The organism is Ignavibacteria bacterium, assembly GCA_016707005.1.
Classification (GTDB): Bacteria; Bacteroidota; Ignavibacteria; order Kapaibacteriales; family Kapaibacteriaceae; genus UBA10438.
The window spans coordinates 1-57,671 of sequence record JADJIQ010000005.1; the positions used below are offsets into that span (position 1 = coordinate 1).

57 protein-coding genes are annotated in these 57,671 nt (G+C 53.5%); 22 read left to right on the plus strand and 35 right to left on the minus strand.

Annotation, left to right across the window (positions count from 1 at the left end; genetic code table 11):
• Positions 1-744 precede the first annotated feature (744 nt).
• The 5 genes from IPI29_08585 to IPI29_08605 all read right to left on the minus strand — a co-directional run bounded on the left by IPI29_08585 (position 745) and on the right by IPI29_08605 (position 3,175).
• Positions 745-942 carry a hypothetical protein gene (locus tag IPI29_08585; protein ID MBK7412594.1) on the minus strand — a complete coding sequence of 66 codons (198 nt, stop codon included), beginning with the start codon at positions 940-942 and terminating at the stop codon, positions 745-747.
• A gap of 282 nt (positions 943-1,224) precedes the next feature.
• Positions 1,225-1,452: a hypothetical protein gene (locus IPI29_08590; GenBank protein ID MBK7412595.1), complete on the minus strand. Its 228-nt coding sequence runs from the start codon at positions 1,450-1,452 to the stop codon at positions 1,225-1,227.
• Positions 1,453-1,524: 72 nt separating this feature from the next.
• The gene (locus IPI29_08595) at positions 1,525-2,187 is read right to left on the minus strand and encodes a hypothetical protein (protein MBK7412596.1); all 663 of its coding nucleotides are present in this window, start codon (positions 2,185-2,187) and stop codon (positions 1,525-1,527) included.
• A 382-nt stretch (positions 2,188-2,569) separates the two neighbouring features.
• Positions 2,570-2,731, minus strand: a complete 162-nt coding sequence (locus IPI29_08600) for a hypothetical protein (protein ID MBK7412597.1) — start codon at positions 2,729-2,731, stop codon at positions 2,570-2,572.
• Between the two features lie 15 nt (positions 2,732-2,746).
• A complete protein-coding gene (locus IPI29_08605) occupies positions 2,747-3,175 on the minus strand; it encodes a hypothetical protein (protein ID MBK7412598.1) in 429 nt (142 codons plus the stop codon).
• Between the two features lie 23 nt (positions 3,176-3,198).
• Between IPI29_08605 and IPI29_08610 the strand changes: the two genes are divergently transcribed.
• The gene (locus IPI29_08610; protein MBK7412599.1) at positions 3,199-3,426 is read left to right on the plus strand and encodes a hypothetical protein; all 228 of its coding nucleotides are present in this window, start codon (positions 3,199-3,201) and stop codon (positions 3,424-3,426) included.
• A gap of 835 nt (positions 3,427-4,261) precedes the next feature.
• Here IPI29_08610 and IPI29_08615 read toward each other — a convergent pair.
• A complete protein-coding gene (locus IPI29_08615) occupies positions 4,262-4,573 on the minus strand; it encodes a hypothetical protein (GenBank protein MBK7412600.1) in 312 nt (103 codons plus the stop codon).
• 583 nt (positions 4,574-5,156) lie between these two features.
• Here IPI29_08615 and IPI29_08620 point away from each other — a divergent pair.
• On the plus strand, positions 5,157-5,378 hold the full coding sequence (locus tag IPI29_08620; GenBank protein MBK7412601.1) for a hypothetical protein: 222 nt from the start codon (positions 5,157-5,159) through the stop codon (positions 5,376-5,378).
• Positions 5,379-5,480: 102 nt separating this feature from the next.
• On the opposite strand, the gene IPI29_08625 is transcribed toward IPI29_08620, so the two are convergent.
• The gene (locus IPI29_08625; protein MBK7412602.1) at positions 5,481-5,720 is read right to left on the minus strand and encodes a hypothetical protein; all 240 of its coding nucleotides are present in this window, start codon (positions 5,718-5,720) and stop codon (positions 5,481-5,483) included.
• A 229-nt stretch (positions 5,721-5,949) separates the two neighbouring features.
• On the opposite strand from IPI29_08625, the gene IPI29_08630 reads away from it, so the two are divergent.
• Positions 5,950-6,225: a hypothetical protein gene (locus IPI29_08630; protein MBK7412603.1), complete on the plus strand. Its 276-nt coding sequence runs from the start codon at positions 5,950-5,952 to the stop codon at positions 6,223-6,225.
• Between the two features lie 63 nt (positions 6,226-6,288).
• On the opposite strand, the gene IPI29_08635 is transcribed toward IPI29_08630, so the two are convergent.
• The 19 genes from IPI29_08635 to IPI29_08725 form a co-directional block, all read right to left on the minus strand.
• Positions 6,289-7,203, minus strand: coding sequence for a hypothetical protein (locus IPI29_08635; protein MBK7412604.1), 915 nt, complete (start codon positions 7,201-7,203; stop codon positions 6,289-6,291).
• 215 nt (positions 7,204-7,418) lie between these two features.
• Positions 7,419-14,375, minus strand: a complete 6,957-nt coding sequence (locus IPI29_08640) for a hypothetical protein (GenBank protein MBK7412605.1) — start codon at positions 14,373-14,375, stop codon at positions 7,419-7,421.
• 23 nt (positions 14,376-14,398) lie between these two features.
• Positions 14,399-14,953: a T9SS type A sorting domain-containing protein gene (locus IPI29_08645; protein MBK7412606.1), complete on the minus strand. Its 555-nt coding sequence runs from the start codon at positions 14,951-14,953 to the stop codon at positions 14,399-14,401.
• 295 nt (positions 14,954-15,248) lie between these two features.
• A complete protein-coding gene (gene queC, locus IPI29_08650) occupies positions 15,249-15,935 on the minus strand; it encodes a 7-cyano-7-deazaguanine synthase QueC (GenBank protein ID MBK7412607.1) in 687 nt (228 codons plus the stop codon).
• On the minus strand, positions 15,932-16,234 hold the full coding sequence (locus tag IPI29_08655; protein ID MBK7412608.1) for a hypothetical protein: 303 nt from the start codon (positions 16,232-16,234) through the stop codon (positions 15,932-15,934). The genes queC and IPI29_08655 overlap by 4 nt, the downstream gene beginning before the upstream one ends.
• A gap of 15 nt (positions 16,235-16,249) precedes the next feature.
• Complete coding sequence (locus IPI29_08660) at positions 16,250-16,666, minus strand: hypothetical protein (GenBank protein ID MBK7412609.1); 417 nt, start codon at positions 16,664-16,666, stop codon at positions 16,250-16,252.
• Positions 16,560-17,102 (minus strand): DUF255 domain-containing protein, encoded by a 543-nt coding sequence (locus IPI29_08665; GenBank protein ID MBK7412610.1) that lies wholly within the window; start codon positions 17,100-17,102, stop codon positions 16,560-16,562. The genes IPI29_08660 and IPI29_08665 overlap by 107 nt, the downstream gene beginning before the upstream one ends.
• Positions 17,103-17,104: 2 nt before the next feature.
• A complete protein-coding gene (frr, locus tag IPI29_08670; GenBank protein MBK7412611.1) occupies positions 17,105-17,665 on the minus strand; it encodes a ribosome recycling factor in 561 nt (186 codons plus the stop codon).
• A gap of 3 nt (positions 17,666-17,668) precedes the next feature.
• Positions 17,669-18,382: a UMP kinase gene (locus IPI29_08675; protein ID MBK7412612.1), complete on the minus strand. Its 714-nt coding sequence runs from the start codon at positions 18,380-18,382 to the stop codon at positions 17,669-17,671.
• A 30-nt stretch (positions 18,383-18,412) separates the two neighbouring features.
• Positions 18,413-19,267: an elongation factor Ts gene (locus tag IPI29_08680; protein ID MBK7412613.1), complete on the minus strand. Its 855-nt coding sequence runs from the start codon at positions 19,265-19,267 to the stop codon at positions 18,413-18,415.
• Between the two features lie 36 nt (positions 19,268-19,303).
• Positions 19,304-20,119 (minus strand): 30S ribosomal protein S2, encoded by an 816-nt coding sequence (rpsB, locus tag IPI29_08685; GenBank protein MBK7412614.1) that lies wholly within the window; start codon positions 20,117-20,119, stop codon positions 19,304-19,306.
• 132 nt (positions 20,120-20,251) lie between these two features.
• Complete coding sequence (gene rpsI / locus IPI29_08690; protein MBK7412615.1) at positions 20,252-20,638, minus strand: 30S ribosomal protein S9; 387 nt, start codon at positions 20,636-20,638, stop codon at positions 20,252-20,254.
• A gap of 13 nt (positions 20,639-20,651) precedes the next feature.
• Positions 20,652-21,119: a 50S ribosomal protein L13 gene (gene rplM / locus IPI29_08695; GenBank protein MBK7412616.1), complete on the minus strand. Its 468-nt coding sequence runs from the start codon at positions 21,117-21,119 to the stop codon at positions 20,652-20,654.
• Positions 21,120-21,221: 102 nt separating this feature from the next.
• Positions 21,222-22,433: an AmmeMemoRadiSam system protein B gene (gene amrB / locus IPI29_08700; protein MBK7412617.1), complete on the minus strand. Its 1,212-nt coding sequence runs from the start codon at positions 22,431-22,433 to the stop codon at positions 21,222-21,224.
• A gap of 2 nt (positions 22,434-22,435) precedes the next feature.
• Entirely contained in the window at positions 22,436-22,639 is a 204-nt protein-coding gene (locus IPI29_08705) for a hypothetical protein (protein MBK7412618.1), read from the minus strand.
• The gene (locus IPI29_08710) at positions 22,636-23,172 is read right to left on the minus strand and encodes a gamma carbonic anhydrase family protein (protein MBK7412619.1); all 537 of its coding nucleotides are present in this window, start codon (positions 23,170-23,172) and stop codon (positions 22,636-22,638) included. Before IPI29_08710 ends, IPI29_08705 begins: the two co-directional genes overlap by 4 nt.
• 4 nt (positions 23,173-23,176) lie before the next feature.
• Positions 23,177-24,631 (minus strand): HD domain-containing protein, encoded by a 1,455-nt coding sequence (locus IPI29_08715; protein ID MBK7412620.1) that lies wholly within the window; start codon positions 24,629-24,631, stop codon positions 23,177-23,179.
• 20 nt (positions 24,632-24,651) lie between these two features.
• Positions 24,652-25,656, minus strand: a complete 1,005-nt coding sequence (locus tag IPI29_08720) for a transketolase family protein (protein ID MBK7412621.1) — start codon at positions 25,654-25,656, stop codon at positions 24,652-24,654.
• An 18-nt stretch (positions 25,657-25,674) separates the two neighbouring features.
• Positions 25,675-26,562, minus strand: coding sequence for a transketolase (locus IPI29_08725; protein ID MBK7412622.1), 888 nt, complete (start codon positions 26,560-26,562; stop codon positions 25,675-25,677).
• A gap of 88 nt (positions 26,563-26,650) precedes the next feature.
• Between IPI29_08725 and IPI29_08730 the strand changes: the two genes are divergently transcribed.
• The 6 genes from IPI29_08730 (at position 26,651) to IPI29_08755 (ending at position 40,387) form a co-directional block, all read left to right on the plus strand.
• Positions 26,651-29,107, plus strand: coding sequence for a T9SS type A sorting domain-containing protein (locus IPI29_08730; GenBank protein ID MBK7412623.1), 2,457 nt, complete (start codon positions 26,651-26,653; stop codon positions 29,105-29,107).
• Positions 29,108-29,311: 204 nt separating this feature from the next.
• Entirely contained in the window at positions 29,312-31,798 is a 2,487-nt protein-coding gene (locus IPI29_08735) for a T9SS type A sorting domain-containing protein (GenBank protein ID MBK7412624.1), read from the plus strand.
• Positions 31,799-31,857: 59 nt separating this feature from the next.
• Positions 31,858-33,978, plus strand: a complete 2,121-nt coding sequence (locus tag IPI29_08740; protein MBK7412625.1) for a T9SS type A sorting domain-containing protein — start codon at positions 31,858-31,860, stop codon at positions 33,976-33,978.
• A 138-nt stretch (positions 33,979-34,116) separates the two neighbouring features.
• Complete coding sequence (locus tag IPI29_08745; protein ID MBK7412626.1) at positions 34,117-38,499, plus strand: choice-of-anchor D domain-containing protein; 4,383 nt, start codon at positions 34,117-34,119, stop codon at positions 38,497-38,499.
• A 136-nt stretch (positions 38,500-38,635) separates the two neighbouring features.
• Complete coding sequence (locus IPI29_08750; protein ID MBK7412627.1) at positions 38,636-39,181, plus strand: T9SS type A sorting domain-containing protein; 546 nt, start codon at positions 38,636-38,638, stop codon at positions 39,179-39,181.
• A 75-nt stretch (positions 39,182-39,256) separates the two neighbouring features.
• Positions 39,257-40,387: a cystathionine gamma-synthase gene (locus IPI29_08755; GenBank protein MBK7412628.1), complete on the plus strand. Its 1,131-nt coding sequence runs from the start codon at positions 39,257-39,259 to the stop codon at positions 40,385-40,387.
• Positions 40,388-40,531: 144 nt separating this feature from the next.
• Here IPI29_08755 and IPI29_08760 read toward each other — a convergent pair whose 3' ends face one another.
• Positions 40,532-41,308 (minus strand): hypothetical protein, encoded by a 777-nt coding sequence (locus tag IPI29_08760; GenBank protein ID MBK7412629.1) that lies wholly within the window; start codon positions 41,306-41,308, stop codon positions 40,532-40,534.
• A 99-nt stretch (positions 41,309-41,407) separates the two neighbouring features.
• Between IPI29_08760 and IPI29_08765 the strand changes: the two genes are divergently transcribed.
• Complete coding sequence (locus IPI29_08765) at positions 41,408-41,698, plus strand: four helix bundle protein (protein ID MBK7412630.1); 291 nt, start codon at positions 41,408-41,410, stop codon at positions 41,696-41,698.
• Positions 41,595-41,831: a hypothetical protein gene (locus IPI29_08770; protein MBK7412631.1), complete on the plus strand. Its 237-nt coding sequence runs from the start codon at positions 41,595-41,597 to the stop codon at positions 41,829-41,831. The genes IPI29_08765 and IPI29_08770 overlap by 104 nt, the downstream gene beginning before the upstream one ends.
• Before the next feature lie 109 nt (positions 41,832-41,940).
• On the opposite strand, the gene paaN is transcribed toward IPI29_08770, so the two are convergent.
• The 4 genes from paaN to IPI29_08790 form a co-directional block, all read right to left on the minus strand.
• Entirely contained in the window at positions 41,941-43,611 is a 1,671-nt protein-coding gene (paaN, locus tag IPI29_08775) for a phenylacetic acid degradation protein PaaN (GenBank protein MBK7412632.1), read from the minus strand.
• 65 nt (positions 43,612-43,676) lie between these two features.
• Positions 43,677-44,096 (minus strand): vanadium-dependent haloperoxidase, encoded by a 420-nt coding sequence (locus IPI29_08780; protein MBK7412633.1) that lies wholly within the window; start codon positions 44,094-44,096, stop codon positions 43,677-43,679.
• Positions 44,093-45,190: a hypothetical protein gene (locus IPI29_08785; protein MBK7412634.1), complete on the minus strand. Its 1,098-nt coding sequence runs from the start codon at positions 45,188-45,190 to the stop codon at positions 44,093-44,095. Before IPI29_08785 ends, IPI29_08780 begins: the two co-directional genes overlap by 4 nt.
• Positions 45,187-46,065: a hypothetical protein gene (locus IPI29_08790; GenBank protein MBK7412635.1), complete on the minus strand. Its 879-nt coding sequence runs from the start codon at positions 46,063-46,065 to the stop codon at positions 45,187-45,189. The genes IPI29_08785 and IPI29_08790 overlap by 4 nt, the downstream gene beginning before the upstream one ends.
• A 68-nt stretch (positions 46,066-46,133) precedes the next feature.
• On the opposite strand from IPI29_08790, the gene IPI29_08795 reads away from it, so the two are divergent.
• Genes IPI29_08795 through IPI29_08805 form a run of 3 tightly spaced genes read left to right on the plus strand, consistent with a single transcriptional unit; the run spans position 46,134 to position 47,878 of the window.
• The gene (locus IPI29_08795; GenBank protein ID MBK7412636.1) at positions 46,134-46,625 is read left to right on the plus strand and encodes a helix-turn-helix domain containing protein; all 492 of its coding nucleotides are present in this window, start codon (positions 46,134-46,136) and stop codon (positions 46,623-46,625) included.
• Entirely contained in the window at positions 46,606-46,899 is a 294-nt protein-coding gene (locus IPI29_08800; protein MBK7412637.1) for a hypothetical protein, read from the plus strand. The genes IPI29_08795 and IPI29_08800 overlap by 20 nt, the downstream gene beginning before the upstream one ends.
• A 1-nt stretch (position 46,900) precedes the next feature.
• A complete protein-coding gene (locus tag IPI29_08805; protein ID MBK7412638.1) occupies positions 46,901-47,878 on the plus strand; it encodes a sulfite exporter TauE/SafE family protein in 978 nt (325 codons plus the stop codon).
• Here IPI29_08805 and IPI29_08810 read toward each other — a convergent pair.
• From IPI29_08810 to IPI29_08825, 4 genes are all read right to left on the minus strand, one after another.
• A complete protein-coding gene (locus IPI29_08810) occupies positions 47,835-49,244 on the minus strand; it encodes a hypothetical protein (protein MBK7412639.1) in 1,410 nt (469 codons plus the stop codon). The two genes, IPI29_08805 and IPI29_08810, sit on opposite strands and share 44 nt — an antisense overlap.
• A gap of 75 nt (positions 49,245-49,319) precedes the next feature.
• A complete protein-coding gene (gene ald / locus IPI29_08815; GenBank protein MBK7412640.1) occupies positions 49,320-50,432 on the minus strand; it encodes an alanine dehydrogenase in 1,113 nt (370 codons plus the stop codon).
• 115 nt (positions 50,433-50,547) lie between these two features.
• Positions 50,548-51,489, minus strand: a complete 942-nt coding sequence (locus IPI29_08820) for a cytochrome b N-terminal domain-containing protein (GenBank protein MBK7412641.1) — start codon at positions 51,487-51,489, stop codon at positions 50,548-50,550.
• Positions 51,486-51,932 (minus strand): Rieske (2Fe-2S) protein, encoded by a 447-nt coding sequence (locus IPI29_08825; protein ID MBK7412642.1) that lies wholly within the window; start codon positions 51,930-51,932, stop codon positions 51,486-51,488. The genes IPI29_08820 and IPI29_08825 overlap by 4 nt, the downstream gene beginning before the upstream one ends.
• A gap of 21 nt (positions 51,933-51,953) precedes the next feature.
• Here IPI29_08825 and IPI29_08830 point away from each other — a divergent pair, with 21 nt between their 5' ends.
• From IPI29_08830 to IPI29_08865, 8 genes are read left to right on the plus strand one after another with little or no spacing between them, the layout of a single operon-like run.
• On the plus strand, positions 51,954-53,171 hold the full coding sequence (locus IPI29_08830) for a DegT/DnrJ/EryC1/StrS family aminotransferase (GenBank protein ID MBK7412643.1): 1,218 nt from the start codon (positions 51,954-51,956) through the stop codon (positions 53,169-53,171).
• 21 nt (positions 53,172-53,192) lie between these two features.
• Entirely contained in the window at positions 53,193-53,963 is a 771-nt protein-coding gene (locus tag IPI29_08835; protein ID MBK7412644.1) for a hypothetical protein, read from the plus strand.
• On the plus strand, positions 53,960-55,294 hold the full coding sequence (locus tag IPI29_08840) for a deoxyribodipyrimidine photo-lyase (protein ID MBK7412645.1): 1,335 nt from the start codon (positions 53,960-53,962) through the stop codon (positions 55,292-55,294). The genes IPI29_08835 and IPI29_08840 overlap by 4 nt, the downstream gene beginning before the upstream one ends.
• On the plus strand, positions 55,272-56,123 hold the full coding sequence (locus IPI29_08845) for a hypothetical protein (protein MBK7412646.1): 852 nt from the start codon (positions 55,272-55,274) through the stop codon (positions 56,121-56,123). Before IPI29_08840 ends, IPI29_08845 begins: the two co-directional genes overlap by 23 nt.
• Positions 56,120-56,326 (plus strand): hypothetical protein, encoded by a 207-nt coding sequence (locus tag IPI29_08850; protein ID MBK7412647.1) that lies wholly within the window; start codon positions 56,120-56,122, stop codon positions 56,324-56,326. The genes IPI29_08845 and IPI29_08850 overlap by 4 nt, the downstream gene beginning before the upstream one ends.
• Complete coding sequence (locus tag IPI29_08855; GenBank protein ID MBK7412648.1) at positions 56,323-56,619, plus strand: EamA family transporter; 297 nt, start codon at positions 56,323-56,325, stop codon at positions 56,617-56,619. Before IPI29_08850 ends, IPI29_08855 begins: the two co-directional genes overlap by 4 nt.
• A complete protein-coding gene (locus IPI29_08860) occupies positions 56,600-56,983 on the plus strand; it encodes a DMT family transporter (protein ID MBK7412649.1) in 384 nt (127 codons plus the stop codon). The genes IPI29_08855 and IPI29_08860 overlap by 20 nt, the downstream gene beginning before the upstream one ends.
• Positions 56,937-57,536 (plus strand): SIS domain-containing protein, encoded by a 600-nt coding sequence (locus IPI29_08865; GenBank protein ID MBK7412650.1) that lies wholly within the window; start codon positions 56,937-56,939, stop codon positions 57,534-57,536. The genes IPI29_08860 and IPI29_08865 overlap by 47 nt, the downstream gene beginning before the upstream one ends.
• Positions 57,537-57,671: the final 135 nt, after the last annotated feature.

The window sequence follows — 57,671 nt, forward strand, 5'->3', positions numbered from 1 at the left end:
CATACCAAAACGATTAGCGCTGTTACAATTCGGCGTTGGTTCGTTTAACCACTGCTCGTCCCAGTACGCCAAGAACTCTTTCGAGTTTCTGGCGGATTGTTTTTAGTCCGTGAAAATCTTCATCACCGAGTTCTGCAAGAGATTCACAGAACCAGCTCCGCCATCGCGTGCGACACCGCAGCTGCACAAAGCCAGGTGTTGTTGCCCGGATTACGATCCCGCCGGCGCCGGATGTTGTGGTAGCTTTTTGCCCGCACTATTCGCCCGAAGCGGTGCGTCTACCGACTCCGTAAAGCCGGCCCCCGCGTCGGCATCAATTTATGAAAACGCTCCAGTGGTCTGTGTGGAGCTCCCGTAATAATAGTTGATCCGAGGTGCCGGAGGGAACCTCAAAGTCGATCCGCACGTCAGCATTTTGCATCACGCCTGAGTCCTTTATCCGGAAGAAGCCTTCAACGTAGTATGCCTTGTTCGGAGCCACGTAGAACCGCATATCCGTTGCATCCGCGTAAGCCTGCGCAGCCTCTGATCAATCGACTGTTTTCCCACCCAATATGATGATGGCAGTGGGTCCCATGGTGGAGCTTAAGCGGTGGTCACTGTATTGCCAGACACAGAAGCACTACCGAGGTGAAACCCGCAGTGAGTGGTGGGTCCGTCGGGAAGGCTGATCAGCCTGTTGCACGGTTGAACTTGATGGCAGCGTACGAATGACTGACCATTCGTTGGTTGCATGCACGGTTCTTATGCGTTGTGCTGTTGCGCCTTTGGCTGGGCAGGCTGCACACAGTGAGAAGAAGTGACAACAGTATTCGAGAAGAGATCATGATTGCTCGTTGGTTCTGAAATAAAATCGCAGTGCTGCGTAGTTACCGTCTTCTTGCCGGCACTACGGTTGTCGGCACTTCGGCGTTGTACTTGTGCCGGTATATACGGGATCATAGGAACTGGCTAGCTTTTCCGAGGTTTTACTGAGTTGCTTAGTCGATCGTACAATGCCCACTGATTACAAGACGTTTCTTACTTTCTTCCGCGTCCCAGGCTCGGTTCGCCCCCACGGCTTCGACTTCTCTTTAACTGATTTGTTGGCCGTTGGCAGTTTCTCATTTAGTCCGTAAGTGTACGAGCACCGACCACTAACCTGAGAACCAGATTGAGCTGAGCGTTACCAACAACGACTCCAAGGAGAATCCCTGTAATCGCAAGTAAGAGTGTTTGTGCGTTTCATTTGGATGATTCCTTGCTGATTGCACGGTTGTAGTGATTGCTGACAGGATAACCCGGCGAGCTTCGTCCCCAGAGTAGACAATGGGGGCGGCGATTGGCACCGGCGGTGCCGCCTGCAGATGCAGTGGCAGTAGACAGAAGTGACAATAGGCGGACAATAACGGCATTCGCACCAGCTGTTCCGGCTTCCTGCGGAAGCGTACACACATTGACGATCCATCTCAACCGGCAGGAAGAGACACATAGACTGTTACATATCTGTTTCGTTCGTTGCTGATTTCAACCATCTCCCAGTGTTCACAAAGGCGCCACTTGTGCTCGAAGTGCCTTAGTTACTGGAACTGACACATTGGCTTGTTCACCCATTGCGGTCTTGGTTGCCTCTTGACACCGGGGCGTTTGAACCGGTGGGCGTGCCATCTGAGTCGCCGTCTTAGGAGTGAATGTCACTGCAGTTAGAATTGAGATCATAGGATTACCAACAACACCATCGCCATTTATTCGGTGATCCCGTTGGCTGTACCTGCGATGAGTCGGGTATTGTAGGGTGTCTACACCAGTGCGAACAAGGATGCCTGTCAGATTTGCGCTCCAGCGGTAAAGGTAGATGGGGTCTGCATCAACCGGCTGTGCGCAAGGTTTCGGCAAGAAGCGCCACTGCCGTTGTTGAACCCACGCTACCGCCGTTAGCGATCGGAGGATGCCGGTGACTTCCGTTCTTGGCGAGATCAACTGCAGAACTAACCAAAATAGCTTCCTAATAAACTCGTTCAACTTAGACCAATCCGCGCCAGCAGTACAAAGCAACATTGATACGTCGCGGTTATTCACGGTCATCGTTGCAGTAACGTTCGATTCCTGTGGTAGCCCATCGCTGAGAATGGAAAGCTTCCAGCTGTTGGCACCCAGTGGCACACCAGCTGTGAGTGTCGAGACGTCGCCGTTGACTGCTGCTGCCATAGGGTTGTGAAGCCGAAAAACGCCGTTGACGTACAGATTGAATTGAATTGGAACGGCGGGGGAGTCCTGCCCCTGTTCCACCATTCGCTACGGAGACAGACCCCAATTGAGCGAGTCGTTGGGTTACCCGCAACACCGCTGCCATTTGCAACACTGATCGGAGATACACCAACGATTGTGCGTTGTGCATATGTACCAGCGCCTGTTTGGGAACAGCGAAGCCAGTGCCTGCCAGTCCAGAGATCGCTGTAGGTTCCGCATCTACCGGTTGTGCGCCAAGGGTTTGGGAGTTGCGCCACCTGCTGTTGGCGAACCATTACTGCGCACGTTAGCGATCGGGAGGATACCATTGACTTCCGTTGTAGCGAGATCAACTGCCGAACTAACCGATGAGCTCGTAACAAGCTCGTTCGACTGAATGAGTCGCGCCGGCAGTACCAGAAGCAAGATCGATGCCGTTATTCACGGTCATCGTTGCAGTAGCGTTCGTTCCTGTTGCGATCGCTGGGAAGGAAAGCCGAGCTGTTGGCACCCATGATGGCACACCGGCTGGCGGGTGTCAAACGTCGCATTTAGATGCTGCTGTTAAGGTTGTGAAATACCGACCGCGTTGGCGTACATGATTGGTCAGATTGGCGTTTACGGCAGAGAAGTCCTGCCCTCTTCCACCATTCGCTGGAACAATTCCTGAGGTAAGAGATCGTTGGGTCACCGGCAACACCGCTGCCATTGCAACACTGATAGGTGATACACCTAGGACAGTGCGGTTTGTGAACGTGCCTGCAGCTGTGCGTGCAACCATACCGTTACCGGCAAGGCCGGACAATACATTCGCAGTGATGGTTCCTGTCGAGATTGGCGCGAGTGATGAACCTAAACCAACTTCAAGTGTCTGACCTGCGTTCACACCGGTTGTGATAGCAGAGAACGAACTGCTAGCCGGGGCAGCCCAGCTAGGAATTCCGCAGGAATACCGTAGTATCGTCATGCTGCACAACCCCCACTGGAGTGTTGAGAACACGCCGGGGGGGCGCTTTTACCATGATGGGGCCGGCCGTTGCTGCTGAAGTCTTGACCTGTTCCGCCATTCGCTACTGGAACGATGCCGGTAAAGAGATCGTAGGATTGCCCGCAACACCGTTCCCATCAGCAACGCTGATCGGCAAAACGCCTACGATGGTGCGTTGTGCGCATATGTACCGGCGCCTGTTTGAACAGCAGAAAGCCGGTGCCTGCTAGCCCAGAGATCGATGGGTTCTGCCATCTACCGGTTGTGCGCCAAGATTTGTCGGGCGCTACCCGCTGTTGACAGAACCAGTACCGCCGTTAGCGATTGGTAGAACTCCTGCGAGCGACGTTGCACTAACAGGAGACCAAGAAAGGTTGCCAGCTGCGTCGTTAGAAAGCACACCAGTTCCGTTTGCTGCGGGCCATACGTACGGAACGTTCTTAATACCGGAGATCAGATCGCCGGTTGCGCTAACCCCGAAACTCAGGAAGCGTTACCAACGGTGAAACGAGAATTAGGAGTAGCGTCGCCGATACCGACATCAACATTCTCAAAGCCGCGGCGGCGTCCAATAGAGGGCACATACAAGGGGAGAAGTGGTTGAAGCCATAGAAGCTCAAACTCACCGTTCGCAGTGTTGGCAATATTCCTGAGCGAAGCGCCACGGGTTTCGAGGCGAATGTTAGATTGAACACCAGTGCCCGGCTTGAATCAAAGTCACGACCAGGCCGAGACCAGCTGGATCTGTTTCGAACAATGCCATTGGATCCGTTGCGATGTTGAAGACGAAGTCGTGAAAAGCCGAACTACGTCGGTGGAATGCTCAAGCACGAGTTCCGTTCCAGCCGCTGAGATTGTTGGGGTGCCTACTGCTGTGAAGCCCCGGGTTCACAGCTAATGCCAACTGATACACGTTCTGCTTCGAGCAGTTCCAATGCCGACCTAATCCATCAGACGCAATGAGTCGTTACGCTGAACATTGTTGTAAAAATCCGGTTTGCGTTTTACATCTGTGATACCAAGGATGTTATTAGCTCCTGCTTGATACCTGTGTTCCACCCGGTATCAAGCAATCGTGCTGAGATTCGTAAGTGAGTGGACGGCCCCATTCCAACGGGGATCTGATTCAGTGGCGTAGTACTGAGCCCGTACCCCCGTTAGCGATTGGAAGGACACCATTACTTCTGCGGTTGCGGGGTCAACAGCATTGGTTGTGGAACCGCTGCCGATGAGATCTATTTGCTTCAATGATCGCGCCGGCTGTTCCGAGAACAATCGATGCTGCATTGTTTTACTGTCATCCCAGCGGTGCTGTTGGCTCCAGTAGAGATCTGGTTGAACGGAACCGTTGTAGCTATTGGAAGCGAGCTCGACCACACCGGAACACCTGCAGGACCCGAGATTAGGATCTGGTTGTTACCTGGTGTGAGCGATGAATACGTATTGGCTGCACTTGCGTAGAGAATCGAATTGACTGGTGCAGTGCTTGGCCCCATGCCGCCATTTTACAACTGGAACCGGTGCCCGTGGTGAGATCGTTGGATTGCGCCTGCTACTCCGCGCTATCAGCAACTGCGATCGGTGAGGAACCGATGAACATCGCGTTGCATAAATACTGCCTAACGCCAGGAGCAGGTTGCCAGTTGGATAACTGGTGAGGATCGCTGTGAGGTCCGCATCCTGGAAGCTGACCGCCAGATTCGACAAGTTTTGGTAACTGCGGTGCTTGCTCGGTACCGCCATTGCGCGATTGGAAGGATGCCGTTTACTTCAGTGGTTGCAAGATCTACTGCCGGAACTAATTGATGTGCTCGTAATGAACTGGTTCGACTGAATGATTGCGCCCGGCAGTACCTAATGAACAGACGCACCATTGTTCACAGTCATTGCCGCTGTGCTATTCGTGCCTGTAGAGATCTGATTAAACGGATTGTTGTTGCTGTTGGAAGGAAGCTAGACCATGTTGGCACGCCCGCACCGCGAAGAGATACAGGATCTGGTTGTTTCCAGGGTGATTGGCGTTACCGGACCCGTACCCGTTACCATAGACGATCAATTGGCGGGGATGTTTGCAATTCAGGTACCACCGTTAGCAACGGGCAAGACACCGGTTGTATCTGTTGTTCCCGCAAGGTTGATCAGTTCACTAACAACCAAGCGCACCATTCGTCTGAAGAGGTAAGCCTGGTGAAGGTTCGGGAATGGAGGGTAGCTCCATTGATTGTAACTACGTCTACTCCATTACTTCCAAGTATTGTATTTCCATCAACTTGCAGGTTACCCGTCAGAATAAGATCCGTAAGGGTTGGGAATACATTCTCAGTGGGGCTGCCGACACCATGTTGATACCAAGGATGTTGTTCACACCAGTGATACCGGATGTGTTTCCGCCAAGTACCCACATGTCGCTTGCGATAGGCTTCCAGTCAGGAAGACCGCCGGTGACGCCTAGATACTCACCAGCCACGCCGATTGGGAGTGTTGAGTACGTGTTCGCAGCACTGCCGTAGATGATGTCTCCCAAGCCAACGGCATTGAGGCCTGTACCACCATTCGTAACCGGAAGAATACCGGTGATGTCTGCAGCTGCTGTGAGGTTGATCAGTTCAGAGACAACTTCCCCTGAGAGATTCGTCTGAAGGGGCAGACCAGGCGCAAGATTCGGGAATTCACTGTACCATTGATCGTGACCACGTCTGTTGGTAAATCACCGAGCGTGGTGTTGCCACCAACGCCGAGAGTTGCCCGTCAGCGTGAGATCAACAAAGGGTCAGGTTCGACGTCCAGTCAGAACACCTGATCCTGTGTTAACCATGAGCTGGTTCACAGTTCCGGCCGTTGCCGGAAATGAGGTTTCAACCCAGTGGCTACTAACGTGGCATCACAGGCGTCTGAAGCGTGATCCGATTCAGGTTTGCAGCAGTGCCTCCGTCGTAGAGGAAGAGCTGCCGACCCTGAAGCGAACCGGTTTGAGCACTGGCTATGCCGGCGCTCAAGGCCGTAAGGATGCCCCAGAGCCAAGATCTTGATAGTGCGTTGCGTGTTCATGAGTGTCCTTCATTCTCATGTTCTTTGTTGGGTTGGGGCAGCGATTACTGAACGCGCGTTAGCTTGATATAGGAGTTCGCGTGAACTGTGAGCGTTTCTATCGGAAGCCCTGGGAAGATCATCCGTGTCATCGCCCCCAAACGAGGAGTAACATTACCAGCAATATTCGTTGTGATGAAGCCCTTCACAAGCACCGTGATGCGTTGCGTAGGAGTGATATCGACACCGATGTTGCTGATTAGGGATCCTGAACCATCAACGTTTGACGGAGCCAGAGCCTGTCCGGCCGTTACGATACCGTACGAGATATCAGTAGGAGCACCAACAGGTCCGTCCACAGCAAGATCCAATGAACTCTCAGGAGAGTTTGAACCGCTGTACTGCACATAGATTTCAAATTCGAATGTTTGACCAGCAGCCACGGCGATTGTAAGATCTGGATCTACAGCCGGAACAACTCCGCCATTACGAACTTCTGTTGCGGCCTTACGTGCGAAGTACACGGCACCAACAGATGGGACGCGGCGAATCTGACCACCACCATCGATGACCAAACGATCATCAGACTGAAGTCCAGCCGGAATGTTCGCCATTGTCACAGTTGCCGAATTCAGCGCTGTTGAGTTCGCATTGTTTCCGATCGTGATCGCACCCGTATTGCCGGTTGTGCCGATGCTTGTTGTGAAGGCATTTGCACCGTCGTTGATCGTCGTGTTTCCATCAGCATCCGTCGTACCAAGAACAGTGTTCGTTCCTGCAGCATTACCAATATTCACAGCACCAGAACCGGTGTTGATGTTTGTTGTTGCCGAAGCAAGTCCGAGTGTTGTTCCTGCTGTCAGATCAATATTTGATGCCGACTGAGCCGTGATTGCACCTGCAGCTGCACTACCAATCGTTGTTGTTCCGGCGCCGGTTGTGCTGAGTCCAACGTTGCCGGTGTTGGCTAGGGTGAGCATCGTGTTGCCCGCCGTATTGAAGGTGAGGTTTCCACCACCACCTACACGTACGAACCGACCCGATGCGATCGGGGTGTTGCCGTCTGTGTGCTGTTACCTAGGCGGAACTGACCGCCTTCATATTGAATGCCTTGATCAGCCATTCCGGAGTGACGTTTGGCGTACTTGATTCGCACCATTCAAGAAGAGAAGGCTGATCGGCGTTGCATCAGCATCTACTCACCCATCACGATGTTACCAGCCGTACCCGCGTTGGGTGTTACGGATCCGCCAAGGACAGTCGTATTACCAATCACCGTGCTTGATGGCGAAACGCCCGTGTTGATGTTGGTTGTTCCCGAGATCGTGTTGGCCCCAACAATCGCAGTGATGTTGTTGTTCTGACCAGTGATCGCGTTTGTTGCAACAGCTGTGATGTTGTTGTTTCCTGTTGACGTTACCGTGTTCGTTCCACCAGATACAAGGTTCGTGGTACCAGTAATGGTGTTGGTTGATCCAATCAAACCAATGCTTGTGTTTCCACCCGTTGCGTTGATATTGACTTGTGGAGCACGAACAGTAACTGTACCGGCTGCAGCACTACCGATCGTTGTTGTACCACCACCTGTTGTGCTGATGCCTACGTTGCCTGTGTTGGCAAGATCAAGCATCGTGTTGCCGGCCGTGTTGAAGGTGAGATTTCCACCACCACCTACGCGAACGAAGCGACCCGAAGTGATCGGCGTAAGACCGTTGGTGCTATTACCAAGACGGAACTGGCCACCTTCGTACTGGAGACCTTGATCTGCCATTCCGGAGAGTGCCGTTTGACGGACTTCGTTTGCTCCATTGAGCGAGAGAAGGTTGATCGGTGTTGCATCTACATCTACACCACCCATAACGATGTTGCCGGTTGTTCCTGCGTTAAGAGTAACAGTTGTTGCTCCAGCGGCCGTGTTACCGATCGTTGTGTTAGCAGTACCGGTAACGTTTACGTCAGTCGTACCAACAACGGTTGTGATGCCGTTGATGTTGTTGTTCGTACCCGTGATGGTGTTCGTAGCACCGAGGATAGAAACTGCATTGGTTGCGCTTCCGATCGTTACAAGGCCTGTATTGCCCCCTGTACCGATCTGTGTTGTGAAGGCGCTCGCACCGTCATTAATGGTCGTATTGCCGTCTGCGTTAGTCGAACCGAGGATGGTATTGGTACCGGCGGCATTGCCAATGTTCACATTGCCTGTTCCTGTGTTCGCATTGATCGTTACAGCGTCGAGCGAGAGGGTTGCGCCTGCTGTGATGCTAGCGTTTCCTGCCGATTGTGCCGAGAAGACACCGGCTGTTGCACTACCAATGGTTGTTGAGCCGTTACCGTTGGCATTGATCTCAACATTGCCGGCCGTTGTGAAGCGAAGCATGCGCTCGCTTGTAAATGTGCTGAAGGTGAGTTGACCACCAACACCATCGAAGCTTACGTAACGGTCACTCACTAGTGGGTTTGTTCCGTCAGGTGTTCCGCCAAGGCGGAAGGCACCGGATTCAAATTCGATTCCTTCGTTCGCGATAGAAGTAAACGCCGCGCGACGCACTTCGTTGCCTGCTGTGATCCAGAGAACGTCTTGGATCGGGCTGAGCGAAAGGATGTTGTTGAGGATGAGGTTGTTCGTTGTGGCATTAACATCGATAGTGATGTTGTTGTTTGCACGAATTGCAACGGGGCTTGTGTTTGCAAGCGAACCGATTGTTGTAGCCGCGTTGCCCGTTGTGTTCACGTCTGTTGTACCTGTGATGGTGTTTGTGCCACCAAGGATCGAAACGGTGTTGCTTGTGTTTCCGATCGTCACAGCTCCAGTATTACCGGCTGTACCGATCTGCGTTGTGAATGCACTTGCGCCATCATTCACCGTTGTGTTACCGTCGGCGTTTGTTGTGCCAAGGATCGTATTGGTGTTCGTAGCTGTTCCAACATTTACAGCCGTTGCAAAGGCACCGGTACCAATGTTGATCGTGTTCGAGAGAATGGACGTTGTGTTGCCGTTACCACCGATCGTGGTTGCCGCAGCACCAGTTGCATTCACATTCGTTGTTCCAAGAGCCGTGATCGCTCCGGCTCCGTCTGCCGTCAGATTAAGACCGCTGTTTGCACCGCCCACGATCTGCAGTGGTGTGTTTGCACCACCGTTAGCAGTGAACGAGAGGTTGAACGTGTTGAGATTGACAAAGCGATTGTCGAGGAATGGTACGTCTGTGTTCGCAAGACCGCCCATACGGAAGCGCTTTGGACCACCTTCGTTCACGTAGCTAACACCTTGTTCTGCGATGGACGAGCCTGTCCAGATGGCGCGGTTACCCGTACCGTTGGAAAGGAGAATGTCGTCTACGTTTCCTTGACCGATTGCAACGGCGAATGTACCAGGACCTTCGATCGTTGGGATCAGATATCCGCGTACTGCAGCAAGTGTTGGATCAACATTGATCTGAGCAAGACCTGCTGGGGCACCGTTGTGGATGTTGAGTTGACCGTCATTGAGAAGGTTGCCGATGCGGACATCTGCAACGTTTGGTGCTGGCTTGGAAACTCGGAAGAGTTCGTTGAGCGTGTTGTCGTTAACGGTGAGAATATTTGCTCCACCTTGTGATGGACCTTCAATAAACTCAATGAGCGTTACACCGTCACCACCAGCTGGGTTTGTTCCGTCATCGAGAACATTCACATCACCATTGATGAGTACGTTACCATCTGCGTCGATGGCATTGAGTGCGCGTGTGACTTGGAGGCCAGTGACCGAGTTGTCGATAGACACACCAACGATCGGACCGACTGGATTGTTCTTGCGGATCAAGAGACCAACGCCCGTAGCGTCAACTTCGATCGCATTCACCGGGTTGCCCGTTGTGCCGATCTGCATACCAACGTCTTGGGCATTGGCAATGATGCCAACACCTGGAGCACCAAGTGCCGTTGCGTCAACATTGAGTCGGGCAAGTGCAATGGAAGGGGCTGCACCCATCCCGATCGTTTGGTCCACATTGCTGATCGTCATGGCGTTCACGTTGTTCGTGCGAACGTCGAGATCGACTGGATTGAGTGTACCAAGGATGTTGTTGCCATCCATGATCTCATTACCAGTCCGGAGCCATGCGAAGGCACCGATCACATCGGATTCATCCCACTTGACGAGGTCGCCGTTGAGATCACCAATGATGATGCCGTTCGTGTTCACGTCAACATAATCTTGCGTTGGGTCTGGTGTTGGGTTGAACTCCAGGCCGCCAAGGTGACGGATACGGACGTTCGGCATAGCCACAGCGTTCGTTTGTGCAGTACCGTTGATTGTCAGGAGGTGTGAGGCAGTTGCTACTTCACCGATACCAACCGTGCTTGTTGCACCATTGAGGTCGAAGAACGTTACGCCGTCAACACCCTCAGAACCATTTGTGAATCCGAGCTTGAATGCATCGAGGTTCACGAAACGATTCTCGTCGTACGAGTTTGTGCGAAGTGGTGTAGCGTCAGATGCGGCAACACCCAAACGGAACTTGCCGTCTTGGAAGTGTACACCTTCATCGTCGAGGTCTGCAAATGGAATGCGACGAACCTTGTTATCTGCGCGGATCCACAGAAGATCGTCGATTGGCATTTCTGTCTTGATATTGATCAGCTTGAGATCACCATTCGGGCCTACTCCGCCCCCTACTGCGATCTCTACGTTCTGTTGTTGACCTGCACCGGTTGGATTACCGATGTAGGTGTTTGCTTCAGTACCAAAGTTGATCTGTGCTTGACCGTATTGTTCGAATTCATCGAGAACGACAACCGAACCCATTTGATTGCGGATCACGCCGCGTGGGTCGAGCTCGCCACCGATGATCGTCTTGCTTACAGGGCTGCCGATCGTTGTGAGATCTGTACCCGTTGTATTGATGTTCGTTGTAGCGGTGATGTTCACCGATGGGAAGGCGCCGTTCAGGTTGATGAGCGTCCTTGTTCCGTTCACACCGGTGAAGTTCAGTTGCTGATTAGCAAGGTTCACGTACCGCGTTGAAAGAAGCGGGTTGATCGTGGTGTTCTCGCTACCCAAACGGAAGGCTCCGTTCTGGAATTGGATGCCTTCGAGTGCGAGGTTGGTGCCAAGCGTTTGGCGAACCTGACGGAATGGGTTGAGCGACAGGAAGGCATATGGTACATCAAGATCAACGTTCTCCATCGTGATGTTGCCATTGATGCCGGCAGCAAGAACGATGCTGGACGTGTTGCCCGACATCATACCGATGTTCGTGTTCGCATCAACGTTCGCATTGATGTTCGTAGTGCCGAACATCCAGTGCGTCCCAGTTGAAGAACCGATGGTGTTGGTTGAGTTTGCACCCTTACCGAACGAGTTGGTTGTGTTTGGATTCACTCCAACGTCTGAGTTCCCCTTCAACTCTGTTGAGCCGTTCACAACAAGATTACCGTTCGTTGTCACGTTACCAGCCGATGTGGCCAGAACGTTCGTGTTCGGAACCCAAGAATTCAGACCGGCATCCCAACGGACCGTTTGGTCATTGGCTGTGCCAGCTGCGAGACGTGCATCAACGCTAGAAACGATAAGGTTCGGATTCGAGTATGTGACGTTGATACCAGGACCAGCAACGATCGAACCCGAAGCAGGTGCGGTTGTTGGACTCGTACCAATAAAGATCTGCCCTGCCGACATTGGAGGAGCTTCAACGATCTTCCCGCCGTTCGACCACATGAGTCGGTTGTTGACGAGTGATGTACCGGAGTTTGTACCGCCGTATTGAATTGCCAGAACTCCGCTTGTGATAGCACCGGCGCTGATGTTCGTCAATTGCGACGCGTTCGCTGCAGGAAGTCTGTTCGATGCATCAAGAACAACAAGGTTGTTCGGTGTGTTGATGTCTGCATCGCCGGCAATGAAGTCCGTGCGAACAGCGTCTACGATACGTGAACCGGCACCTGCCGTTGCATTGATCAGCGGAGCAGGATACGTGCCCGTAAGGTCACCACCGGCTGCGCCAGATGGTTGTGCTGAGAAGATCTGCTGGCTTGCAGCTGCAGTGATGCGACCGTATTGGTCGATCGTTACGCGGGGAACGAAGCCGTTCGCGCCGTCACCGTACGTACCGGCCGTTACACCTGTTGTGTTGAGGCGGTTGTCGGCAAGCTTGCCAACTGTTGCGCCGTTGTTGATCGCTGTGAGGAGTTGATCACCGGCCGCTGGAGCAACCGTTGGATTCGGATAGCTTCCCGCAAGTGCACCACCGGCAGGGCCTGATGGCGGAAGTGTTGTTGGGATCAAGCCCGGCTGGAGGTCTACAAGACCGATCGTACCGTCAACGATCTTATTCGTTGTAACGGTGTTATCACCAAGCTTTGAACCCGTGACCGATCCGTCAGCAAGTTTTGCTGTGGTGATCACACCATTTTGGATCTGTGGGTTTGGATAGCTGCCTGTGAGTTCACCACCAGCAGGACCCGATGGCGGGAACACTGTTGGGATGATGCCCGGAGCAAGGTCAATAGCTTGAACTGTTCCGTCGAGGATCTTATCCGTTGTTACAGAGTTCGCACCGAGCTTTGAATTCGTAACGGCACCGTCCGCAACCTTCGGGGTTGTGATCACGCCGTCACGTACGAGCGGGTTCGGATACGTTCCTGTGAGCTCGCCACCAGCTGTTCCCGATGGCGGGAAGACCGTTGGGATGAGGCCCGGAGCAAGGTCAAATGCTTGAACTGTTCCGTCGAGGATCTTATCTGTTGTGACGGAGTTCGCACCAAGCTTTGAATTCGTAACAGCTCCATCTGCAAGCTTGGTTGTTGTAACCACGCCGTTTTGGATCTGTGGGTTTGGATATGTACCTGTGAGCTCACCACCGGCAGGACCAGATGGCGGGAGCGTTGTTGGGATAGTGCCGGGCGCGAGATCGTTGATCGTCAGCGAGCCGTCCACTACCTTGTCACCAGTTACAGAGTTCGCACCGAGCTTCGAATTCGTCACGGCACCATCAGCAAGCTTAGGTGTTGTGACGTTCGCATCAAGGATCTTATTCGTTGTTACCGCATTTGGCGCGATGAGCGGGTTCGGATAGGTACCTGTGAGGTCACCACCAGCAGGAACGATCCAAGGGAAGTTCGTAAGTGGGATGTTCACGATGCCCGTAACGCGACCCTTATCGTCTACTGTTACTTGCGGAATGTTCGTTGTGTTACCGAAGGTCCCAGCCGTTACACCCGTTGGCGAGAGCTTTGCGCTCGTCACCGAGTTATCGGAGAGCTTCGGAGTTGTTACCACACCATCAGTGAGCTTCGGCGTTGTGATGCTGTTGTCTGCCAGCTTTGATGTTGTCACTGCACCTGGAGCGATCAGTGGTCCAGGATACGAACCAGTAAGATCGCCACTTGCCGGACCCGATGGCGGAAGTGTGGTTGGGATGAGTCCCGGAGCAAGCTTCTGAAGAGTAATAGCGCCGTCAACGACCTTTGTTGTCGTGACCGCACCGTTCTGGATCTTCGCATTCGTTACTGCACCATCGGCGAGCTTCACCGTTGAGATCGCGCCGTCGCGAACGTCAACCGTTGTGTTCGGTCCGCTTGGATTGCCAACGTTGATCGTGTTCTCCGGGCTCGTGATCGACATGATGCCGTTGAACGTCACGGTGGATTCAATGTGGATCGTATCGCCGCTGCGCGTAACCGATACGCCGTTGCGACCGTTGATCACAAGATCGCCTTGTGCGCTATTCAGACTGCGAACAACGCCGGTTGCGCTGTCGTCAAGTCCACCAGCCTTATCAGCACGCTCTGCACGCACTGCATACGGTACAACAGCAAGGCGCGTCCGTGGGAACGGCGGCTGACCCGTAATGGCCGTCTCGAGATAGAGCTGCGTGTTGAAGAAGTCAACGCCATCGAGTGGTACGTTGGCACCCATCAACACATTGAAGAGCCCCTTCACAACCTGAGTCTGTTGAGTCTCTTCCCACACCAGGTTTCCACCTGTTGGTGCGTCATAGAGTCGAAGTACGAGTCCGTATTGACCATCCGTGATCGGGATGCCCTGCGGATTCGTAAGAAGACCCTGGTAGGAGATCTGGCGAGCGATCTGTGCTGTTGACACAGTGGAAGCCATAACCAGCAAAACGCCCACAAGAAGTGCGGCGATGCGGAAGCGGAACAAGCGGTTCATACAACTGACCATAGTGATGTTCATTATCGAAGGATGTTGAGCCGTTGCATACGGCGTAGTGGAGTACCGGAGGCCGTAGTGCCCTCCACTTCATACATGTAGGTGCCTGCGGCAAGGGGCGCACCATTGTTGTCGACTGCATTGAAGGCGATCTCTTGCGAGCCCGCCGCGGACACGTCTGCTGTGATCGTGCGGACAAGATCACCGATGAGATTGAAGACGCGTACTGTTACACGTCCATCCATTGGGATGGTAAAGCGGATGGTTGTGGACGTTGAGAACGGGTTGGGATAGTTCATCACGTCACCGGCCAAGGCGTTGTCTGACTCTTCATCCACGCCTACGAGGCCGAAATCGAGCGGGACCCAGAAGCCCTGGTGAGCGATACTGCCATCAGGTCGAACTTGGGTGAAGATCACCGTCTGCCCTACCGTTGACGACAGAAGTGTGCTACCGTCACCGGCCGGAAGAGCGAGAGTACCGCCATTTCCAACCACGGTTCGCACGAGCTGCGTCTGCGCCGGAAGGTATTCCGCGCTACACGTGACCAGCAATAAAAGGAGGACCAAACGTCCCATAGAGTTCCCTCTTCAAAAAAGTGCCCTACCTAGGGGTAGCGAAGATAGAGGGGTATTGTACCTGCCCGACTACGTATAACTATGACAATGAAGGTACTTGCGAAGATTGGTTGTATCTACGTACGGAGTTCATGGTAAAAGGACGCATAAAACTGCATTTAGAGCCGTAATACCACGGCCGTAGAACTATGCAGAGGCGGTTTATTACTTTTCTTTCTTTGCTTCTTGTTGGCGGTAGGCGATGATATAGGCAACGATTTCGTTGGTTAGATCGATCAGATCGTACGTGAGACTGTCAATTGTATGAAGGTCGCACGTCATACCCGATCGGATCTGCAATGCCGGCTTGTTCGAATCCGCGCAGGCGGAGTGCGCAGGAGTCACATGTGCCGCAGGCAGTATCCTCATTGCGATAGCACGACCACGTGTGTTCCAATGGTGCGCCAAGTTCTATCCCTCGTTCAACGATCTCTCGTTTTGAGAGAGTGATAAGGGGCGTCACAATTCGCACGCGTGGTCCAGGTTTCGTACCAAGGTGGACAACTTCTTCAAAGGCCTGGAAGAATACGGCCCTGCAATCGGGGTAACCGCTGGAGTCTTCCTCCACAGCGCCGATGTAGATGGCCGTGGCGGAGAGCACTTCTGCCCAACTCGCTGCTATCGCGAGGATATTCGCGTTCCGGAAAGGAACGTAGGACGTGGGGATCTCAGTGGCGTCGAGATGTGCCTCTTCTACGTCGATCGTTTTGTCGGTAAGGCTGGAGCCCCCTATCGAGGCGAGATGGGAGATGTCCACCACCAGTCTCTGCGAGATGGCATAGTGGTCACAGATCTGCGTAAAGGCTCTGAGCTCTCGGGCCTGCGTGCGTTGTCCGTAGTTCACGTGGAGAGCCGCAACCTCACATCCATCACGTAAGGCCTGTGCCAGCGTAACGCAGCTGTCCATTCCTCCGGAAAGGAGTACTACAGCCAGCGAACTCATTTAGCGGCCTTGATCTTTACCAGGAGTGCCTCGGTCTCTTTCACGTCAGCACCCGATGCCTTGCCACCCTTAATTGCACGCTCCGCTTCTGTGCGTGCTTCTGTGTAACGACCTGCCTTGTACAAGAGTGCAGCATGGGTATCAACCATCATCCAGCCAGCTTTCGAGCTTTGACAGATCTTCCCCATCGCATACAGGGCATCGTTGATCACAGATTTGTCTGAGCACTTTTCGTAGATACTCCACGACAACTCATTGATCTCATCAACGTGACGTTCGTAGTCCATCCGATCGGCCATCGACCGCGCAGTACTTCATACCATAGACCAAGTTCCCGTGCGCTGTCCGTAGAGTCCATTGTACCGATACATCAAGTGCTCTTGCTTTTCCAGAGGAAGGTCACTCTCAATCGCAATTGCCTTCTTGAGCCATGAGGGATCTTTCAATGCAACGGCTCTGTTGAAATAGCGCTGAGATGCCTTATTGCGCAGCTGGGCTACTTCGTCTCCATAACGAGAACGGTATTCAGACTCGTGAGCAAGTGCCCACTGTTCCCATTCTTCGCCGAGATCCTGACGGAGCAAAACGCCCCATGCTACTTCATCGTATTTGTACTGGTAGGACTCAAACCAAGCGCGAGAAACGGCTGTATCCGGGAATCTTCTCGAAGATCCCTTGAGGAATGAGATCCGATGCCATTCCGGGAAGTTGAGTTTGAGTTCGGGCGTCACCCCTGGGGCCTTCAAACGTTTGGGCCGGATCCTTGGCATCTGCTAACGAGACCAGCCATTTCTCAGGGGGCTGATAACCGGATACTCGATAGGTTGGGATCCCTTCTGCTGTAAAGACCATAAACGTTGGGTAGGACGAAATGCGGTACTTCATCGCAACATCCACGCCCTCACCGGTCTCCATTTCCATCTTCACGCAAACAAACGAAGCGTTCATCACCTTCGCTACCTTGGGATCACTGAAGGTCTCCTTGTCCATCACCTTGCACCACCCACACCAGTCGGTATAGGCATCCAGGAAGATCGGCTTCCCAGTGGACTTCGCCAAGGTGAGTGCCTCATTCCACGATGTGATCGTGGTGAAGGCAACTCCATCTCCTGCGCTGAGCATAGCAGCTGAGCACACAAGACAGACGGCAAGAACAAACCCACGCATGATCACTCCTCCATTACTTCTTTTTCTTTGGCCACAAGGATGGTGTCGATGTCCTTGATGTACTTATCGGTGTTCTTCTGAATGTCGTCTTCACCGCGCTTGCGATCGTCTTCGCTGAAATGTTCTTTCTTCTCAGCTACCTTCAGTTCTTCGTTCGCATCGCGACGGATGTTGCGAACTGCTAGCTTGCCTTCTTCGGCCATTTTCTTGCACTGCTTAACAATGTCTTTCCGACGTTCTTCGGTAAGGGGCGGTACAGAGATACGGATGATCTGACCATCATTCTGCGGCGTGATGCCAAGATTCGCAGCAAGAATGGCCTTCTCAATGGTGCCCAACACCGTACGATCCCATGGCTGAATAACGATCGAGCGCGCGTCCGGCACCGACACACTGCCAACCTGAGCAAGCGGTGTTGCTTCTCCGTAATACTCCACCTTGATCGCATCGAGCATTGAAGCCGAAGCTCTTCCCGTGCGAACCTTGGAGAGTTGTTGCTGAACGTGCTCTACAGCCTTGTTCATGTGAACAGCTGCATCATCGACGATGTTCTTTACTGGCATTGCTTATTCCTTAACGATCGTTGCTACTGGTTCACCGAGAAGGAGGCGACGGAGATTGCCGCGCTCATTCATGTTGAAGACGAGGATCGGTTTCTTGTTCTCACGGGCCATCGTAATGGCCGTCATATCCATCACACGCAGATCACGATCCAAGGTCTCTTTGTAGGAGATCTCTTTGAATCGTTTTGCATCGGTGTGTTTCTCAGGGTCTTTATCGTAGATACCGTCTACGCGAGTTCCCTTGATCACAACATCGGCCTCGATCTCCACGGCGCGGAGAACCGCTGCTGTGTCTGTTGTGAAGTAGGGGTTGCCGGTTCCTGCACCAAAGACAACTACTCTGCCCTTTTCGAGGTGTCGCATCGCACGGCGTCGGATGAAGGCCTCTGCGATCTGGTCCATGCGGATTGCGGTCTGGAGTCGCGTCGGTACCCCGAGCGACTCCAGCGCATTCTGAAACGCAAGACAATTGATGACCGTGGCAAGCATTCCCATGTGATCGCCGGACACCTTGTCGATGCCCATGCTCTCTGCCTGCATACCACGATAGATGTTTCCGCCACCGAAGACAATGCCCATCTCTACGCCAAGGTCGCGAGCTTCCTTAACGTCCTCTGCGAACGCGCGCAGAGCATTGGCATCGATGCCATACTGTTGCTCACCCATGAGCGATTCGCCGCTAAGCTTGAGCAGGATGCGCTTGTAGAGCGGAGCCATGGCTGCCTCTCGATGGTTGTACGGAACGAGTTAGACCTTATCGCCAAGATTGTAGCGTACGAAGGAAACAACCTTCACATCGCCACCAGAAAGCTTGCCGATCTCTGCAACGATGTCTGACACCTTCTTGCTCGGATCTTTGACGAAGGTCTGCTCGATAAGAACTTGCTCTTCGTAGAACTTTCCGAGACGACCCTGAGCAACGCGCTCAGCGATGTCTTCCTTCTTGCCTTCTTCGATGGCTTGCTGCTTGTAGATCTCGAGTTCCTTTGCAAGAACTTCTTGATTCACTTGCGAACGATCCACGAACATCGGCTGCATGGCAGCTACCTGCATCGCTACATCACGAGTAAGGGGCTTGATCTCATCGCTACCGGCGGCTCCATCGAATTCCACGAGCACACCAAGGCGCGAGCCGGCGTGAGTGTATTCCATAACGCGACCATTTGTAGCGATACGCTCGTAGCGGCGCAGACCGATCTTCTCGCTGAACTTTGCAAGGATCTCATCGCGGAGATTGCCAAGTGTCTTGCCGTTGGATTCGATCGTCCAAAGCTGATCTTCAGATGTGATCGGCTGAGCAAGGATAGCATCGCAGATCGCTGTAGCGAACGCAACGAACTCATCGTTGCGAGCAACGAAGTCTGTCTCGCAATTCACTTCTACGATAGCTGCCGTCTTGCCGTCTGCCGATGTCTTCACAACTACGATACCTTCGTTGGCATCGCGGTCTGCACGCTTCGCTACCGAAGCTGCTCCACGCTTGCGAAGCCAATCGATGGCTGCCTGCATGTCTCCGGCCGCTTCTTCAAGGGCCTTCTTGCAGTCTGCCATACCGGCACCGGTCTTCTCGCGGAGTTCTTTGACTGTTTGTGCGCTGATCATGATTCGATTTCCGTTCTGTAGTTCAGTTTGTGAGGATTAATGCTCAGAGCCTTCGGTCTTGCCTGGCCCCTTGCGGGTGCGGAGCTGACGGCGAACCTTTGCATCGTCGCTCTCGGTGTCCTTCCCTGCTGCTTCACCAGCGGCTGAGAATTCTGCAGTCTTTACACGTGCGATCTCGCGACCTTCGGCAATGGCATCAGCGATGACCTTTGTGATGAGATCGACCGACTTGATCGAATCATCGTTGGCCGGGATCGGGAAGTCTGCTTCGCCCGGATCGGAGTTCGTATCAACGATACCGATCACCGGAATGCCAAGGATCTTTGCTTCCTTGATGGCGAGGTGTTCCTTCTTGATGTCAACTACGAAGAGGAGACCCGGGATACGCGTCATGTCCTCGATACCGCCGAACACCTTACGCAGACGATCGCGCTCGCGACCGAGCATGAGGCGCTCTTTCTTGGTGATCTTCTCAAACGTTCCGTCGATCTCCATCTTATCGATAGCACCGAGGCGCTTGATCGACTTACGGATCGTTGTGAAGTTGGTGAGCATTCCACCTAACCAACGCTCAGAAACGTAATTGGAGCCCGAACGCTTCGCTTCGTTCTCAACAGCACCCTTGGCTTGATTCTTCGTACAAACGAAGAGTACGCCACGGCCCTGCGATGCTACTTCCATAGCAGCTTCACGCGCGATGTCGATCAGGAGTTGTGTCTTGCGCAGATCAATGATGTGGATCCCGTTCCGTTCCATGAAGATGAACGGACGCATCTTTGGATCCCAACGGCGCGTAAGGTGGCCGAAATGTGCTCCGGCTTCGAGCAGTGCCTCAACGGTGACTGCTGGCATAATAGACCTCGAGTTGTAATGGATGAATCCTCTGTGTGGTTCGAACCCCCGGACCCATTGCCCCCTTCGACAAGCGAAGAATGACAGCGGGCTCCACCGGGGGAATTCCCACACATGTGTGTTGTTGTTTTCTTATCGCTTGGAGAACTGGAAGCGCTTACGAGCCTTCTTCTGTCCGTACTTCTTGCGCTCAACCATACGCGGATCGCGTGTGAGAACGCCAGCAGGACGAAGGGCTGCACGGAGCTCCTCGTTGTACGTGACCAACGCACGAGCAACACCAAGACGGACAGCGCCGGCCTGACCACTCTTGCCGCCACCACGTACGGTCACATACACATCGAACTGTTGGTTCGTCTTCGTCAGCTCAAGCGGAAGCAGAGCGTCGTGACGGTAATTCTCAACAGTGAAGTATTCTTCGATCGGTTGGCGGTTCACAAGAACGTTACCCGTTCCGCTCATGAGGCGAACTTGAGCTACACTTGTCTTGCGACGGCCGGTTCCAGCATACATCTTCATAAGGTCTCCAGGTTCACTTCGTTCCGAGGTGCAAATACGGCAACTCGTATGGCTTTGGCATCTGCGCTGCGTGTGGATGCTCACTGCCTGCATAGACCTTGAGCTTCTTCACGATCGTGCGGCCAAGGCTGTTCTTCGGCAACATACCCTTCACTGCCAGCTCAACCACTTCTTCCGGACGTGTCTGCATGAGCTTCGTGAACGAACGCATACGACCACCACCCGGATATCCCGTGTTGTGGAAATATTCCTTCTGCTCTGCGCGCTTGCCTTCCATCACAACCTTGTCTGCGTTGATGACAACTACAAAGTCGCCACAGTCAACGTGTGGTGTGAACAATGGCTTATGCTTGCCGCGAAGAACTGTTGCAAGCTGGGTGGCGAGACGGCCTACGGTCAATCCCGCTGCGTCTACTACCCACCAGTCACGCTGCACATCTTGCTCGCGTATCGATTTGGTGATCTTACCGTGCTGATTCATGGTCATTCCCCGGAAGGGGCTCCTGCGTCACATTGGATTTGTTAGAGCTTGCAAACATACGGGAGCCAGCTCTTTTTACCAAAAGCTCCACGATATATGGGCTCAATGGAAGAGAACGGAGGCAAAACTGACGGCGCTTTGGGTCTCGGTCTCGTCCCAAATGTCGTAGGCAACCACGGAACCGGAGGTGGGCCGAACAGCCGTAAGTGCCAATACTGTAGGGGCATGGCCACAAACACGATAGGCGTGGTCGGTGGCCACGATCTCAGAATGATATGCCTCGGGCGAGGCAGTACGCAAATGTTCCAGAAGGCGCTGGTCTGCCCCCTTCACATCACCAATAAACGCCTGGGCGGGCAGATCATCTCCGAATTTCTTCCCTACATGGGCAAGATCGCCGCTGATAAGCCATATGGCCTTGCGTCCTGACTTGGCAACGGCCTCTCGCAGAACCTCTGCTGCCTGCTCCAGCACACCGTCTTCTAGTGCGGCCATGGTCACGAGAATGGGAACAACGGTGTAGGACCTGCCCTCCCACGTATGCTGAAGGCCTACCAAATGGAGCTCCAGGGAGTGCTCCGGACGATGGGCGATGTCCGTTTTGGCCACGCCAGGCAACGATTCTGAAAGTGCTCGAACGAGGTCAACGTCTGTCTTCACTGTCCCCAATGGAGTAGTGAAATCCTTTTCGGTCAGGATAAAGGCATCATCAGCCCAATAATGTGAGGTGCCTACCATGATCACGAGGTCTGCATCGTGATCTTGCAAGGGGGCGAACCCCGGACCGTACACTGCGGGCGCTACCCGAAAGTCGATGTGCGGCATCAGTATCGCAACGGGTGCTACGGCAGCCTCGTCATTTCGACCTTGAGTGATTTCGTCACTACGTCGTTCCGTAGTTACGTCATTTCTCAGAAGGGTTTCCATGTAGTCCCGCAATTCCGTTTCCTCCGCAGGATACGTGCCACCTGCGCATATGGCCGGACGTTCTGTGAGCGCTGCCCAGGCGTCCAGTTCGTTGAGTTTCCGTTGTTCGTAAGAAGCCCCCTCGAAATACCCCATCTCATCCATCTGACGAAGGAAGAGAATGAGTCGGGTCATCTCCGGTCCATCCACTTCAACGTTGGCAGCTTCGGCGAGTTGAGCGATGGTTGTGATGCCATCGCAGCTTTGAAGGACGTCCACCATATCGGAGTGGACCATGATCGGACCGTCTGCGAACGAGAACGGGTCATGCAAGACCAAGTAGCTTTCGCCATCCTCCTGATGAACGGAGATCTGTACGTCGTGTCGGAGGATAGGAAGGGTGGTCATGGTCACTGCCCGCTGATCTTCTTCTTGAGATTCCCAACAACCCAAACACCTGCTCCACCGCTAGCAACGAACAACACGCCGGCAACGGCATAGAGCCACTCACCGGTAACCACGGCAGCGGTCATCGTCAATGCAAAACAGATGAAGGACGATATCAGGATGATGGCCAGAGCCGATCCCAGTGATTGTTTCTTCTTTGTTGTCATCGGTCTGTCCTCACGTTGGTGTTGTTGCGATAGGATGCAACATAGTCGATATAGTTCTGAGCGCTCTGTTCAAGCTTCTGCATCTCGGCCTCTGTTAGTTCCCGAACGACCTTGGCGGGCACACCGGCTGCAAGTGTTCCGGGCGGGACAACAAAACCTTCTCGAACTACGGCACCTGCTGCTATCATACTGTGATGTCCGATCTGTGCTCCATCGAGGATCGTGGCATTCATCCCAATGAGGGCATAGTCCCCCACCGTACAACCGTGAAGCATTGCACAATGTCCAATGGTAACACCGTCACCGATGTGCAACGGATGTTTGTTATACGTTACGTGGAGCATTGAGAGATCCTGCACATTGGTGCGCTCACCAATTCGGATCTCGTGCACATCACCACGTATCACAACATTGAACCACACGGACGATCCGGCACCGATATGCACATCACCAAGCACCACTGCCCCGTCAGCCAAGAATACTGATTCGTGGATCGTAGGCTCAATGCCTGCATAAGAGATGATTTTGGACATGCGCCTAACCTCTTCTTGAAAACTGTGCTGTCTTCCCATCTTCTTTCCATTGCTCAAGATTCTCGAAGAGATAGGCGCGAGCAGCATTGATCTCGTTGGGAATGATGCCATCAAGGATGGCTTCTTCGATCATCCACTTCATGTACCCAACAACACGTGACGGACCAAGACCGGTGATCTCCATGATGTCCTCTCCGCGAAGGGGGCTTTGGAATGCCCGCAGTTGATCACGCTCGCGCACGTCCTCAACCTTTGCTTCTACGATAGCGTAGTTGCGCAGGTACTTCGACGCACGATGTTCATTGCGTGTTGTGATGTCCGCCCGACAGAGCGTGAAGAGATCATTGATCGCATCACCGGCCTGCACGGCAAGCCTGCGGATCGCCGAATCCGTTACACCTTCATCAACAAGCATCATCGGACGCTGATGCAAACGAACAAGCGTCTGTACATAGGCGAGGTGGTGCATCGGGAGTTTCATTCTTCGGAAGATCCGCTCTTGCCAACGAGCACCAACTTCTTCGTGACCGTGGAATGTCCAGCCGGTTCCTTCTACGAATCTCTTCGTGCGCGGCTTTGCGATGTCATGCATCAGTGTTGCGAATCGCAACCAGATGTTATCCGACCACTCTGCAACGTTGTCGAGCACCTGCAGAGTATGGTAGAACACATCCTTATGTCGGAACTCACGCGCTCCAGCTTGAACGAGGTCAACCCCGGCAAGGTTGTGCACCTCCGGGAAGATGTGCTCCATGATACCTGTCACAAAGAGGATGCGAAGTCCGATGCTTGGCTTCTTTGCGGCAAGGATCTTCAGGAACTCATCGGTGATGCGTTCTTGAGAGATGATCGTGATCCTCTCGGCGAGCGACGTGATCGCTTCCATCACCGTGGGTTCGATCTCAAACTCCAGTTGCGCGGCAAAACGAGCGGCGCGCATCATTCGCAGCGGATCATCGCTCATCGTTACGATCGGATCGAGGGGGGTGCGGAGGATGCGACGTTCGATATCATCTGCGCCGTTGAACAGATCAACGATCTGCCCGAGGTTGTGAGATTGCAAGGAAGCTGCAAGAGCGTTGACCGTGAAGTCGCGCCGACGCAGGTCATCCTCCAACGTTCCCTCAACAACGATCGGATTTCGCGAGTGAGCCTCATACTGCTCACTGCGCGTGCCAACGAATTCAAGGTGATGGTCACCAACTGGCACTAGTGCCGTTCTGAACCGCTCATATTCTACCGTCTTCGATCGAAAGACCTCGGCAACAGCTCTGGCGAACTCCAGTGGATCTCCAACGACCGTGATGTCGATATCAGTGCGCAGGCGCCCCATAACGGCATCGCGGACATAGCCCCCTACCACATAGGCATCAACACCGCGTTCTTCTGCCAGTGCGGCAATGCGGATAAGGATCGGATCCGTGATGTCGATCCGGATCGGATCTCGCTGAGGTGACATGGGAAAACTCTGGGATTCGATCAGGCAGTGTAGACGGGCACGTCTTTGATAGCGCGCACTCCACTGCTTCCCTTATCGCGACGTTCCATCGCAACAAGTGCAGAGGCGTAGATCTCTCTCCATGTAAGACCGAACTTGACCATGAGTTCTTCGGGCTCACCGGATCCGCCGAACGAATCCTTCACGCCTACGAACTCGATCGGGACAGGAGCGTTCTTGGCAGTACACTCAGCTACAGCGCCGCCGAGTCCGGCATGGACCTGGTGTTCTTCTGCTGTTACAATGCAACCACATTCGCGGGCTGCTGCCGTGACGGTTTCAAAGTCGAATGGCTTCACCGTATGAACATTCACAATACGAGCAGAGATACCGCGCTTGGCCAGTTCTTCTGCAGCAAGGTGGGCTTCCCAGACAAGGGCGCCGTTCGCAATGATCGCTACATCAGAACCTTCACGAACAACATTGGCCTTCCCAAGCACGAACGGAGTGTCCGGCGTTGTGAAGAGCGGCACCGGTGAACGACCAAAACGAATGTAGGCCGGGCCAACCATCTCGCCCATGGCAACTGTTGCCTTCTTGGCTTCTTCGTAGTCCGCTGGGACGATCAGCGTCATATGCGGAAGGGTGCGCAAGAACGCAACTTCTTCCAACACCTGGTGTGTGGCTCCGTCCGGACCAACGCTGATACCAGAGTGTCCGCCGCCGATCTTCACGTTTGCCTCATTGTAGGCAACCGAAATGCGCAGCTGGTCCGCATTACGAAGGGCACAAAAAGCCCCATACGAAGCAAAGAACGGGATCTTGCCACTCAACGCCAGACCCGTTGCGATCGTTGTTGCATTCTGTTCGGCAATACCGATCGAGAAGAACCGATCCGGGAATTTGTCTCTGAACAGCGACGTCATTACCGACCCGGTGATATCACCACCGAGCACAATGATATTGCTGTGGCGCTCGCCTAGTTCAACGAGTCCGTCACCAAATCCGAAACGCGTGGGCTTTGATCCGAGAAGTTCCATTGTCATTCTTTTGTGAGTTACGAGTTACGCCAGTTCAGCAAGTGCGGCAATCGCTTGATCTTTTGTAGGGGGCTTGCCGTGCCATTCGAACTTGTCGTTCATGAAGGAAACGCCGTGACCCATGAATGTCTGGCAGATGATGGCCGTTGGCTTTCCGGTACCGTTCTTTTGGTTTGCGAGGAAGTGATCGAAGCCACGTTGGAGGTCTGCGTGGTCGTGACCGTTCACGACGATCGTGTCAAAGCCAAAGGCTTCGCACTTCTTGTCGATCGGATACACGTTCATTACGTCCGGCACCCGACCGTCGATCTGGCAGTCATTGTTGTCGATCAGCCAGCAGAGGTTATCCAGCTTGAAGTGCGAAGCGGCCATAGCTGCCTCCCACACGGAACCTTCTTGGAGCTCTCCGTCGCCCGTGAGCGTGAACACACGTCGGTCATTCTTGTCGACCAGTTTGTCAGCCATGGCCATGCCAACGGCAATGGAGATACCCTGTCCGAGCGACCCCGAGGACGTCTCGACGCCCGGGAGATGCATATCTCGACCGGGGTGACCTTGCAGACGGGTGTCGTACTTGCGGAGGGTTTCCTGTTCCTGCTTCGGATAACATCCCGCGTTGGCCAGGGAGGCATACATCACGGGCGCCATGTGTCCGGCTGACAGGACGAAACGGTCGCGAGGGGCCGACATATCCTTAGGGTCATAGCGCATCACGCCACTGAAATACAGCGCAGCAAAGATGTCGGCAGAACCCAATGGGCCGCCACTATGACCCGATCCTGCCCGTACAAGCATCCGAATGATGTCTCGACGGATCTCATCGGCGATCGGGGCAAGTTCTTCCGGAGCACGGCGTTCGTTCGAGAACGTCACGTCATTGAAGTCAAGCGATCGTTTGGTTTCTACGGTCATGCTGGCAATGGGGAGTCGTGAGAGAAACAGCCCGCAAAACTACGAAATGCCACCTCTACAGCATTGTGGCTTTTCACTAGATTTCGAGATGCCCACTACGTTCGCAAACCTATCAGTACGGTGCCTCCTCCGAATTGCGGTCCTTTTTGCCGCACCTCATCTCTATGGGAAGGAGCCCCCTACTCCTTTCACGTCAGTCAACGGGGCAAGCGGGACCGAGTTCTGGATAGCAGTTCCCCCTAGCGAGACAGAGGCTCATCCAACGGAGTTGTTGGAGGTGATCGTCACGTCGCAGCAAGCCACCATGGTTGAGGTCTACGATGCTAGCACCGGCAGAACGTTCGTTCGACAGATCGCAGACAGTGGCGTGATACGGCTGACCAACGCCAATGGAGATGTATCCTGGCTATCGGAGATCAGGGAGTCGGAGCAGCCCACTGCAAAGGGCATTCGCCTACGATCTTCATATCCGATCTCTGTTTTTGTGCTGAACTCAAAGCAGTACACGCATGACGGTTATCGAGCCATACCAACACAGTGCTGGGGTAAGGACTATATCGCTGCGGCCTACTATGATTACAAGGAGTTTGCGGAGTGGGCAGGGGGCTTTGTGGTTGTCGCACGCGAGCGGACAACCGTAACGATCACGCTACGTGGCAATGGGGAGTCTGAAGCGAAGACGTTTGGCGGACGAAGAATCAACACGGGGATACCATATGACGTGACGTTGGAGGCCGGAGAAGTCTATATGGTCCGCGGAGATGGCAAAACGCGCGGGGTCTTTGACCTGACGGGCTCGTCGATCCGCTCGGATCGTCCGATCGGGGTACTCGGTTTTCACATGAAAACAACCATGCCCAATCTCCTATCAGAAGTTGGAGGGAGGCAACATCTCGTGGAAATGCTGCCGCCAGTTTCAGCGTGGGGAAAGACCCATGCAGCCATCGAATTCACACGAAGGGACTCTAAAGGGCCAGGAGCAGGAGATGTTTTCCGTCTTGTTGCCAGTGAACCCAACACGCGGTGGTCGGTACGCTACTACCACAGAGCAACGAAACAGCTCCTTGGCCAATCTGGCGGTATTCTTCTTAAAGCTGGCGACGTTGCAGATATCTCGCAAGTTTCAGCTCCGGCGCAGCTTACTCAGGGCTTTTCGGTTTGGGAGGCAGAGAAGCCAGTGCTGTTGATGCAATATGCCTGCTCGTGGACGTGGGACCGGAACAGCAACCTCGACCCGTTTATGGTTCTTGTTCCGCCAACAGATCGCATGGTTCACTCGTCAGAGTTTGTGTGCTCAGGGAATGCCCGGTTCACAGAACATCTCGCAAGTCTGATCATTGAAGCCGATGCATCGAGCCTTTCGTACGAGGATGATCTCGAGTCGATCACGCTTGATGGAATTCCGCTATGGAATCACCCCCATGCTCTCATCCCTGCGCTTAAGTTCAGTCGGGTTACAGAGAACTTGCATTTCGTCGTTGTCAGACTTGCGGATCCGGACGGACGCCATGTCCTACGTTCGAATGACCGCGTTCGTCTAAGCGGCTATCTGGTAGGATCCGCAGCAGACGAAGCATATGGTTGGCCCATTGCAGCATCGTTCCAGCCCGGAATGACTGACGATGCTTCGCCCCCTACCTTCGTCATAGACACGGGAGAATGTGGTGATCGTGCCATTGAGGCTCTTGATCTCGGATCAGCGTCATCAGGCATTGCCGTGGTAGGCATCGTCCCGGACTCATCCTCATACAACTATTTCTTGGAAGGGGCTGGTACAGAACCAATCGGTCGATTGCCCGCACGGAATTCTATTGAAGCAGTCCTCCGTGTTGTGAACAAACAACGTGATGCATTCTGTGTGTTTTACGCGCAGGATTGGGCAGACAACATTGTGATCGATTCTGTACGATATGTTGCTCCCCGTGCTGTGGATACCCTTGCTCCAGTTATCCAACGGGACAGGACTACGTCAACCTCCGTTGAGTGCACTGTCTACGAAACACGCAACGATCCGCCTCGCACCATTGTGGATTGTGACAACCCTCACCCTCAGATAGAGACAGGTATTGCAGCCATTCGAGTGGACACGTTCAGCGATAGTTCCAACATCAAACTCGACGTGCTTACCCAAACACGCTTCGAACGGGAAGATCCTGACTCTGTGATTCGGTACCGTTGGGTTGCAATTGATTCAACAATTGCCGCTCGCGTTGTGTATCGGGTTGTTGATTGGGCCGGGAATGCCATGTCCGACACCGTCATTCTTAGTGGTGTAAGCAACATTGATCACTGGGCATCTCCTCACTATCGAATAACAGCCTCTCCGAACCCTTGCCAGGACTATCTCAACCTCACCTTCCCTGTTACGACTAATTCGGCATACTATGTGCTATATGATCTCCTCGGTAGGCTTGTATTAACGGGAGAATTTCTGCGAGAGACAGATCGTGCAACGATTGATGTCCGCAACGTTCTTCCGGGAACCTACCTCATAGCTATCATGGACGATCAACGATATAGGGTGTCCACGGTAATTGTCAAATAGGTCGCTTTCCAGACGAGGGGTGGCATTCCATCAACGATCTTCAGGTAAGTGTCAACATAAGCCCCTTACCACGAGGCCTGTATAACGCACGGCTGCGCTGCGATCACGAATGGGTTACCCGACGCTTTCTTGTTCAATAACACAACGAACCAATACGATCACATCTTCTAAGTGATCATCGTCGCCGAAAGAGGGGTACTTGAAATGAAACATCTATTGATACTCTTGCTCGTGTCTATCGCATGTGCACGTACAGCAACGGCTCAGATCCCCAAACCTGTTGAACAGGCTCTGGCTGCCGAGAACATTGCCGAAGGCACTGAGTTTTTCATAGCGATCCCCCCGAATGAGATCCTTCCATTCTCAGTTCAGTTCTTGTCAATTTTTCTGTCGTCTGCCTATGATACAGAGGTTGTGGTAAGCGACTATACATCGGGGAAAACGTACAAACGGAGCGTTAAGAAGGGTGAAGTACGAGAGTTAAGTGACAAGAGAGGAGAAACGAACTGGACATGGGAACTGCGAAACAGTGAAGTGGTTGTGGGTGGCGGCATAGCCCTGCGGTCGGCAAAGCCGATATCGGTCTTTGTTATGAATTCAAAGACTACGACGAGTGATGGATACATGGCTATCCCGACATCTGCATGGGGAAGAGAATACCTACACGTGGGCTACTACGATTTCAAAGAATCCCGAGCTTGGGCAGGGGGCTTTGTGGTTGTAGCCAAGAACAGCAACACCACTCTGAATATTCTCCTTAGAGGCACCGGGAAGGACCTGGCAAAAACGGCAGGTGGCAATACTATCAATACTCCGAAACCCATTACCGTTACGTTGAATCCCGGTGATGTGTACATGGTGAAAGGCGACGGTACAACACGGGGCGTTTTTGATCTCACGGGCACAAAGATCTCATCCGACAAACCTGTTGGCGTGATCTCTTTCCACGAACGGACAACGATGCCCAACCTGTTGGTGAACGGGAATGGTCGCAATCACCTAGTTGAAATGCTCGCACCTACATCGAAATGGGGCACCTCATTTGTCTCTTTAGAGTTACCGAGAGAATCACTGAATGGCACGGGTACGGGTGACGTTTTTCGAGTTGTTGCAAGTGAGGCCAATACACAGTGGACGTTGAAGTACTACGATGAGGTTACTGGGCAGCTTCTAGGTCAAGCCGGAGGCACTCTTGAGAAGGCAGGTGACGTTTCAGATCTCGGGAACGTATCAGCGCCAACGCAGATCACCAATGGCTTCGCAATATGGGAGACCACAAAACCCGCGTTCATCATGCAATACTCGTGTTCAAGTTCGTTTGATGGTGATATAACACTTGATCCCTTTATGTTCGCCGTGCAACCCGTTTCAGCCTTTTCTGACAACCTCGCATTCAACGTTTGCTCGGCACTACAATTCGATAAATCAACTGTCTCGTTGGTCGTGAAGATCAAACCTGGAGTGCAGGATACGTTGGCAGCCTTGAGGTCGCTGACAATTGACGGAGTCGCCATATCGACCCATGCCAACGCAACCACACCAAAGCTCCTTACCACAAGAATGCCCAATGGCCTGTATTGGTGTAGGATAGGGTTATCGAATGCCCCAATTCGTCACGTCGTCGCATCTAACGATTCTGTCCTTGTAGGTGGATATGTGTTTGGGCGTGGTCAGTTTGATGCGTATGGATGGAACATAGGCGCAGCCGCAGAACCTCCTGTTACCATTGACACGCTTCCACCACTCATCGTTCGAATCAAGGACACGTGTGGGATCTTGACGTTGGAAGCAACCGAGCTGCGCAACATTCCTGATCTGCCTATTGCAATAACAAATGACACGAATCAGGTTGAGTCCGGTATTGCGATGATAGACACAGTAAAAGGCCCGACGATAAGCAACTACAACTATAAGCTGACCCTTCTCACAAACAAGTCTTTTCCCAATGACTCGTCGTACAGGAGGTTCCAATTCCAATGGTCTGTCGTAGACAAACTCAAAGCGGCCAGAGTAGAGTACTTTGTTCGCGACTTCGCAAACAACAAAGTATATGACACACTGATCTATCAGGCACCTGTGTTTGCTGACACCCTGCCACCAGACACATTCATCACGTCTCGAAGTGACACTCGTTGGAGCTTTACGGCAACCGAACAACGCAACCGCCCACAACTTCCAGCAAGTTGTCCCGAATCCGGACAACAACGCGAATCAGGATTAGCAGGAATCAGACTCGAAGATGACGCGATCAACTTGAGATTTAGCATTACGTCTGGCTCTACGTTTCCACCCGACTCGTTGATTACACGCGCAACATTTGTGGTTGATGTGATCGACACGACCGTAGCCGGATCTGGTATTGTGACATCAACAGACAGAGCCGGAAACTCAACTCATGACACTTTGCGATTCGATCTTTCTACTTCCGTCACCGAGGGTACGTCTGGCAGCGACATGCTTACAGTAGCTCCCAACCCCGCTTCGGACCAATGCCGTCTGGCATGGACAGAGGATCTCCAACCGAGCACGCTTGAAGTGATCGACCTCAACGGCAAACTTTTGATATCGCAAGCAATTGCACTTGGATCAACAGAAACAGCGATCAGCACGATCTCTCTTCTCAAGGGTCTATACACGGTGGTGTTGAAGGGGCGGAATGAGACTGCCACACAACAACTCATCATTCAATGAAACGGAATCAAAATTGTTAAGTCTATAACGCAGTTCACCACATTGATCGAGGGGTTTCCATGTTGGCTCGCATACTCACGCTTTTACTTGTAGTTGTTTTTCTTCCGCAACTCTGTCTAGCTCAGGTTCCGCCCGAGGTTGCCAAGGCACTCCTCAGCGTCAACACTACGCTGGGTAAGGATTTCTGGATCGCGATCCCACCGAACGAGGTAAATCCGTTCCCGACGAATGAGCTCGAGGTTTATGTTGCGTCGGCGTTCGATACCGAGATCACCGTCTTTGATGCCTCAGGCGATAAGTACTACAAGCGTCAAGTAAAGGCGAATGAGATCCGCACGCTGTCTGACAGTCGTGGCGAAACGAATTGGACGTGGGAGATCCGCGAGTACGAGCAACCCGTCCGAAAAGGCGTTCGCATCACGTCGAAGGAACCGATCTGCGTCTATGTCATAAACTCCAAGACAACCACTTCCGACGGGTACCTGGCCGTACCTGTCTCTGCATGGAACACATCCTACCTCCATTGCAGCTACTACGACTTCAGAGAGGCGCGTGCATGGGCAGGGGGCTTTGTGGTCCTTGCAGCGGAAGACAATACAGTGGTAACGATTGCACTTCGTGGTACGGGGGAACTTGATGCCAAAACTGCAGGCGGGCGTTCGATTGGAAGCCCATCGTTTGATGTAGTTCTCAACGCAGGTGAAGTGTACATGGTAAAGGGCGACGCAACAACACGTGGCGTGTTTGACCTCACAGGGAGTGCCATCACCGCAGATAAGCCGATTGGTCTATTGAGCTTCCATGAACGAACAACGATGCCCAATCTCCTGGTCAACGGGAATGGCCGTAACCACCTTGTTGAAATGATGTATCCAACGTCTTCATGGGGCAAAAAGTATTCAACGATCGAATTCAATCGAGAACATCTGAACGGTCAGGGAAGAGGCGATGTGTTTCGTGTAATCGCGAGAGAACCCAACACAAGGTGGTCGTTCAAATATTGCGACCTAACAACGAAGGAAGTCATTGGCATAGGCGGGGGTGTACTTGCTCGTGCCGGAGACTTCGCCGATCTGTCGCAGGAAGGTGCCCCACGTCACCTCCCGAACGGGTATTCCGTGTGGAGTGCCGACAAGCCCATTCAGGTGATGCAATACTCCTGTTCGTCATCGTGGGATGGTGATCCTATTCTCGATCCCTTCATGATCCGGCTCACGCCAGTAGATCAATTCGTTACCGGCACCTTCTTCGAGTTCCCAACATCCGCGAAATGGGGAAAACATCGGCTCAATGTGATCGCAAAGGTCGACACAAGCTCGCCAACCTATCTCGATGACCTCAAGTCACTTCAGATCGACGGCATCCCGGTGCATCAATATCCGGACCCATTGGCGTCGCGGATCATCCAGAACACCATAGGAGACGGTTACCACTGGGCATCGGTCGACTTTGGACCGTCAGCCGCCGCACACACCATCTCAGGCAACGGCAACGTTACCTTTGGCGGATACATCTACGGATACGGCCAGTTCGATGCGTATGGCTGGCCTCTTGGAGGTAGCACCAAGGAGATGGGCTCGATCGATACAATGCCCCCTATCATCAGTCGGGGTACAGAATTGCCCACGTCGTACTCCTTTGCCGTAACCGAGCTCAGAAACGGTGGATCTACATCTGGTGGTACTTCACAGATCGAGAAGGGGCTTGCCGTGATCGATACCGTAGCGGGTGCCGGGAGTTTCAATTTCCGCCTTGTTGGACCGGACCCGAAGACGATGCACCGCTATTACCGACTCACATCAGCCCAGTATAAATGGGAGGTCATAGACCCAACGAAGGATGCTCGGTGCGTGTATTTCGCCCAGGATTGGGCCGATAACAGGGTCGTTGACTCCGTGACCTACCGCACAACGACCAGTGTCTCCGAGGGAAGTCTGTCCGCCGACATCACCGTAACCCCCAATCCTACAACAGACTTGGCCTACATTTCATGGCCAGCTGGCGACGCTCCGTCCATGGTCTGCATCACAGATATGCAGGGACGATCACTGAAGTGTGACGAATCTCCAACTGATGGGTTATCCAAACTAAGTGTGTCCGACCTTGTTGCCGGGAGATACATCGTGACCGTAACGGGTCACCGCGGAACAAAATCCGCCGTCCTCACGGTTTTCAGGTAAAGTTGGCTCTAACCCCAAAAAGCCCTGACCATTCGGTAACGCAATGGTCAACTTTTTGTTTATCATAGTGCTGATGTACCGGGCGTATGAATTTCACGGTACTTCGCTGAGTAGATATTCTGTTGTTTGGAGGTTTTCATGATCATGCGATACACATCGCGGACGCTCTTCGTCATTGCATTTCTTGTTGTGACCGCTTTCTCAGCGAACGCACAACGGAAGATCCCCTCGGCCGAGCAAATGTTGAATTCAACAGGAGCCCTGGGCACTGACTTCTGGATCGCGGTTCCACCAAACGAGGTGAATCCGTTCCCAACGAATGAGCTCGAAGTCTTCGTTGCATCGGCGTTCGATACGGAGATCACGGTCTTTGATGCCTCAGGTGACAAGACCTACAAGCGTCAAGTGAAGGCGATGGAGATCCGTACGCTCTCTGACAAACGCGGCGAAACGAACTGGACGTGGGAGATCCGTGAGCCGGAGCAGGTCGTCCGTAAAGGTGTTCGCATCACGTCGAAAAAGCCGATCTCGGTATACGTGATCAACTCCAAGACGACAACATCCGATGGATATCTCGCCATCCCTGTCAGTGGATTTGGACGTGAGTACATCGCAACTTCATACTACGATTTCAAAGAAGCGCGCCCCTGGGGCGGCGGTTTCGTTGTCATCGGTACTGAGCAGGGAACTGTAGTTGACATCAAATTGCGTGGCACGGGTGAGCTAGATGCTCGCACGGCTGGTGGCAAGCGGATCGGAGACCCCACCTTCCAAGTAACTCTTAACGATGGCGATGTGTACATGGTCAAAGGCGATGCCACTACGCGTGGCGTCTTCGACCTTACGGGGTCCTTGATCACTGCGGACAAGCCGATCGGCCTCATCTCGTTCCACGAACGTTCAACGATGCCAAACCTCCTCGTGAACGGCAATGGAAGAAATCACTTGGTGGAAATGACGCCTCCCGTAACGGCGTGGGGCAAGAAATACGTTACCGTTGAGTACAACCGTGAGCACCTGAACGGTCAGGGCGTTGGTGATGTCTTCCGTGTTGTAGCAAAAGAGGCCGGCACAAAGTGGTCACTGAAGTACTACAACAAGGCTACGGGCAGTGTCATGGGCCAGGGTGGCGGCGTACTTGGCAAGGCCGGAGAGTTTGCAGACCTATCACAGGCCGGCGCACCTACCAACATCACGCAAGGATATTCTGTTTGGACGGCAGACAAGCCGATCTTCGTGATGCAATATTCATGTTCGTCTACATGGGACGGCGATCCGATCCTTGACCCGTTCATGATCAACGTAACACCCGAAGAACAGTTCATTACGAGCACGATCTTCCAATTCCCAACCTCGGCGAAATGGGGCAAGCACCGTCTCAATCTGATCGTGAAGACAGATACGGCATCCCCGAACTACATTGAAAACCTGAAATCGTTAGAGATCGACGGCATACCCGTGTATCAGCACCCGGCTGCCGTTGCTCCAAAACTTCTTTCAACGAAGATGCCGAACGGACTTCACTGGGCCTCGTTGGACTTTGGACCAAGTGCCGCAGCACACCGCATCAGCGGTAACGGCGAGGTGAGCTTTGGCGGATACATCTACGGATACGGTCAGTTCGATGCCTACGGTTGGCCGGCTGCTGCCGGTTTCCGCCCAACGGGTTTTGTGGACACCATGCCTCCCCTTATCAAGGGTGATTCTATCTGCGGAGACTACACATTCGAAGCAACAGAGCTTCGGAACATTCCGGATCCACCTGCGGCGGTTATCAAAGACACGGATCAGATCGAGACCGGGATCGCGATGATTGACACTGTACCGGGCTCAAACAGTTACAACTACGAGCTCGTTCTTGAAACCGCACAAACCTTCCCTGGCGACCCATCGTACAAGCGTTTCAAGTATCAATGGAAGGTGATCGATAAGAGCAAGGATGCTTTTTGCATCTACTTCGTGCGTGACTTCTACGACAACATGACGCTGGATACCTGCTGGTACTTTGCCGACCGACTTTCATTCACACCAAATCCTTTGGACTTTGGAAAGATCAGGCTCGGAACCAGTAAGTCTCTTGATATCACGATCACGAATAATTCTGATGCTGACGTAAACCTCACAGAGTCGAAGATCATGCTTGGTACGTACTTCACGATCTCAAATGGTGGAATTCCACCGGAAGTAATCATACCAGCAAAGGGATCACGAACGATTCAGATCACGTACAATGGAACGCGCGAAACGAAGGATGTCCGCACTGATTGGGATAAGGACACGCTGGAGATTCGCACGACATGCGGCATATTCGAGCACCCGCTCACTGGTGTTGCAGCGGTTCCACGTATCACAGTTGAAGACTTTAATGCTGGAACTGTATCGATCGACCAAGAAATATGTAAGGGTGGTGGCCTGAAGATCACGAATACAGGGTCTGATACCCTTGTGATTACGGGTATGAGTGGCTTTGCAGGTACGAACTTCACCGTATCTAATCCCACAATACCAGCCTTCCCCTTCAGCATCCCACCAAAGGGATCACCGGTGAATTGGGTAAATCTTGAGAAGATCTGCTATAAGAGCTCAAGCATCACTGTTGATTCTATTGACGTAACGTTCAGCAACAACGGCGAAGGTCCGGACTCAATCTCAACATGGAGAGGTCGTACCCAATCCCCTGGCCCAATGATCACGGGAAAGAATTGGTATGAACGCCGTATCAACTCGGTGCACCAGTGGACATGTAGTGTCCTCAACACAGGCAATGAAGTGCTAAAGCTTCGCGACGTAACGTTTACGGATGGCACAAAGTATTACCCACCCGGAACCAATGACGCCAACTACATATTCAAGATCTCTGCGGTGTTGTATAATGGCGCTCCATTTACGACGGTCGATCTCAGTGGCACAACAGGTTCGGTTGACGTAGTCGTGCTCTTCCGTCCTGCAGCAGAGCAGGCATACCTTGGAGAGATCAAGCCTGTGTGGGAAGGTTCCGTTGCACCTGTGTTTGCCGATCTTGAAGGTGTTGGCATCATTCCAAAGATCGATACAGATCCTGTCACGCTTACATGTATCGAGACCCCGGAAGGAACTCCTGTTCAACGCACGATCACGATCACGAACTCCGGATCGATGCCGCTTACCGTGAGTGCTCTCGCGCTCAAGGCCCCGGTCGCACCTGGTTATAGCATCGTAACACCTCCGGCTACACCATTCGTGGTTGCGCCGAATGGTGGTACGCAGGTCATCACCGTTGAGTACCTCCGTCCAAATCTCTTCCTCGGTGGATCTGTTGGAACGTTGGTCGTAACGCATGATGCTACGCCAGGCAATGGTATCGACTCTGTGAATCTGACGCCCAATCAGCCCCATGAAGAAACTGTTACTGTTTCTTCGTGCTCTGAGCCGGACATCTCCACCGGAGATCGCGATTTCGGCCGTCAGCTCGCGAACTGTGACAACCCGATCGCGACCTTCCCAATCATGAATCCGAGCGGCTCGAACAAGCCACTTGAAGTAAGAGAGATCGTCGAAGCTGGTGCAGACACCGCAGCATTTGCGATCGTTCGAATTCTTGATGAAACAGGCACACCTACATCGTTGCCATTGACGATCCTTGCTGGTCGTACCTACACGGTAGAGGTCCAATTCACCCCAACAGAGCCAAGTGCTGCTCCATGGGCTGACAGACCATACTCGGTTCAATACGACATCACAGGATATGGTCAGGGCAACGCAGCACCATTGAAGACGGTAACAGCGAACATCTCCGGTATTGGCTACGTGGTCCCTGTGCGCTTCGATCTCACGAATGACATCGCAGCCGGTGCTACCAAGGAGCCAGGGGCTGTTGTCACGTTCAACGTGAGCGGAACAAGCGCACGTTGGGCAAATGGCGACGTAACATCGTTCACTGCAGACGTAGTCTACGACACGAAGAATCTTGAGTACACTCCTGGTTCTATCGTAAAGGCAGCCTCTATTGCCAACTGGACGATCAACGATCCGATCATCACGGTTCTGAATCCGACGCAGTCGCAAATGCGATTCTCAGGTACGGGTCCGGCTAGGATTTCGTCCGACGGAACGCTGTTCACGTTCAAGTCCACACTTCTGTTGGCCGACAAGTTCTCGAGCCCTCAGGATCTTATCCTGACGCTCGCCCGTCCTTGCCTTGTTCCATCGGCAACAGGCGATTCCACAGCGATCTTCAACTGCGCCCTCACCCGTCGTGTTGTATCGATCAGCGGCACACAAGCCAACCTCGCCCCGGTTTCTCCGAATCCGGTCAGTTCGGGAATGGCTCGCGTGAACTTCGGCGTCGGCATCACGTCGGAAACCACCCTCGACCTGGTTAATGCCCAAGGTTCTGTGGTAAAGACCTTCGTGAACACCCGTCTTCAGGACGGCGAATACGAGATGACCTTCTCTACTCAAGGTCTGGCATCGGGTGCGTACTTCCTCCGGATACGCACGGCCGCCTATTCGTCAACCCAGCAGGTCCTCATCGTCGACTGACCTGCCCGTTCTTCCTGCTTTCTCGCAACGGCAGCCTCTTCCAAAGGGGCTGCCGTTCTTCGTTTTGGCATAGTTGTTGGTGCATGAAACTTTCCTGCCTACATTTGTGTCATTGCGTAGGTACGTCCAAACAAGCATGACCCGTCTTTTCGACCATATCCGCCCCCTACTTGTGGGAATCGCCATCAGTGCGATGTTCCTCACGTTGGGTTATGCCCCTGCCCTAGCGGATAAGGCAAAAAAAGCCGCATCCGCCAAGACGGTCACGGCAAAGGAACGGTCTGCAAAAGCGGCAGCTACCTATGCAAGTCCGATCAACGGTGCTGTAAGCACAACGATCAGGGCACTGGGTAATCAGCGCACGCCTGGTTCAACCACAAAGCAGACATCCAAGCTGAATGTTGGAGCCGATACATCACGCAAGGACAACAAGTTCATCTTTGCCCGTGCCGCCTCCGATGTTTTCACAACTCGGGTGGAACTGGCCGAGGATCAAGGCTCTGTCGATATCGGCATCTATAACATGCTGGGTAAGAAGGTGATGGACGTGTACAAGGGCTATGCCTCCCGCGGACAGCACGATTACACCCAGCCAATTCCGGATCTGCCGGAAGGCGTCTATATCTGCATCATGCAAGGCAGTGATTTCCGGAAGGCTGAGAAGTTCTTCTTCAGTCGCTGATCGCCAGACGAAGTTTCCATTGACTCCAACGAGCCGCCCCTTCGGCGGCTTTTCTCTTTCTCAATAGGTGTAATGATGAAGTTCTCGACCAAGGCCATCCACATCGGTCAAGAGCCGGAAGCCCTCACTGGCGCAGTTACGGTTCCCCTCTACCAAACGTCCACCTACGCCCAAGAAGAGATCGGCAAGCACAAGGGCTTCGAATACGCACGTACGCAGAACCCTACACGATTCGCATGGGAGGCCAATCTCGCAGCGATGGAAGGGGGCACCCACGCCTATGCCTTTGGTAGCGGCTCAGCCGCGGTTGATACGATCATGCGACTTCTTTCAGCCGGCGACCACGTAGTGATGGCCGAAGACATGTACGGCGGGACGTTCCGTCTTACGAGCAAGGTCCTCACACGCTTCGGCATTACGTTCAGCTACGTTGACATGCGAGATGTGAAGAACGTAGAAGCTGCGCTTCTACCAAACACACGGATGATCTACACAGAAACACCAACAAATCCGATGATGACCATCACGGATCTGGCGGCTGTGGCAGAGATCGCCCGCGCGAACAATGCCTATATGGTGGTTGACAACACCTTCGCCTCTCCCTTCTTCCAACGTCCGCTTGAACTTGGTGCACACATCGTGGTACACTCCGCTACGAAGTACCTTGGTGGCCACAGCGACCTTGTGAGCGGCATTGTCACGACAAACGACGCAGAGATAGCCGAGCAGCTCAAGTTCCTTCAGAACGCCGTAGGAGCGGTCCCAGGACCCTTTGAATGCTGGCTTCTTCTCCGCTCTTCAAAGACTCTTGCTGTTCGTATGGAACGTCACGCTGCAAATGCACAACGTATCGCTGAGTACTGTCAGCAACACCCATCGATCAAGGCCACGCACTATCCCGGCCTTCCATCGCACCCACAACACGAGATCGCCAAGCGACAGATGTCAGGCTTCGGTGGTATGATCTCCATTGAATTAGGCTCTCTGGAACGCGCAACCGCCGTCACCAACAAGCTCAAACTCTTCACCCTCGCCGAATCCCTCGGCGGCGTGGAGTCCCTCGTCTGCCACCCCGTGAGCATGACGCACGGCTCCATCCCCAAGGATCAACGCGAACGCCTCGGCGTAACCGATGGTCTCATTCGTCTTTCGTGTGGGATTGAGGATGTAGAGGATCTGTTGGAGGACCTTGAGGGCTCGCTGTAAGGGGCGAAGAGGCGAAGAGGCGAAGGGGCGAAGGGGCGAAGGGGCGAAAGGGCGAAGGGGCGAAGAGGCGAAGAGGCGAAGAGGCGAAGAGGCGAAGAGGCGAAGGGGCGAAGGGGCGAAGGGGCGTTATGAGCTCCGTGCTTCTTATAGTTCGAAGAGAAGGTTCATGCCGAAGGCGAGCGACGATGTGTTGCTGCCGTGATCTGCAGACGGCCAAAAGTTGGCTGTAATGAAGGGTTCAGCAGAGAGGTGCTCGACAACTGGGATCACCTTGCGCATCCCTACTACCAATTGGAGCCGTGTCTCAGGAATGTAGCGCGACGAGCCTTGATACAAGGGAATGGACGTTGATCCAAGAGGTACTGTGATCGCGCCATCGAGATCAACAAGACCAGGCCCCTCAATAGTAGTCGGCAGTGAATAGGTTAGAGTAGAGGAGAATTGGTTCTCAAGAGCGAATGCCTGAACAAGCCCAACATTTACGATCCACCGTGCGCCAAGATCGTACCCAATGTATATGCCAACTGTTAAACTCGACCAAGACTGCGTCGCGTGATACAGCATTTGATTGTAGTCAGTTCCTGATCCACCCTGTGCAGGTTGTTCGAAGGTAGAACCAGGTGCTTCTGTGATATAGGCACTCTCGCAGTATGCCGCTGCTATCTCAAATCTCCATCCACTTGGAATCGTTAGGCCGAGCGATGAGTTGATCATAGGGAACAAGATCCTATTGGCCTCTTCGGCATCGGGTGCTTGTTCGCTACTCGGCAGCATCGGTTGGTATCCTGTATAGGGAGAGGAGGTAGCTCCTATGCCAAAGCTGAGCAGCCATCGAACATCATCATGCACTTGACCTTGGCAGGGCAGCCATGCCATCATGATCACAGTTGCAACACCTATTAGTGATGACTTACGCTTCATATGGCAAGAATCCAAAAACAGCGTTGGTAGAACCACGAGTCATGCAATATATGTCGCCATAAATGTCACGGTTGCATGCACGTAACGCACGTAGACTGTATGGCACTAAATGACATCGAGATATACCAGTTGATTCGAACTGCTTTCGCCTTATGCGATGAAGTGGGCACTGCCTTGAAGGCACGTCGTGAGTTCAATCTCGCCGATCAACTGTTACGAGCAGCGCTGTCTGTAGGTAACAACTTTGCGGGAGGGCTATGGACGAAGCGCTACTGGCGAGCGCCTAATGCTCATGTTCTACGCCGACGGTTCCGCACAAGAATGCAAGAATTGTTTGAATTCTGCTGTAGATCTGAACATTATCGAAGCTGGAAAAGCTCAAGAGCTTAATGCTCTGTTCAGCAGAATATCAATTGGGATCATTGAATTCTGCGCCTGGATCCTAAGGCAAGACCCAGACTACAATGGGGCATTTCGCGAACGCGTGGAGAAGCGACGCGCATGGCGCTTCAGAAAGAGGTAACGCCCCTCGACTACGCTCGGGGTGACACACGCCTCTTCGCCTCTTCGCCCCTTCGCCCTTTCGCCTCTTCGCCCTGCCTCTTCGCCTCTTCGCCCCTTCGCCCTGCCTCTTACGCCTGCTTCCTTACCCCGATCACGTTATACCTGTTCGTCACGAACGACCAATCGGCGAACGTGGCGTTGCCGGCAGGGTTTGCGCCGGTGCCATGGAAGTCGCTGAATGCTGCCGACTGGTTCACCCAGACGAAGCTGTTGAAGTTGAAGGCAACGGGAGCGCCGGCGTTGACGATGGCGTCCTCTGATGCAGTCATACGTTCGTTGTTGGTGGTGTAGACAAGGGCACTAAGAGCCCCTTGCTCACGAACACTCTTTACGACCTCTGCAACAGAGGCTTCGAAGGAGTCGGTCACAACAAGGAAGGATACGGGACCGAACCATTCCTTGGTGTAGATGTCTGCACGCTTCGTATCTGTTTGAAGGACGATCGGAGAAACGGTACGAGCCCCTTCGAATCCGGGTTGGTCAACACGTGCGCTGTCTCTGATCACGGCCAGTCCGAGTGAGCGTACATCCTCGATCCGCTGCGATGTTGCCGGATTTTGAATGGCACCAAGAGTTGTTGCACCGGAGCGTTCATTGAAGACGACTGCATCGATCTTCTCTCGGAGTTTGGCAGCGACGTCATCAACACTCACTTGGGTACCGGCAACCATCATACCGTCCTTGGCGATGAAGATGTTCTGCGGTGCAGTACACATCTGACCAGAATAGAGTGTGAGAGAGAATGCAAGATTCTCCAGTGCCGCGTCGAGGTTATCTGTGGAGTCGAGGATCACACAGTTCACACCGGCCTTTTCCATGAACGTGGTCTTGCCGTGTGATGCAGCCTCTTTCTCAACAACTGCGCCAAAATGAGGTCCGCCTGTGTAGTCGATCACTCGCACGGCCGGATGTTTCACAAGCTCTAGGGTAAGGGGCTTTTCAGACGTATCAACGGCAAGCTGAATGATGTTCGCATCTAATCCGATCTCCGTAATAACCGCTCTGAGATCGGCGATGACAATGGCGATAGGATAGACGGCTCCGGGATGGGGCTTTACGATCACACTATTCCCGGTTGCAAGACCGGCAAACATTCCGGGCACGGTGTTCCACACCGGGAATGTAGAGCAGCCGATCACGAGGTTGATGCCCTTGGGAACCATGCGATATGATTTGTCGATCGAGACGCTGATCTTCCCCATCGGCTTTGTCCATAGCACATTGGAAGCGAACGCAGACTGAGCTGCAAGCGCCATTGCCGTTGATTCGAGGGCGCGATCGAAGGCATGCGGGCCCGAGGCTTGGAAACCCATCACAAAGCCTTGACCGGTTGTGTGCTGCGTAGCATAGCCGATCTCAAAAAATCGCTTTGCTCCACGTTCAAGTGCTTCAACAAGAATGGAAGCACGATCCTCAGGAGTGAGGGACTGCCATGCCGTTTGTGCAGCAGATGCACGACTGATCAGATCGTCAAGGGCGATCTGGGGATAGGTGATACCGAGTGAGAATCCGTACGGAGATGACTCTTCGCCGATCCACGACTGCTCAGCGGGGAGCCTGTCGAATCGGTTATTGAGCTGACCCTGGAAAGCTGCCAACCCATCATCGTTCGCTGTTTCACCATAGATCTTACCACTCGGCGCTTCTGGCCAATGGGCGTGGAACGTACGTTCCACATTGGCCTTCATGGCGTTGACGAGTGTTGCGTGGTGAGCAGCGCGAAGATCTGAGATGGTCATGAGTGTAGCCTCGTGTTCGATGAAGACCACAAAACTACGTCGTTCCGTTGACGTGAAACAGCGGGTTATTCTGCAGCATCAACGCGGGCCTTTTCAGCCGACGCCTTCCCTACGTTATAGCCCTGCGTAAGCCCAACTTCACAATCGATGCGCACATGGATGCGAGAGTAGATCCGGCTGTCTGCGGCTTCCGATGCCATGGACCGGAACTCATTCTCTGAGGCTGGGAAGAAGTACGACAGTACTTCGGCCGCGGCACCGCTAAAGGTGCTGTGTCCACTTGTATAGCCGGGGAAATTCGGAAGTCCGGCACTCATTGCCACTTCTTTGTCGATCGTACATGGACGTGCCGTGAAGTACTTGTACTTCGTGTACCAACACGCAACTGCAGCATCATGCAAGGCACATGCAACGTATGAAAGGACACGCGCTGAACGCACAGCACTCATGTTTGCAGCGCGCGTTCTGTCCTCTGCCATCTTCATCCACATGCCAGGAGGACCGTCTGTTCCGCCCCTGCTTCCCAATACGTTGCAATACGAGCTTGTTCACGTGTACGGTTCTTGGCCAGATCTCGCATCTCATTCATGTCCGTTTGGAACCTTGCATCCGTCTCTGAAGGGGGCGGGCCCGGATCCATCGCAGCGGCGCTCGGAATGTTCCATGGTGTTACATCTCCTCCGAAGGGATGTAGTGGCGGACGTGCAGGTGTCTCGGCACTCTTCCATTTTGGCCACGTGGTAACGAGTGTGGCTTCCTTGGCCTTCCATGCGGGCTGGTTGTCTGCGCCCGACCACTTGTCGTTGGCAGCACGTTCTTTGAGCTTGGTCACGATGAACCGTGCAAGTGAATCCCCCGCGGCAACATCGCTCGGACGTGCAACACCGGCCCACACACGTGATTGTGTTGCGTCGGAATACAACGCTTCCATATTCGCACGTTCGCCCGGAAACATCAGTACGATCATCTCAACGGCAACACGGGCGATGATGGCATCTTCATTCGGATAGGAAGGAAGTCCTGTCTCGGGGGCAAGCGTAGAGATCGAGGGATCAACAACGTACGGTGCCGGACGTTTGACCGTGTACTTCGAACGCCATGCATGGATCAATCCGTCATACGTTCCAACTTCAATGAGTGAGAACATGCGTGAAGCGAACGGAGGGCTGGCAAGGGGCTTTGCAGGATCTGGCAGGAACCGACCTGTAAACGTACCATCCGGATTGCGCTCTGCTGCCGGCGTGATGTTGTACTTGGCAACGATCTTGCGTGCAATGGCGCTCCACTCCTGTACCGGTCCTTGATTCCACCTGCGAATTGAACTGCGCTGCGCATCTGTACGTCCGGCAACGGCAGCACGTACGGCATCAAGTCCTTCATCATCAGCGGGAGCGGCGGGGATCACCGTTGTAGGAACATCGGTTACAAGGATCGGCGTCCAGTTAATGGCCGCGCTGTCATTCGACGTAGGCGTGAGTTCAGCAACAACAGGCGATTCGATCGGATTGTCACAGCCAACCATGATCAGCGTGATCAATATTGCAAGGCCTATCCAACGTGTAGATGTCATAAGGTTCATAGTGATACTCCATCCCAGATCGGCAGGTCATACGCTACGCCGAACGTGAATCGTGTTGAATGGCCCACATTCCGTCCAGTCATTGTGCCGGAGACGCCCCCTATCAAACTCACTGCGCTGATGACACGATAGGCCAGGGTTGTGCCGACGCGTGTATATGCTTGGGCATTCGATGGGAATGGGACGCCTGGTCCGATATTGGTTCCCGATTGTGGCACTACGTTTTGCAGCCACACATCGCCGTACCAATCAGAGGTACCGTAACCAACACGGCCAACAGCATCGATCGCATCAGGGACGTCCACTTCAAAACCGCGGTCGATCATCACGGTGCCTCGCGCAGAATATCCGATGCCGGCCATGAAGAAGAGGCCGGTATTGGTGGTGTACTGCGTAACGATGCGACCTTCAACACCTGTTGCTTGGTGTCCGATCGTGACCGGTGCATCCGGCACATAATCACTGAGTGGTGTAAAGAACACGCCACCAAGGATCACATCCAATCGATTCGATTCAACGTTCAATGATAGGGGGCGAACCTTCACCCCTGCCTGCAGGTCCTGGACGCCATTGATGGTCTCCCAGAATCCGGCACTAGAGGAAGATATCACGTACGGCACATTGGCCACGATATCCAGCCAGTCCGTGATCCCCGCACCTACATACAGAGACACACCACTTGTGGTGATCGTGCCGAGCTGCGGGTTATAGGTCTGCTGTTGACCCACGTAATACTTTTCATACGCTTCTGTGAAACCGGAGATCGCAGCAGCGGTGCGACCCTTACCCAGCATCCACCCACTCACAAGGCCTTGAGCCTGTATGATCGAGGGGGCCATCAGAGTAGCAAAAAGGAGTGTTACGAGTAGCTTCATTCCAGTAAACTACTAGAGTCAGCCATCCAATCCCTAGGTTCACGAACATATGTTCCTTATGTTCAGCAATGAACGTTTCGATCAAGCGTGTGTTGTTGGAGCGACGCCGACTCCGTGCTGTGCAACTCTCCCAAAAAGGTTGGCGCGTTACGGATATCGCCCAGGCCCTGAATGTCTCCGTCCCTGCCGTTAGTCAGTGGCTCGCTACCTTCCGAAGCGAGGGCGAAACCGGACTCAAGGCAAGAAAACGTACAGGCGCACCTCGACGGCTCTCACCGCGCCATTCGCTGATGCTTCAAGCGCTCTTGAAGCGCAAGCCGCGTGAAAACGACATCGACGCCGATGCCTGGGATAGGGCACTGGTTCAGAGGGTGATCAAGCGACTCTTTGGCGTGACCTATTCCCATCAACATTGCGGCAGACTGCTCAAGGCGGCGATGGATTCAAAGACGGTTGTCCCACGCGTTACTCGGTTGGAACTCGACGATCTCCTCAAGAAAGTGGATATTGCACGGATTCGCACACGTTTTGGTTCGCGACATGGCAGAAGCCCCCTCTGATATCACAGCTCTATTGCTGAAACTCGACGAAACACTGCGCCTCGCAGCAGAGGCTCAGAAAGCGGTTGCCGACAACGAGCTCCGTCTTGCACAATCGCAAGAATTTCTCTCGGAAAATCAACGATTCATGAGCGAAACTCAAGCTGCCATCTCCACTCGGCTTACCGATATCGTTGGGAACCAACATACGATCATTGGTAACCAGCAAACGATCATCGACAACCAGAACACGATCATCACGTTTCTGAAAATGTTGGCGCACGGAGAGGCTTGACGTGCGCGGTCTTCGATTCTACATCCCCTACGCAACGTTTGTCCTTGTTGGTTTGGCCTTCGTGTACACCACGACAGATGTTTTGCCCTACGTTCTTGCTTCATGGCCAGCCGCCGTTGCAATGGTCTTTGGATCGTTCATTGGTGGTGCAAGTGCTGAAGGGGGCGGTGCGATCGCCTTCCCTGTCTTCACTTTGATCTTCAAGATCGCTCCTGCTTCTGCACGGAATTTCTCATTTGCAATACAAAGCGTTGGCATGGTCTCAGCCTCGCTGATGATCATCGGCAGAGGCATACCGATCGAGAAGAGAGCAGTCTTCTATCCAGCTATAGGTGCCGTGTTCGGTCTTCTCATTGGAACGTTTGGTCTTGTCCCGCTTCTCGATCCAACGATCACGAAACTGTTCTTTGTTTCGCTTTGGATGTCCTTTGGAATTGGGTTGTGGAGAGCAAACCGAAATGCCTCGCGGATTGTTCGGAAGGGTCTGCCCCCTATCCTTACTCAGCGCGACATCTTCAATCTCATTGGCATCGGTGTTCTAGGGGGTATCGTTACGTCGATCTTCGGGAACGGCATCTGTATGGTAACGTTCTGCTTGCTTACCCTCTGGTATGGTATCGATGAACGTATCGCAACACCAACATCTGTGGTCCTCATGAGCGTGATCACCATATGCGGATTCTTCCTGCATGCGGTAGTGATGCAGGACTTTGGTCCGGTGGAGTATCACACATGGTTGGCGGCCGCTCCTGTAGTTGTGTTCTTCAGTCCGCTTGGTGCATTCACCATTTCCTTTTGGAAGCGACTCTCCATTGCACGACTCCTCTACACGATCATCACGGTCCAGTTGTTTGGGGCGTTCTACGTACTTGGGTTCACATTTGAGAATCTGATGTTCAGCGCAGTGGTGATCATCATCGGCACATGGTTGATGATCAGAATCGATAGGTCATCGAACCTACCGGCACAGGGACAGTAGACCGAGAACCAAGTAGGAGACCGAGTGGATTGAAGTCGAACTTCAATTCTCCACGAGACCTTCCTTCATCACGAGGGTTAGACATTGCAAGTCCAAGGCCAAAACCCAGTGCGGCTCCTGCCCAACTGGTGATCGGCGTTATCTGTGATTCTTCCGTGAGAAGTCCGACCCCAAATCCGATCAGACCTCCTGCAAATGTTCCCAGGACAAGCCCAGTACCATCGACTCCTCGATAGTCGAGCCCCTTGACCAGCTGATTACCGATAAAGAGTCCACCTACAGCGCCAACAACGGTCAATCCAGAAGCTACGCGCACATTCAAATCGCTCGGTGATACCGCAGTAAGGAACGCAATGGGTAGTGTGATGCCCAACAACGCTGAAACGGCATAGACAGAGGCATCTGTTGGAGTAAAGTGTTGGTGTTGCCCGAGGGCATTGCCAACGAAGATCCCACCCACTGTTCCGGCTAGAGCCATGCCCGAGGCGAGACGAATTGTAGCGTCTCCCTCAAGGCCTTCCCCCATGATTGCGAAGGCAAGAAGTCCGCCAGTTGCCATCCCATAAAATTCTGTGGTGTTAATAACACTGGCGTGACCTTCCTGGATATCCGTGTTTGTTCCAATCACATATCCAGCGATGGACTCACTCACGCCGGTAAGAACAGAGAGACCGAATCCAACTCGTTCACTTACCTCGTCACCACCAACCAATCCCGCAACAAGCCAACCGTGAATAGCCCCTTGAAACATTCCTCCAAGAGAGAGTGTTACGGCACCTTCTGTAACGGGAGCATTCTTTGTGGCAAGAGCCGGCGCCAAATATCCCAGACCTCCTGTGATGAGGTATACAGCTGCAGCTGTTGCTCCGCTACTCCCTTCATCCGTTAGCCCCAACGCAAACGTTGCAGCTGTTCCATAGTAGAACAAGGACCATAACGTTGAACCCCACAACAGCGCTGAACGCCCGCTCTGATCGATCTCGAATGAGGATGGAATGTATTCGGGGGTGTCTACGTCTGGTGGTCGAAGAAAGTCAGCATCAGCATAAAGTTCTAGGTAGGTCCCAACACGTACGCGGATCGCACGCAGCTCCGACGTTGTGATCACCTTCCGTTCACGGAGCGTTTCTGATCCGTTCTTTCTCAGAATCTCCAGTACAAAAACGGAATCGGACTGACTGAACAACCGCGCTTCAACAAAGCTCTCTGGTCGATCGATCAATTGAATCTTTTTGTTCTGCGTATATGTGAGTGTAACGATCTTCCCACTCTCATCGAACGGGATCTGCGTCTCCACCTGAGCGTAGACCACGCCTGTGGAAAACAGGAGTATTGCGACGAACGAGTATCTGCAGAACATTTTCATGAATACAACCTGCAAAAAAAGACGAAGGCCCCAATAGGGGCCTTCTACGTTTCTTCACTTTTTGATCAACGGGGCTTACAGCACTGACTCAACCGGTGTGTATGGCATTCCGAATGCTTCGGCAACAGCCTCGTAGACGATCTTTCCGTCTACAACGTTCAGTCCGAGGACCAACTCACTGTTGTTCTTGCAGGCATTCTTCCAACCCTGATTCGCAAGCTGTACAGCATACGGAAGTGTTGCGTTGGTAAGAGCGATCGTGGACGTGTACGGAACAGCGCCCGGCATGTTGGCTACGCCGTAGTGCACAACACCGTCAACAACGTATGTTGGGTTTTCGTGTGTTGTTGGCTTGCAGGTCTCTACACAGCCCCCTTGGTCCACCGACACATCAACGATAACGGAACCTTCCTTCATCGTCTTAAGCATGTCGCGCGTAACGAGGTGCGGAGCCTTTGCGCCTACTACCAACACAGCACCGATCACGAGGTCGGCATCCTTTACCGCTTCGCGGATGTTGGCCTTGGTTGACATCTGTGTGATGCAGTTCTTTGGCATCACATCATCGAGGTAGCGGAGACGGTAGAGATTGTTGTCGAAGATCGTCACGCGTGCACCGAAGCCTGCTGCGATCTTCGCGGCATTCGTACCAACGATACCACCACCAAGCACGATCACGTTTGCTGGCTTTGTACCCGGTACACCGCCAAGCAGAACACCACGTCCGCCCATTGGATGCTCAAGGTACTTTGCGCCTTCTTGCGGAGCCATACGTCCGGCAACTTCCGACATCGGAATGAGCAGCGGCAGCGAACCATCGGCCTTCTGCACCGTCTCATACGTAAGACACACAGCACCGCTCTTCACCATTGCTTCGGTGAGTTCGCGTGATGCAGCAAAGTGGAAGTAGGTAAAGAGTGTCTGACCCTTGCGGATGAGACCATACTCTTGAGCGATCGGCTCCTTGACCTTCATGATCATGTCGGCCTGGGCATAGACCTCAGCGGCCGTATCAATGATCTTTGCGCCTGCTGCGATGTAATCATCATTTGTGAAACCGCTGCCAACACCGCCGTTGGTCTCCACGATCACATCGTGACCATGTTGACGGAGCATCTCAACACCACCTGGTGTAAGGGCAACGCGTTTCTCATTTGGCTTGATCTCTTTTGGAACGCCGATCAACATACTCTCTGTCCTTTTTAGGGTTGGGGTTTTTGGAGATGCAAAGTTAGTCAGTTACCTAGTTACGGAGTTACTCAGTTACCTAGTTACGGAGTTACTCAGTTACTTAGTTGCTCAGTTACTCAGTTACGGGGTTACGTTTTCGAATTGGTAGGAATAACAGCGTGAGGGTCAGGGCAAGGAGCAGGTAACCGGCCAATTCGGCTCCAAACCACTCCACAAGGGTATGGAAGGGGCGTATCACCCACCAAGGTTCTGCATGGACCTGGCCGTTGAGGCCGCCTACAACGTCGCGGACGGGCCAGGACTCAAGTGGGATAAAGGCGGTTCCGAGCACCACGGCGATCACTGCGATCGCGGTGATCGCCGCACCTTTCATCGCTGAGAAGGGTTTCCAGAGTGTTGTCGTGAGGGCGGCACCTACGAGGATGTGCAACACAAAGGTGCGGGAGAGGAGGGGGTGATTTGGTTCAACGCCAAAAAGGGTGGCAATGAAGGATCCAAAGGGGGCTTCTTGGAGTTCGTGGCCAACGATGCGACGGGAGATCTCGGCGTATACGTCGTCCGGAAGGAGCCTGCCGGACCACGCTGCAATGAGAACAAGGATAACGGCGCTCACTGCGCGGATCCACGTGGCTGCATCGGCGCGAAACGCCTTACTCACAGTTAGTAGCACCAGCCAGAGGATACTCAGCGTGTAGAGCCACGCAGTGTTGTTGTGATGGATGGTGCGAATGAACTCGCCGGCCGGTGCGTTGGCGATGCTGACGGCCACACTGGCAGCTGCTTGACTTGGCACGGCGTCTCCCCTGCGCGCCGGCACCAGCGTTGGCCGTCCGTCCACACCCAGCGTGTCAACGAAGCTCCCAACAATCTCCAACCGTTGCACGGTGGTGATGCTTGCCAGGGTGCCATCAGGCATAGTGGCGGCACTCCGCGATGGCACATACCACATCGAGAGCAATATCCCAGTGATCACTTGCACAACCACCATGGCGCTCAAGATCAGTCCAAGTCGGGCTGTTGCGGCACTCAATCGGTCCGTCCAGTGCGGGTTCATGCAGAGCCCCTTGCTGGAATACGAAGGAAGAGCTCGCCATTGCTGATACGTGTTTCAAAACGACGAAGGGGCTGGGTGGGGGGCGCTTTTACAGCCGTGCCGTTGAGGTCGAACGCACCGCCGTGACAGGCACAGAGGATCCGTTTGATGCCGAGATCCACCTTGAGCGGACATGATGCATGTGTGCATGTGAGATCGAGTGCGGTGATATCCGGGCCAACCCGAGAAAGCAACACCGCTGTTCCGTCGATCATGATCTGCTTGTGCTGTCCGTCCGGCAGCACCGAATCGATCGGTCCGAGTGCTACCGTGTGACCGTGTTCCTGCTCATCCGGCGTAAGGTAGACACGCAAGGAATGCAGTATTGGAAGAGCTCCAAGAGCCGCACCAATAGCAACAAGCCACGTCCGTCGGTTGGTTCTGCCTAGTTTTGTGGATTCCATACCCTTGATCTGAGACCCTCCATGCCCGTTCCGCTTCTTGACCTAAAGATACAGTACCAAGCACTCAAGCCGGAGATCGATGCCGCGCTTATTCGTGTTGCAGAGTCCCAGATCAGCATCCTCGGACCCGAGGTGGATGCTCTGGAACGCGAACTCGAAGCCTACCTGGGCGTGAAACACGCCATTGGCGTGTCCAGCGGTACCGATGCGCTGCTCATGGCCATGATGGCCTACGATATCGGTCCGGGTGACGAAGTGATCATGCCCACGTTCTCCTTCTTTGCTACGGCAGGATGTGTGTCACGCGTGGGTGCAACGCCAGTGTTCGTGGACGTGGACAACGTAACGTTCAACATCGACGTAGAGCAGGTTCGAAAGGCCATCACGCCACGCACCAAGGCCATCATTCCGGTACACCTGTTCGGTCAGGCAGCTGATATCGATGCACTCGTTGCCATCGGTCGTGAACACAACATCCCGATCATCGAAGACGCAGCCCAGGCCATCGGCACGCAGACAGCAGACGGACGTCGCCTCGGTGGGATAGGTGAGATCGGATGTTTCTCGTTCTACCCTACCAAGAACCTTGGTGCACTTGGCGATGCCGGACTTGTTACTACCAACGATGACGCTCTGAACATCAAGCTCCGTCAGATCCGCAATCACGGCATGGAGCCCCGTTATTATCACAAGATCATGGGTGGCAATTTCCGACTCGATGCGATGCAGGGTGCAGCATTAAGGGTGAAACTCCCCCATCTCCCATCGTGGCATGCCGGCAGACGTCGCAATGCAGCTCTCTACACAAAACTGTTCATTGAGTCCGGTGTTTGCTCAGGCGTTGGTCACACCAAGTTCGACGAGAACAACCTCATCCTCCTGCCAGCTTCGGTTCATGAGGGGGCTTCTCCTGACGTTCACATCTTCAACCAGTTCACCATTCGTTCTGCGCATAGAGATGCTTTGCGGGCACACCTGCAGTCGAAGGGTATTGGCGCAGAGATCTACTACCCGGTCCCCTTCCACCGTCAAGAGTGTTTTGCATCGCTGAATCTTTCCGACGCTGCCTTCCCTATTTCTAACTGTCTTGCGGCCACGGTGCTTGCCGTACCGATCTATCCTGAGCTAACTGAGGACCAGATCCGCGAGGTAGTGGCAACCATTGTTGAGTTCGAGCGTACAATGTCCTCTACGCCGGCAGAATGCGCAGATTGCGCTGAATGTGGCACTCACACTTGATCACTTTTTGTGGAGCTGTTCATGGAACCCAAACCGAACAACGCACAGCATAACTTTCAAATGCATTTCGGATCCCGACAGAAGTCCGTTGGTGGTCAGGTAGTCATGGGCATCATCTTCGTGATCGTTGGAGGCGGGCTCCTTCTCGATGCGTTCAACATCCTCGAGTTCTGGCCACTCGTCAGCACCTGGTGGCCGTCGGCGTTGATGATCATCGCTCTTACGAAGCTTGCAACACGTTCCGGCTCACTTCTGGGCAATGGAATTCTCTTTGCCGTTGGTGCATTGTTGCAGCTTGGACGGTTGGATATCATCGACGGATTCTGGCATGCCTTCTGGCCGATCGTCCTCATCCTGATCGGCGTATCGATGCTTGTAAGCAGAAAAAAAAACTCTCAGCCATTCGCAATGAACAACGAGACGTTTGGCGGGGGTGAAGGCCTTCCGTATGAGCAGGACCGACTGACGACAAGCGCGATCTTTGGTGCAAGTGAAACCCGCGTAACAAGTCGGAACTTTCAAGGGGGCGAGATAACTGCCGTTTTTGGTGGACTCGAAATCGACCTCCGGAGCGCTGAGATCCAGGGCAATCTTGCCGTCCTCAAAGCCATGTCGGTCTTTGGTGGTATCGAACTCAAGGTTCCGCCGCATTGGACCATCCTGGTAAAGGGTACTCCGATCCTTGGCGGCATTGAAGACAAAACAAATCGCTTCCGCGACCCGAACGTTATTGGCCCGACGCTTGTTCTTGATGCCACCGTTGTCTTCGGTGGTATTGAGATCGGCACATGAACATCAAACAAGAACGTATTCGCAACCTCACGCCTTCGTTGACCGCACCGGTCGGCGAAGGCGCTGTTGTGTATTGGGTCAACCGCGACCGCAGACTTCACGACAACTGGGCACTTCTCTATGCCCAAAAGGTTGCCCTTGAACGTCGCGTCCCGCTCCATGTGGTCTTCTGCCTCGTCCCCCACTACCTCGGCGCTACAAGCAGAGCATTCGATTTCATGCATGCCGGGTTGGAGGTGTTGGCACAGGACTGTGCCGACCACAACATCGGATACCACCTGCTCCATGGCGATCCGCCAACCGTGCTCCCACAATGGCTTGATACGCAGAATGCCTCTCTCCTCGTTACGGACTTTGAGCCCCTTCGCATCAAGATGCAGTGGTTGAATTCTATCATATCGGGATCTCGCATCCCCGTGCATCAGGTTGACGCACATAACATCGTTCCGTGTTGGCATGTTTCGCAGAAACAAGAATTTGCCGCCTACACCATCCGACCAAAGATCAACAGGCTGTTGCCGGAATTTTTGGAGGAATTTCCACGGGTGGAACGGCATCCGTGGGGCCCCTCGACTCCGCTCGGGGGCACGGCATGCCGTGCCCCTACCACCGATACCAACCGCCGTGCCCATACCCTCGGCCCCTCGACTCCGCTCGGGGTGACGATCGCGCAATACGTGCATCGCAACGATCCTACAAAAAACGGTCAATCGGGGTTGTCGCCATACCTCCATTTCGGGTTGATCGCCCCGCAGAGAGTAGCTCTCGACGTAAATGCCCTGCCACGAACGGGTGGCGAGGACGATCCTGTGGCGTCGTTTCTCGAGGAACTGATCATTCGAAGAGAGCTTTCGGACAACTTCACGTTCTACAATGACCGGTATGATTCGTTCGAGGGATTTCCGGCGTGGGCTCAACAGTCACTCAACGAACACCGTAACGACCCACGACAATACATCTACTCCTACGAAGAATGGGAGGGGGCTCGCACCCACGATCCGTTGTGGAATGCGGCTCAGCAAGAAATGCTCGTAACCGGCAAAATGCACGGCTACATGCGGATGTACTGGGCAAAGAAGCTGCTTGAATGGAGCGCGTCACCGGAGGAGGCATTGGCCATTGGCATTGCGCTCAATGACACGTATGAATTGGACGGACGGGACCCCAACGGCTATGCCGGTTTGGCGTGGAGCATCGGCGGAGTGCATGACAGAGCGTGGTTCGATCGTCCCGTCTATGGCAAGGTTCGATACATGAATGCGAACGGATGCGCTAAGAAGTTCGACGTGAAGGAGTACATTCGTAGATATGCAAATCCGAAACTTCTCTAGCCTAGCCCTCTTCGTCGCACTTTTTGCCGTTGCGGCAGCGGCACAACCTGTCAAACACGAGCTCAAACTTGGCCGCGGCGTCAAGGAATACGATCGTTACCTCCTGAAGACCACGTACGAGAGCGTGACGCAGACAAAGATGTTCATCAGCGACATGCTCCGCGGTGATACCACAGAGAAGATGAGTGTGATCCTCAATGCGCAGTGCAACGTTGTAAGCGTAACGGTGGATGGTCAGGAAAAGGAGAAGCAGCTTGTGATCCGCGACTTCCGTCGGATCACTCAACGAGACACCGTGGATCTCCTCCCCACCGGCACAAAGGTCCGCTGTTGGTTCTCTGATTCCGGCAGCGCCTACACCATCAATGACGCTCCTGCACCGGATTCCATCGTCAACATCCTTGTTGAGGTCGTCAAGGGCGAAGGGGGCTCGCGTACCGGCAATGTGCTCGATGCAAAGAAGCCCGTAGCGGTTGGCGAGAAATGGAAGATGAACATTGCGGCCTTCCGCAAAGTATTGGGTCCAGACATGAGCAAGCTCATGAAGAAGATCACCGGCGTTGTTACCTTTCGCTCGATCGACTCCACAGGTGCCCAACCAACAGCAACAGTTGCGGCACGCGAAGCGCCGAAGTTCACGTTGGTCTTCGGGCAGGTACCTTCCAATGCATCACTCGTTGCAGACTTTTCACTTACGGTTCCGTTGGATACGCGCTTCCCTCCTGTTGGCTTGACAACATCCACCAAACAGCGCATCGTCACAGCCCAGGGTGTTGCGCGCATGGAGCTTGAGATCTCTACGAACCGAAGCGCATCGTTCCTTCGATGAAGATCCCGGTACATTTACGAGCCATCGTAGCGTTGGTGGTCTGTGCCTTGTTGTGGAGTAGTGGCGGACTTCTCATCAAGACGTTGCCACTCTCGCCCCTTACCATTGCCGGAGCGAGAAGTGCCATCGCTGCGCTTGTGATCTTGGTTGGCAACGGAATGTTCGTCCAACGTGGTCGAAGGCGCAGATCGGCAGTATCGTGAGTTACATGCTCACCGTGATCCTGTTTGTGATGGCAACAAAGAACACCACAGCTGCTAATGCGATCCTGCTGCAATACACGGCTCCGATCTGGGTGGGGTTGTTCAGCGTCTTCGTCACCAAGGAGAAACCTACTCGTATCGACATACTTGCCGTGATCGTGGTGATGAGCGGTATGACGATCTTCTTCCTTGACGCGATCTCTCCAGGAGCCATGCTTGGGGGAAACACCCTTGCCGTGCTGAGGGATCGCCTTTGCCGGTGTTGCCTTATTCATGAGGGCGCAAAAAGGTGAGTCGACTACCGAGAGCATTCTGTTTGGGAACATCCTCACAGCTCTTGTATGTATGCCCTTCATTGAACCATTCGCCGGAGATGCGGATACGCTTGTCAGGCTGGGGATCTTGGGAGTGTTTCAACTAGGGCTTTCCTATGTGCTCTATGCCTGGGCGATCAAGACCGTAACGGCTCTTGAAGCAGTGCTGATCACTGTTTTGGAGCCCCTTCTCAACCCCCTCTGGGTTGGGTTGTTCTATGGGGAGATCCCATCGAGCACCTCCATCGTTGGCGGAGTGATCGTGGTTGCTGCGGTTGTAACGCGTAATTTTGTCCATGCCTCAACCCTTCAACGAGCGTCGCATAGCCGACCTCATCGCTGAGTCCGTTGCCACCAAACAACAACTCGCTTCCGAACGTACATCCGACATTCGAATCTGCGGAGAGATGTTAGCCACGTGTGCTGCATCCAACCGTTTGATCATGTTCTGCGGTAACGGTGGAAGTGCTGCAGACAGTCAGCACCTCGCTGCAGAATTAGTTGTTCGGTTACGGGGCGGGATAGAACGCAGAGCCATTGCCGCCTTGGCATTAACGGTGGACAGCAGCGTCCTGACCGCCGGCGGCAATGACTACGGTTTTGATAATGTCTTCAAACGTCAAGTAGAAGCCTTCGGCACAGAAGGCGACGTACTTGTTGCCATCACCACCAGCGGCACATCGAAGAACATTGTGATGGCCGTGGAAGAAGCTAAGAAACGTGGCGTGCTCACCATCGGACTTCTCGGCGGCACCGGCGGCATTCTCAAGGACATGTGCGATGCCAGTGTGGTTGTCCCATCCACCGTCACCGCACGTATCCAAGAATCACACATCCTTATCGGTCACATTTGGTGTGAAATGATCGAAGAGGCGATTGCGCCGGAGTTGTTCTAACGAGACTACTCTATTGATCTCTTTTGATTTGTTTCGGAATGCAACATGTATCCCGAGACTGGGTTGCAGCGCCTTAGAGTGCAATGCTCTCGATTATACAAATAGACCAAGTTGAACACTATGAAACTACTATGG

Bases quoted from the DNA above. Each gene is read 5' to 3' on its own strand.
- IPI29_08585 (MBK7412594.1), bottom strand. From the start codon at position 942: ATGATCCCGTATATACCGGCACAAGTACAACGCCGAAGTGCCGACAAC.
- IPI29_08595 (MBK7412596.1), bottom strand. From the start codon at position 2,187: ATGGCAGCAGCAGTCAACGGCGACGTCTCGACACTCACAGCTGGTGTG.
- IPI29_08605 (MBK7412598.1), bottom strand. From the start codon at position 3,175: ATGACGATACTACGGTATTCCTGCGGAATTCCTAGCTGGGCTGCCCCG.
- IPI29_08620 (MBK7412601.1), top strand. From the start codon at position 5,157: ATGTTGGCACGCCCGCACCGCGAAGAGATACAGGATCTGGTTGTTTCC.
- IPI29_08635 (MBK7412604.1), bottom strand. From the start codon at position 7,203: ATGCTCACCCTAGCCAACACCGGCAACGTTGGACTCAGCACAACCGGC.
- IPI29_08640 (MBK7412605.1), bottom strand. From the start codon at position 14,375: ATGAACCGCTTGTTCCGCTTCCGCATCGCCGCACTTCTTGTGGGCGTT.
- IPI29_08645 (MBK7412606.1), bottom strand. From the start codon at position 14,953: ATGGGACGTTTGGTCCTCCTTTTATTGCTGGTCACGTGTAGCGCGGAA.
- queC (MBK7412607.1), bottom strand. From the start codon at position 15,935: ATGAGTTCGCTGGCTGTAGTACTCCTTTCCGGAGGAATGGACAGCTGC.
- IPI29_08655 (MBK7412608.1), bottom strand. From the start codon at position 16,234: ATGGCCGATCGGATGGACTACGAACGTCACGTTGATGAGATCAATGAG.
- IPI29_08665 (MBK7412610.1), bottom strand. From the start codon at position 17,102: ATGCGTGGGTTTGTTCTTGCCGTCTGTCTTGTGTGCTCAGCTGCTATG.
- frr (MBK7412611.1), bottom strand. From the start codon at position 17,665: ATGCCAGTAAAGAACATCGTCGATGATGCAGCTGTTCACATGAACAAG.
- IPI29_08675 (MBK7412612.1), bottom strand. From the start codon at position 18,382: ATGGCTCCGCTCTACAAGCGCATCCTGCTCAAGCTTAGCGGCGAATCG.
- IPI29_08680 (MBK7412613.1), bottom strand. From the start codon at position 19,267: ATGATCAGCGCACAAACAGTCAAAGAACTCCGCGAGAAGACCGGTGCC.
- rpsB (MBK7412614.1), bottom strand. From the start codon at position 20,119: ATGCCAGCAGTCACCGTTGAGGCACTGCTCGAAGCCGGAGCACATTTC.
- rpsI (MBK7412615.1), bottom strand. From the start codon at position 20,638: ATGAAGATGTATGCTGGAACCGGCCGTCGCAAGACAAGTGTAGCTCAA.
- rplM (MBK7412616.1), bottom strand. From the start codon at position 21,119: ATGAATCAGCACGGTAAGATCACCAAATCGATACGCGAGCAAGATGTG.
- amrB (MBK7412617.1), bottom strand. From the start codon at position 22,433: ATGACCACCCTTCCTATCCTCCGACACGACGTACAGATCTCCGTTCAT.
- IPI29_08705 (MBK7412618.1), bottom strand. From the start codon at position 22,639: ATGACAACAAAGAAGAAACAATCACTGGGATCGGCTCTGGCCATCATC.
- IPI29_08710 (MBK7412619.1), bottom strand. From the start codon at position 23,172: ATGTCCAAAATCATCTCTTATGCAGGCATTGAGCCTACGATCCACGAA.
- IPI29_08715 (MBK7412620.1), bottom strand. From the start codon at position 24,631: ATGTCACCTCAGCGAGATCCGATCCGGATCGACATCACGGATCCGATC.
- IPI29_08720 (MBK7412621.1), bottom strand. From the start codon at position 25,656: ATGACAATGGAACTTCTCGGATCAAAGCCCACGCGTTTCGGATTTGGT.
- IPI29_08725 (MBK7412622.1), bottom strand. From the start codon at position 26,562: ATGACCGTAGAAACCAAACGATCGCTTGACTTCAATGACGTGACGTTC.
- IPI29_08730 (MBK7412623.1), top strand. From the start codon at position 26,651: ATGCCCACTACGTTCGCAAACCTATCAGTACGGTGCCTCCTCCGAATT.
- IPI29_08735 (MBK7412624.1), top strand. From the start codon at position 29,312: ATGAAACATCTATTGATACTCTTGCTCGTGTCTATCGCATGTGCACGT.
- IPI29_08740 (MBK7412625.1), top strand. From the start codon at position 31,858: ATGTTGGCTCGCATACTCACGCTTTTACTTGTAGTTGTTTTTCTTCCG.
- IPI29_08745 (MBK7412626.1), top strand. From the start codon at position 34,117: ATGATCATGCGATACACATCGCGGACGCTCTTCGTCATTGCATTTCTT.
- IPI29_08750 (MBK7412627.1), top strand. From the start codon at position 38,636: ATGACCCGTCTTTTCGACCATATCCGCCCCCTACTTGTGGGAATCGCC.
- IPI29_08755 (MBK7412628.1), top strand. From the start codon at position 39,257: ATGAAGTTCTCGACCAAGGCCATCCACATCGGTCAAGAGCCGGAAGCC.
- IPI29_08760 (MBK7412629.1), bottom strand. From the start codon at position 41,308: ATGAAGCGTAAGTCATCACTAATAGGTGTTGCAACTGTGATCATGATG.
- IPI29_08765 (MBK7412630.1), top strand. From the start codon at position 41,408: ATGGCACTAAATGACATCGAGATATACCAGTTGATTCGAACTGCTTTC.
- IPI29_08770 (MBK7412631.1), top strand. From the start codon at position 41,595: ATGCTCATGTTCTACGCCGACGGTTCCGCACAAGAATGCAAGAATTGT.
- paaN (MBK7412632.1), bottom strand. From the start codon at position 43,611: ATGACCATCTCAGATCTTCGCGCTGCTCACCACGCAACACTCGTCAAC.
- IPI29_08780 (MBK7412633.1), bottom strand. From the start codon at position 44,096: ATGAAGATGGCAGAGGACAGAACGCGCGCTGCAAACATGAGTGCTGTG.
- IPI29_08785 (MBK7412634.1), bottom strand. From the start codon at position 45,190: ATGAACCTTATGACATCTACACGTTGGATAGGCCTTGCAATATTGATC.
- IPI29_08790 (MBK7412635.1), bottom strand. From the start codon at position 46,065: ATGAAGCTACTCGTAACACTCCTTTTTGCTACTCTGATGGCCCCCTCG.
- IPI29_08795 (MBK7412636.1), top strand. From the start codon at position 46,134: ATGAACGTTTCGATCAAGCGTGTGTTGTTGGAGCGACGCCGACTCCGT.
- IPI29_08800 (MBK7412637.1), top strand. From the start codon at position 46,606: ATGGCAGAAGCCCCCTCTGATATCACAGCTCTATTGCTGAAACTCGAC.
- IPI29_08810 (MBK7412639.1), bottom strand. From the start codon at position 49,244: ATGAAAATGTTCTGCAGATACTCGTTCGTCGCAATACTCCTGTTTTCC.
- ald (MBK7412640.1), bottom strand. From the start codon at position 50,432: ATGTTGATCGGCGTTCCAAAAGAGATCAAGCCAAATGAGAAACGCGTT.
- IPI29_08820 (MBK7412641.1), bottom strand. From the start codon at position 51,489: ATGAACCCGCACTGGACGGACCGATTGAGTGCCGCAACAGCCCGACTT.
- IPI29_08825 (MBK7412642.1), bottom strand. From the start codon at position 51,932: ATGGAATCCACAAAACTAGGCAGAACCAACCGACGGACGTGGCTTGTT.
- IPI29_08830 (MBK7412643.1), top strand. From the start codon at position 51,954: ATGCCCGTTCCGCTTCTTGACCTAAAGATACAGTACCAAGCACTCAAG.
- IPI29_08835 (MBK7412644.1), top strand. From the start codon at position 53,193: ATGGAACCCAAACCGAACAACGCACAGCATAACTTTCAAATGCATTTC.
- IPI29_08840 (MBK7412645.1), top strand. From the start codon at position 53,960: ATGAACATCAAACAAGAACGTATTCGCAACCTCACGCCTTCGTTGACC.
- IPI29_08845 (MBK7412646.1), top strand. From the start codon at position 55,272: ATGCAAATCCGAAACTTCTCTAGCCTAGCCCTCTTCGTCGCACTTTTT.
- IPI29_08850 (MBK7412647.1), top strand. From the start codon at position 56,120: ATGAAGATCCCGGTACATTTACGAGCCATCGTAGCGTTGGTGGTCTGT.
- IPI29_08860 (MBK7412649.1), top strand. From the start codon at position 56,600: ATGAGGGCGCAAAAAGGTGAGTCGACTACCGAGAGCATTCTGTTTGGG.
- IPI29_08865 (MBK7412650.1), top strand. From the start codon at position 56,937: ATGCCTCAACCCTTCAACGAGCGTCGCATAGCCGACCTCATCGCTGAG.